This is a genomic window from Streptomyces sp. NPDC048392 (assembly GCF_043200575.1).
GTDB lineage: Bacteria > Actinomycetota > Actinomycetes > Streptomycetales > Streptomycetaceae > Streptomyces.
Map to the genome: position 1 here is coordinate 1 of NZ_JBICYB010000038.1, position 57,147 is coordinate 57,147.

Sequence of the window (57,147 nt, forward strand, 5' to 3'; positions counted from 1 at the left end):
GCGCGACGGCGCAGCTCAAGCGGATAACGGGAAGGTCGTGCCATGACTCGATCCTTTCATGAAATCGAGTCTCTACTGGAACCGGTGCGGTTCATTCTTCCCGCTCCGGATCTTGTTGTCCATCTTGTTCCTCGCTGGTGCCCCTTTTTCCGCGGCGGCCTTCTCCATCGCGTCCAGGGTCTCGGGCTCCACGATCATCCCAACGGCATCATGATGGGCCCGGGCCGTGGTCGAGTCCACGCTGACCAGCGACAAGTCCATCAGGCCCCGCTTCGCCGCCTCGGGGATCGCACCCTGGAACACCGCGGTGAACACCCCGGCGTCCCGCCACTGCCGAAACCGGCCGTACACGGTGGACCAATGCCCGAACCGCTCGGGCAACTCCCGCCACTTCGCCCCGTTCCTGAACCGCCACACGACGCCCTCGAAGTGCGCCCGTAGGTTCTCCGGGTACGGCCCGTACTCACCGACCGGCAAGAACGGAGAGATGAACTCCCACTCGGCGTACGAAAGTTGAGGTCGAGACACCCCACCGTTCTACCCCAAGGACCCCGACCCACCCGAGGCGAGACGAGGCCCACGAGATCACAACTCAACACAGGCCCTGGCAGGTAGGTGCTGGTGCTGCTGGCCAGCCCCGAGCGCATCCCCATCTTTGGCTAATTCCGGCAGTTCACCAGGTTCTGCCGTGGGAATAGCGTTAGAGCGCCCCTGCGGCGGGCCGCCGGAGTTCTCGATCACGCGGCACAGCCCAACAAGAGAGCACCGACCGACAAGGAGGATCACTATGTCGTGGGTGACCAGCAGCCTTCGGGCGCTCAGTGGTGAGATGCGTGCACGGTGGCACGGGTACTTCGTCGGATACGGGCAGCAGGACTGACGCTCGGCAGCCGGACCAGACACAGCCCTGACCGATAAGGAGGACAGCCGCGATGTCATGGATCATCAGGAGCCTTCGGGGACTCAGCGGTGAGGCGCGTGCACGGCGCCACGGGTACGGCGGCAGGTACGGGCACGACGCCTGACGACACTCTCCCGTAAAGGGATGGGACGAGAGGCCGGACCGCCGCGCGTCCCGTCCCTGTCAGATGGGCGGATGACCCTTGCTCCTGGACAGGAAGAGTCTGTGGCCGCAACTGCGGCGGTGGGAGAAGCAGGCCGCGGACCGCCACGGTCCGTTCAGGCTCCGCTTCGGCACCCTGTTCGTGGCCGATGCCGACGCGGCCCGGGACATTCTGGTCGACTCGGCCGGCAACTACCTGTCCCAGTCCGGGTTTCTTCGCCTGGGACCCGAATCCCTGCCTCGTAAGGTACGGAGTGAAGCCTCCCGCGAGCTGCTCAGGGTCCTGTCCCGGCACGATCTCACGTCGTCGTTCGACCTCGCCTCCGCCCTCGGTGAGGTGAGTGACGGCCGCGGCCGCCTGCGGCACCAGCGCTGGGGCGTCGAACTGGTGCGGCGGTACTTCGCCCCCGTCATCGCGCACCCGCGCCATACCGAAATCAACGCGCTCGTCGACGCCTACGTGACGTCGAGCGTCGTCGCCGACGACATCGTCGGCCATGTGCTGAGGCGCTCGCACCGTACGGTGCCTGCCCTCCGGGCCGGGCTCGCCGAACAGCTCGGCCGACTGCCAGCGCCCGAAAGCGACGCGCAGGACCTGGTCGACCTGGTGCTGGGCCTGCCCGGAGAGCTGTCCCCGGTCGATCGCGCGCAGTTGTTGCAACGCCTCGTCCTGTCCACGGTCGGCTTCACCGGCGTGACCCTCGAATGGGTAGTGATGCTCGGCATCAGGCATGGCTACGACGCCCCGGCGGTGTGCCAGGAGCAGGTCCATCGACTGGTCAAAGAGGCGTTGCGTCTCTACCCGACCGCCTGGCGCCTGATCAGAGTGGCCGCCGCCGACCACGACATAGCCGACTCACGGGTCCGCGAGGGCGAGCACGTCCTGATCGGCACGCACGCGATCCACCGGTCGGCGACCGTGTGGGACAGACCCCTGGACTTCCGCCCCTCACGCTGGCAGCAGCCGACCGACGACCAACGGCGCTCCTACCTCCCCTTCGGCAAAGGCGAGGGTATGTGCCCGGCGAACGGCTTCGCCGCCAAGGCCCTCGAACACCTCAGCCACCTCATCCTCCACGATTACCGGGGACACGTGCGGCTGCGTACCCGCAGGCCCCACGTCCGTACGCTCCTGGCCCCACCTACCGGCTGGACTCGCCTCACCCCCGCCCCGCCATCCGATCGCTGAACCGGCCCCTTCGGCCCGGGCTCGACGCAGAGGCGTGCCTGCGCCGAGAACGAGGCGTCGACGACGGAGGGTTCATGACCGCCCTGCACACGTCCAGGCGGGAGTGCACCGCACCGGGAAGGCGACGAAGACCTGTCCCGCCTACGAGCGCGTACTGTTCGGGCGCTCCCTTCCGTCCGCCCCGACTGCCGCTCGGCTGACTGAGCGGTCACCGCACCGCCACCCTGACAAGGACATCGGCATCTCCGGCCGCGAAGGGGCGGGCGGTGGCCAGGCCATGGCGCAGGATGCGCTGGTGACGAAGCACCTGTGACAAGCCGCGTGCCTCATCGGTGACAACCAGATTGCTTCGTCCAGCCCCATTCGCCACATCACCGGCTCCACCGGTGACAGCGGACGGAAGGCGGCCGTCTCGTTGGTCTTGGCCCCCACCTCCCGCTGGGCCAGGGTGACGGCGGGGGCATGGGTGACGGCGGACAGCAAGTGCCGGTGGCGCTGGGTTCGCCCGGCGGAGTAGCGGACAAGTTCTGCGACACGAGCAGATGCGGGTACGCCGGTATCCTCAGGCAGATCACGCATCGGTGAGAGGGGCGTGCCGACCGGGTGACGTACGAACGGTTCGCCGGGGAAGTCTGCCAACAGGGGCCGAACGACGGCTCATGGCACGAGGGGGAGGCACCCGCCTGATGAGCAGTACGCCTGCGCTCGAGCCGGGCGGGGCCGACCGCGCACCGCTGCCTCGCTCCACAGCGGAGTCTCCTGCACACCACTTGCAGACCCGTCAGGCGACCACTCCGCCCTTGCCGCCACCGGCGTACGCGCGCGATCTGCCGGGCTGGCAGCACATCGGTACCGCGCTGCGCCGGACCCCCGCCTCGGTGTGGAACGACAACGTGACCGACTTCGCCGCCGCCCTCACCTATTACGCGGTGCTCGCGCTCTTCCCGACGCTTCTTGTCACGGTCTCGCTGTTGGGAATCGTCGGCGCCTCGACCACCGACAACCTGATCAGCAACGTGATCGCTGTCGTGCCGGCCGAGTCCCGCCCCGTCATGCAGAGCACGTTGCGGGGCATGGCGGAGCAGCACTCGGCTGCGTGGACGCTGGCTGTCTTCGGCGTGATCGGCGCCCTGTGGTCCGCCTCCAGCTATCTGGGGGTCTTCCGACGGGCCCTGCACGTCATGCACGGCGTTGAGGACCTGCGCCCGGCGTGGAGGACAGCGCCACGGCTGGTAATGACTGCCCTGGTGCTGCTGATGCTGCTGGTTTCCAGTGCCCTGGTACTCATCCTGACCGGTGAAGCGGCCCACACCGCCGGTCGGCTCGTGGGCATGGGCGGCATGGCCGGTAGTGCCTGGAACGCTCTGAAATGGCCGCTCCTGTTGTGCCTGGTCGCGATCTTGGTGCTGGTGCTGTTCCGCTCGGGCCCGGCCGGGACACATGGGGTGCGGCAGAGGCTTGTGGGAGACGCTCTGGCCGTGGCCCTGTGGCTCGTCGCCTCCGCGAGCTTCGCCCTCTACGTCTCGCACGTCGGCACTTACAACCGGCTGTACGGGTCGCTCGCCGGGATCATCGTCTTCCTGGTGTGGCTGTGGCTGTCCAACCTGGCTCTCCTCACCGGCGCCCAGTTCAACGCCGAACTGGCCAAACTCCGCCGTCGGTGACCAACAGGGCATATCGCCCGCCGGGCCCGCGCGACGGGCCTCTCGCTGTAGGGCGTCCGAGGGCTGGCGGGCACTGCCGGCTCACTGGCACCAGCGACTTCAGAGTCGTCGTCGATCATCAGGACCCCACCATCCCGCAAGTCATCGGCCGAGCGCCAGTTGCTCGACGTCTAGGCTCCACCACCCTGGCTGGAAACGAGGCCGTTCGACGAACCCGGACTGCCGTACAGAGCCGAAAGACACCCGTCAGCTGGGGGAGTCCCCTGGGACCTCTCTGGGACTTCCGGCCCCATCAAGCGGCACGAACGTGAAATAGCCGAAAGGTCATTCGCACGGGTCAGCTACCGCCAACCGCTCATCGCGGCAGGTCACCGCACTCGCTGGTCTCTTCCGGGACATCTGACGCGACCGTGCCGTCGTCCCCTTCCCGGCCTGTCGGCACGCGGGCCCCTGACGGGGGCGCCGGCCCTTCGCCTGGCGCGGGCCCGCGCCAGGTCGTGGGATCCCGGCGTCGACGGTCGGGGGGCGACGACCGCGTCCGGAGCCGGGCCGTGGCCGCGGCCGTCCTGCCGAAGGCGGCGCCGCCCGGCTCCCGGGGGCCGCGTCGGCCGCCGACGTCCGTCTTCCCCAACGGACGGGCTTCGGTCACCATGGGCACATGGCGTATACGAGGGGAACCACTGAGGGCATGCGGTCGCAGCTCATCGACCTGACGGACGTGCCACTGGACGAACTGGGCCAGGTCGGCGGACTGTCCGACGCCCTGTCGGTGTTGCGAGGGCAGCTGGCCCACACCGGGGCGCCGCTGTGCGAGGGCAGCATGGCGGCGATGTGCGGCGGGACGACACGGAGGGGATGAGCGACTCTCTCCGTGACTGTTGACCCCTCCCGAGCGCTACCGCATCGATCCGCGCACGCTGACCGGGATCGCTCTCGGGGACGTGGACGAGGCCGACGTCGCCCTGCTCGGCTCGGCGCAGCGCAGTCGGCTGGTCCTCGCGCTCAAGGCGCTCCTCGAGCTCTCCGGGCACCCTGACGGGCGCTGGCCCCGGGGCGCGCCCCCGACGAGCGCGGCGTCGGCCTGGGCGCTGTTGAGCCACGTCCAGCGTTGCGCCCCGGACGAGGTGGAGGCCGTGCTCCACGATCCCGCGGTCGGCGCCTGCGCCTTCCAGCTCCTGCGGCAATGGGCGCACGACCTCGCGGGAGCCCACGACGACGCTCCGCCGTGGGCCGGGGCGTCCCTGCTGACCTCTCTCGCGGCGGCCGCCGCCGTACGCGCCGGGATGCGCTGCTCGCTGCGGCTGCCGGCCCGCGGCGGGCGGCTCTGGCTGCCCTCCCTCGGACTCACCGGAGTGGTCGCCCGCGGCGACTGGGCGCTGGTCGGGGTGGAGTCCGGCCCCAGCGGAACGGTCGTGTACGGCGACGGCGGATCGGTTCGCCTTCCGCCCGACCTGTCGGCCGCCGCCGAGGGCTGGTCCCCGCTGCCGGTGGTCGGGCTCAACTGGCCGGACGGGCGGCGTCGGGCCGTACTGGACCACCTGTCGCCCCACCGGGACTTCCGCGCGGTCCGCGGTCCGCTGGACCTCGGCCCGGCCGACATACAGGACTGGCGACAGGTGCTGCACGGCTCCTACGAGGTGCTGCGGCGCACCGACCCGGCCGCGTACCGGGCCGTGGCGGGGACGCTGCGCTCCGTCGTCCCGCTGGAGAGCGCCGGGGCGTTACGGGTCGTCAGCGCGTCCGTGCCCGACGCGTACGGCGCGATCACCCTGTCCTTCTCCACGGACGTGCCGTCCATGGCCGCGGCCCTGGTCCACGAGGCTCGGCATCAGCTCCTCACCGCCCTCGACGACCTGACCCCGCTTCTCGTCCCGGTACGGGAGGGCCCCGAGCCCGTCTACTTCGCGCCGTGGCGCACCGATCCGCGCCCGCTTCGCGGGCTGCTGTACGGCGCTCACGCCTTCGCCGGAATGGTGTCCTTCTGGCATCGCCTCAGGCCGTCGGAGGGGCAGCGGGCGGACTTCGAGTTCGCGTTCTGCCGGTGGCAGCTGCGCACGGCGCTCGCGGCCTTGCGCAAGGCCACCCACCTGACGGAGGCCGGGGGGCGCGTCGTCACCGCCCTGGCCGAGGCGGCCGCCGCGTGGTGGCCCGCGCCCGTGCCGGGCCCGCCCGCCCGGTTGGCGGAGCTGTGCTCCCGGGAGGCGCGGGCGTCGTGGCGGGCGACGAATCTGGCGGTGGACGCGTCAGCGCTCCAGGCGCTCGCCGCCCGCTGGGCGGAAGGCCGGCCGCCGTCCTCGACGCTGCCGGCAGCCCGCATGGCCACGCATCGGCCGGCCTCGGCGGGAGGCGGAGCCCTGGCCTGGCTGGCCCGGTTGCGGCTGTCCGACGCGGAGGCGTTCCGCCACGTCCGGGCCGGTCTGGGCTCGGGTGCCATCGACGCACTGGAGATGAACGGCGCGTGCGCCGCCGACGCCGCTCTGGTGGCCGGGAAGCACGAGGAGGCGCTGCGCGGCTATCGCGAGGCCCTGTCCGGCGCCCGCTCGGGCGTCCTGCCCGCCGCGCGCGCCTGTGTCGGTGTCGGCCTGGCACGGGGGTGCGAGGACTCGCCACTCGTGGAGCGCCCGGAAGTGGTCCTGGCGCTCCACGACGCGCTGGGACAGCGGGTGACCGAGCCTCCCGGGCCCGAAGAGCTGGCCGAGTGGCTCGCGTCCCGGGCGCCGGCCCCTCGGTCAGACGCCGAGTAGGTCGATGTCGCAGTTGGCCCGCTTGTGGTTCTCGGCGTCGGCGGTGGCCTGGTGGTCCGGACCGTGGACCTCGTGGAAGAGGACCACCGCCCGCTCGTACAGCTCCTGTGCCCGTGCGGACTCGCCCAGGCTCTGCAGGTCGTAGGAGAGGTTGAGCATCACGGCCAGCGTGGAGGGGTGGGCCTGCCCCCGGGACTGCCGGCTCAGGTCCAGGAGCTCCCTGTCCATGTCACTGGCCTCGGCGAACCGCCCGACCGCGTAGTGGTCGCTGGCCAGGTTGGTGCGGGCCAGGAGGCTGCGCGGGTGGTGGGGGCTGAGGACGCGGCTCAGGCCGTCCACCGCGGCGTGGTCCAGGTCGTGGGCCTCGTCGATCCGTCCGAGCAGCCGGAGGGTCACCGCGAGGTTGGTCGCCGTCGCGTAGGTGTGCGGGTGCACCTCGCCCAGCAGGTCCCGGCACCGGTCCCTCGTCGCCCGGCCGAGCTCCGCGGCCCGCTCCAGGTCACCGGTCTGCCGGAGGTCGGTCGCGTGGTTGAGCGCCGCACGTACCGTCTCCAGGGAACGCTCGCCCGCTTTCTCCCGGAGCACCTTCAGCGCGGCCGAGGACAGTTCCAGGGCGTCGTCGTGCCGGCCGAGCTTGCGCAGGGTCACGGAGAGCTCCCGGGTGGCCCGGATGGTCATGTCGTGCTCGGGGCCGAGCCGCTGGAGCGCCAGCGACCGCAGATCCGCCAGCATCTCCCGCGCCTCGTCGCCGCGGCCCAGTTCCTGGAGGTCCAGGGCCATCTGGTAGCGGCTGCTGAGGGTCGACATGTGGTCGTCGCCGAGCACCTCGACGCGCCGCCCGTAGGTTTCCTCGTCCAGGCGCAGCGCCTCGGCGAAGTCTCCCGCGAGGCGGAGGCTCACGGTGTAGTTGTGCGCCGCCTGCAGTGTGCCGGGGTCGTCGGGGCCGAACTCGAGGGCTGTCGTCTCGTACGCCCGCTGGTCCAGTTCCCGCGCCTGGTAGAAGTCGCCGTTGAGCCGGAGCAGGATCGCCAGCACGCTCAGCGCCCGCTGCGTGGTCTCGTTGCGCTCACCCAGCACCCGCCGGCAGCGCTCGACCAGTTCCTGCTGGAGGTCGTGCGCGTCGCTGTAGCGGTTCTGCCAGCGCAGCGCCAGGGCACGCACCTGGTCCACGGCGATGACGTGCTCGTGGTCGTCGCCCAGGGCGCGCCGCCACATGGCCGCGGCCTCGGCCGAGACCTCCAGGGCCTCCTCGTAGTCACTGCGTTCCAGCATGAACTGGGCCTCGTTCAGGATCAGCTGGCGGGCCCAGCCGTCCTCGCACTCGACCATCCGGGTCGCCCGCACGTGCGGCAGGAGGGCCGAGTACCGCTGCCAGGTCTCGGGCAGGCCCGGGTTCCTGGGGTCCGCGTTGGCAAGGATCTGGTGGGCGCAGTGGCGCATCTTGGCGCGTTCCTGCGGATTCATCTGCTCGATGAGGACGCGCTGCACGAGCCGGTGGACCTGGATGGTCGCATTGCGGTGGTCGATGCGCGCGAGCGCGTATCGACCGATCTCACGGACGGCCTGGGAGATCTTGATGGGGTCTTCGAGCGCCGCCCGCAGTTCTGCCGGTCCGTCGATTCCGCGTACCGCCTGGAAGAAACCGCGGGAGATGGGTTCCGGGGCGAAGAACGCGCAGATCTGCAAGAGCTGGAGTGCAGCCGGATGGTCCTCCCTCAGACGGTCCAGCGACACGTTCCAGGCGGCGGCGACCGGCAGGTCGTAGTCGGCCGGCGGAGTCAATTCCAGGAGTTGTGCGCACTTGGTCTCGAAGAGATCCAGGTACTGATTGGCCGGCATGCCCGTCTCCGCGAGCCACACCGCCGCCTGTTCGACGGCCAGGGGCAGGTCACCGAGGGCGTCGGCGAGCCTGTCGGCGGCCTCTTCGGGAATTTGCGGACTGCGTCGCTTGATCAGCGCGACGCTTTCCGTGCGAGTGAACACATCGACCTCTAGTGAGCTGGCCAGCGTGGACCATTGGGAGTTGCGGGAAGTTACCATCACGCGCCCCGGACCGTTATGAGGGAAGAATTGCCTGACCTCATGCGGGTTCTCCGCGTTGTCGAAGACCAGCAGCCAGTTCGAGTAGGGTTGGCCCACGCGAAGTGCCTCCAGGACCGCGGGTACGGCGCTTCGGTCGGCACCTGCCCGCAGGCCCATGTGTTCCCCGAGCTCGATGAGGGACTGCACGATCAGATTGGTCTGTTCGGCGGGAATCCACCAGATGAGTTCGTATTCCCTGCCGTACCGGTACACGTATTCGATCGCGATCTGGGATTTCCCGACGCCGCCCATGCCGTGCAGGGCCTCGGGCAGCACGGCGGTCGTCACGTCGTCGGCCATCCGCCGGCGCAACTTCTCGAGCAGCGCTTCCCGGCCCGTGAAGTTCCTGTTCCGCAGCGGCAGGCTCGCTCCGATGCGCCTGGGGTTCGGCACCGGGTGCTGCGCCGGCGTGGTCGCCGAGGCTGCGGGCTGCTCGACAGTGGACGACACGGCTCCTCCTGAGACTGCGGACGATGGCGACTCCTGGGGCGGGGTCACGGGTACGGGGCGCACAGGATGCGACTCAACCGTATCCGATTGATCACCCTGTGTCATATTGGCAGGTGGATCAGATGTTCGCTTCCGCCCGCGTTCCTCGTGCAGCAGAAGCTGTAGCCGATTGGCCCGCGCCTGATAGGGACCCGAGAGAGCGCACAGGGCGGTGCGCAGATGTCTGACGAAGGGCCGGGTGCGGTCGTCCAGCGGCGGGTCGGGTGCGTCCGCCTGCCAGGCGACCAGGGCTTCGCCGCCCACGACGGCCCGCGCCAGCCGGGGGCCCAGGTCGGCCGAGATCTGCCGCAGGACGCTCATCGTCTCGGGGCGGGTCCCCAGTCCGAGCAGTTCTTCCCTGATGCCGTCGGCGAAGTCGAACGACACGTGCTCGGCGTCCTCCACGTCGTCGTCCTGCCGGATCCGCCGCAGCAGGCCGAACATCATGATCTCGGCGAGGTTCCAGGTCGCCGCGGAGGGCGGCATCCGCTGCACCAGGCGCATGACGGGAAGGTTGAGCGGCGCGGCCGCCAGCCGGCGCGCCAGTGCGAAGGTGGTGGGCGACACCCGGGCCATGAAGCGCTGCACCGTCTCGCGGGGGCGCCCCGGGAGCGGCCCGGGGAGCCCCACGGGCTGGTCGGTCCGCAGCTCCAGGTCGCCGTCGGGCCCGGTCAGCAGCACGGCCATCTCGTGCCGGGCACCCCACGAGGCGACCAGTCGGGCCCAGCGGGCGAACGAACCCGGTGTGAGCTCGAGCAGCGGCACCGGCACCGGTTCGGCCGGGTACGGCGAGTGGGGGTCGCCCAGCGACTGCAGGGCCGGACTCAGCCGGCGGACGGTCGTCCTGCGGTTGGGCACCAGGCCCCCGGGGACCCGCAGTTCCGCCCGCACGGCCGTGGGCAGGGTGATCTCCCACGCCTCCTGCGGCATCAGACTCAGCACCGCGGTGGGGCCGGTCCGTGCGAGCGCGTGCACGTAAGCGGCCGCGTCGCCGTTGCGCCAGGAGTCGGAGTGGCCGTCCGTCACCACCAGGGCGATGCTGTCCGGCCCTTGGCCGCCGACGCCCTCCGTGATGCCCAGGGCGCGTATGCGGCTGCCGGCCGCGGTGATGTCCACCCTGGTCACCGTGATGAACCGGAAGGCGGTCACCTCCTCCATCACCCGGCGCAGCTGGCGTACGGACTCCTGCCACAGGGTCATGGAGGAGTGGTCGTCGACGATCAGGGCCAGTCTGATCCGGCGTTCCTCGGCGGGATGGCAGACGGGCAGCCACAGGCCCTCCGCGGCCGCCCGCTCCGCGGTGGCCTCCTCGTCCAGCGTCCAGTCCGAGGGTGACGGTCGGCGCAGCCTCAACGGGCGCAGGGAGCGCGCCAGTTCGCGGCTCGCGGGCAGTCCGCCGACGGCGCGCCGGCCGCCCTTCGCGGCTCCGTCGTCCTCCCCCGCCCTCCCCGGTCTCGACGGGAACGGGTGGGCGGTCCCGAGAGCGTCGGGGGCCGCCCGGCCCGGGGTGACGGCGTGGAGTGTCCCCCGCGCTGCGCGCAAAGTCGGCGGATGCCCGTTCGCCGCACCGGCCCGGGCCTCGTCCCGCGGAGCGCCGTGTTCCGGCGCCCCGGACGGCCGGGTGCCGGTCTCGTCCGGGGCCCTGGACGGCGCCGGAGAGTCCCCGTCCGGAGCCCGGGGCGACGCGGAAGAGCCCCCCTCCGGGGCCGGCGCGGGCGGCGCCCCCGGCTCCCGGCCGGAGTCCGGGCCGGCGGGGCCGCCCCCGGCATGCCCGTCGTCGGGGGCGGCCTCCTCGCCCGGCTCCCGGCGGGACCGGTCCGACGTCCGACCCGGCTGCCAGTCGCGGTAGGGATAGGGCACGGCCGCGTCCTGGTACGCCGCGAGGTACAGGGCGTCCAGCAACTCCTGTCGGGACGGCCGCGTCGACGGACCGTCGGCCGGCCGGGTCACCGGTGCCTCGCTCCGGCGCCGGGTCCGTTCAGCCGGTGCCACACCGATTCGCACCATTCCATCAGCGACCCGTCGTCGTCCTCCACACGGCCGGACGTCGCCAGGTAGAGGGAGTTCAGCAACTGGTCGATGGCGAGCCCGCCGCGTTCACGGCTCCGGTCGAGGAACCTGGCGACGAGGTCCCCGCCCCACTGGGCGACGTCCTCGTCACCGAGGTGCGCGACGAGCATGTCGGCGAGGTCGTGCTCGTCGGGCTCCGGCATGTCGAGCAGGAGGCAGCGGCGCAGGAACGCGGGCGGGAACTCCCGTTCGCTGTTCGACGTCATGATGACGACGGGGAAGGCACTGCACATGACCCGTCCGCCGGTGACGCGCGCCTCCGCACCGGGGTCGTCCGTCAGTACCGGGACCGTGGGCTCGCGGCGACTGGCCCGCAGGAGCTCCGGGATCGTGTAGGAGCCCTCCTCGAACACGCTGAGCAGGTCGTTGGCCAGGTCGAGATCGCTCTTGTCGATCTCGTCGATGAGCAGGACGCGTGGCTCGTGGTGCGGCAGGAGGGCGGTGCCCAGGGGGCCGAGCTGGATGTAGTCACCCACGCTCAGCGGGGCGGCCGGCCGCTCGGTCGCGTTCGCGGGGTCTCCCGCCGCGGCCGTGCGGGCCGCGGTGTCCTGCACCCTGCCGATCGCGTCGTACGTGTAGAGGCCGTTCTGCAGAGTGGTGCGGCTGGTGATGTGCCAGCGCAGTACGCGCCCGAGGCGCAACTCGCGGCTCACCCGGTAGGCGAGGCTGGACTTGCCCGTGCCCGGGCGTCCCGTGACGAGCAGTGGCCGACGCAGTACCAGTGCGGCGTTCACCATGTTCGCCTCGCGCCTGACGGCCTCGGAGGAGTCGTGGGCGCCGGGCCGGTGGATGCCGAGACGGCGTACGGTCTCGGTCTCGTCCTCGGGCGGTGGCGGCAGCGCCGGCCCGCCGTCGAAGGACCGCCAGGGCGGTGGCGGAGGCAGGAGGTCGCGCAGGGTGGTGTCCCGCAACGGCTCACCGGTGCCCCGGTATATCCACCAGCGGCGTCGCCGGGCGTCGTCGGGCGGGGGCACCGCCGCCCCCGTGTCGTCAGGACGAGTCACGAGCCCTCCTCCCCACCGGTGCCGGAATCCGCCGACGTGTCCGTGGACGCGGTCGGCACCCGGTTCGGGTCGTCCCAGAGCAGGGCGACATGGCGTCCGACCAACAGATCTCCTTCAGGATCGCGGTCGATCGAGGCGACACGCAACGCCTTGACGATGCCGGGGAGGCCACGGAGGTCGTGTCGGTCGAGAAGGGAGCGCAGCGCCGTGCGGAAGGCGGGGTCGCCGACGCCCCTGCGGTCCCAGAGAACGACCGGTACCCCGGCTCTGAGTGCCTCCACCAGTTCGTCCTCACCACGGTGCGCTCCGGCTTCGTCTCGTGCGCCGCCGGGTGGTTCGCTGAGCACCACGACCGCCGGCGAGGGCTCGGAGAGCAGGTGGGACCGGCCGTCCTCGGGGTACCAGTGGACGCGTCCGGCACGGCCCTCGGTGAAGGCGTCCCAGCGGCGCCCCCAACGGCCGTGCAGGTCGCGTCGGCTCAGCCTTTCCAGGCTTCGGATGACAACATGATGGTCCTCCCCCAGCACTCCGCCCACCCCTTGGAACGACGCCTTGCGCCATCGTTCCACATCGAGGCCCAACAGGCTTCTGGGCAACACGAATTCCAGCGCGAGTTCGGACCTCCGGTGGGCCACGTCGCTCTCCGTGTGACGGACCAGGGTGGCCACCTCGCTCTCCGCGGCGCGCAGGCTGATCCGGACGTCGTCGCCCTTGACCAGCGCGTCGGGGTGCACTCGGAGCCAGTGGCTGAGGAGGGCGTCGTGACCGGAGGCGGGATCGCGGTCGAGCAATCGACGCAGTCCGATGACGAGACAGTCGGACGGATCCCATGTGCCCGCGCCCTTCCGCTCGGCGGGCTGCCCCGCCAGTTGGGCGGCCGGACCGTCGGCCGGCTCTGCCGGCCGGTACGGGTCGTGCCGCTGGGCCCAGTCGATGACGTGCTGCTGCCGCTGCCCCTCCGCTCCCAGGGCGAGGAGCTGCTGCAGTACCTGGAAGCAGGGCAACTGCTCGCCGGGTCTGGCGTTGAGCGTCGCCGCGTGGACGAAGACGGTCCACGGCTCGGTGCAGTCGAAGGGCGCGACCATCCGTCCCAGACCGCTCAGGAAGGCGGCGTACCGGCGGTCGAGGCCCGGGATGCGGATGCCGTCCAGCAGTCCGAAGAGCTCGTCCCAGTCCTCGTCGGGGAGGAGTTCGACCTCCCAGGAGGCCGCGGTCACCTTGAGCCTGCGGATGGCGACCGACTCGCCCTCCCACGTCTCGAGGACCTCCACCAGCCGGGATATCCCGGCCGGCCGGGTCCGCAGGACCTCGATCATGCTGACGATCACCCCGCGCCTGGAGGTGCCGGCCGTGCTGTCGAGGGCCGTGTGCAGGTCGGGGCAGAGCCGGTGGACGAGTTGGCGCAGGGTCTCCGGATCCCGCAGGCACCGTACGTCCGCCACCGCGTCCACGAGATACCTCGGTACCGCCCGTTCGGCGACCGTCATGCACCGGCCTCCGCTCCGGGCTCCTCCGTGCGGCACATCCGGTCCAGCAGGTCCAGTGCCGCCGTCGCCGACTCGGCGTCGCCTCCGAGACCGCGCACCGCCGAGCGCAGTGCGGCGTGTCCGCCGCGGTGGTCGAGGCACGCCTGGATCACGGCCTGGAGCTGTTGGCGGGGCCAGGGATGGTCCCGGATGCTGCGCCGCAGCGGGGCGGGGAGCGCGTCACGCAGGGTGCGCCCCGAGTCGTAGCCGATCTGCGGCACGTCCAGGAGGGCGTCCACGAGCGCGTACTGCGCCTCGACGGTGGGTGGTGTGCGCGGCCGGGGCAGCGGCGGGCGGACGGCGGCCGAGAGCGCGGGCCACAGGCGTACGGCACTCTCGACCGGGAGCATCCAGGCGACCTTGGTGGCGCGCTCGGTGGCGGCCGCGGTCACGATGCCGATCACGCGGCCGGCGGGCCGGTCCCACACGGCGGCGCCACTGAAGCCGCGCTCCACCGGGGCGCCCGTGGTGCGCAGGCCGTCGAGCTGCACCCACTCCGGGCACGGGCCGCCGCCTCCGGTGACCCGGGCGGTGGCGATCAGCCCCGCGGGGGCGCCGCGCGGGTAGCCGACGACGGCCACGGCCCGGCCGTCCGGCTCACCGCACGGTGCCAACGGCAGTACACCGCAGCCGCGTCCGAGGCGGGGGTGCCCCGCGTCCAGGGCCAGGACGGCGAAGTCCGCACGGTCGGCCAGCGGCGTTCCGGGTGCGCAGGCACCCAGCGGGGGAGGCGGCGCCCAGGCGCCCGGAACCGGGTGGGCCGTCGCGGACCAGGCGCGTCCCGGCAGGTCGACGACGAGCGGGCCGCCGGTCGGACCGCCCATCGCGGCCGTGACGACGTGGGCACAGGTCAGCACATGGGGCGTGGGCCTGCCGGACACCGTGAGGGCCACCAGCACACCGGCCCCCCACACCGTGCCGTCCGTGGACAGCACCCGCACCTGACCTCTCTCCGGCCCCACGTCAATCGTCTCCCCCGAGCGCCGCGTTACGTGTTCGCCTTACCCGCTGTCAGTGTACGAGCGACAGCGCGTTCACAGGCCCGCTCGGCCCCCACCGACTTCGCGGGCGCGACCGTGCCTCGCGTGCGCGTGCGGGTGTCGCCACCGGGCTCGGGGGGAAAGGCGATCACCGGCTTGTCTTCCCGCTTTTCGTACAGCGATACTGTCGAGCCGATGTGAATTCTGGATTGGGTAAGTATCGCAGAAATCGTTCACTCGACTGCCGCGCATCCGACGGAGTAGGCAGACGTTACTTCGGATATGACCGAGGAAAACGGGGAATTGGCGGCGCTTGGCCCATACACCTACAGGCCCGGCAGAAATCACTGTCCGTCACCGAGCGACGGAACTCTGACCAGAGGCGGGCACCCCGTCCCTCTCCGGGTGACCGAGCCCGTTCTGCAACGGTTCCTGGACGTCATGACCGAGTTGGAGACCGGTCTCGCCGAGCGGTGGGGCCGCGCGCAGGGCTCCCCGACGCACACCCGGGCGGAGTGACCCCCGCGTCGTGCACGAAGACCACGCCTACCCCCACATGCCGTACGGCGAGGGCCTGTTCCGCCCCACGGGCGCCGGCCGGCACCGCGGGCCCGAGGAAGCCTTCCAGGAGACCCTGGTTCCGCCCGAGCCCGGCTGGGACCCCGCCGAGGAACTCGCGTTCCTCCTCCAGGACGCCATGGGGCAGCAGACCGGCGTCCCGCACGCGACGGACACCTCGGCGCTCGCACCCGCCCCGGGCACACCGCTGAGCAATCTGCGGGAGATCACGGCGGAACTGCCCCCGTTGAGGGAGTCCCCGACGAGTCATCGCAGGGTTCGCAGAGGGAGAAAGGTGAGCCGGCTGCGTGCGGCGAGCCTGTTCGTCGCCGCGCTCGCCGCGGTCATCGCGGCCTCCGTGAGCCTGTTCGGCGGCATGGTGGCCTACGAGCCGCTGCGTCTGGCCGCCATGACCCGTGCCCGCGGCAGCGTCGTGTCCTGGTGGCCGCTGCTGGTCTACGGGCCCTGGCTGGTGGCCTCCCTGGCGGTGCTGCGGGCCGCGCTGCACCAGCGGCGGGCGGTGCACTCCTGGGCCGTCGTGCTGCTGTTCTCGGCCATCGCGATGCTGCTGTGCATCGCCGAGGCGCCCAGAACACTCAGCGACGGGTCGGCGGCCGCCCTGCCCGGCCTCGCCTCGCTGGTCTGCTTCCAGCAGATCGTCCGCCAGATCACGCTCACCCGTCCGCCCCGTCGGGCGGTGCCGCGCCACCGGCAGGGCGCCGCGGTCGCGCCGGGTGACGAGCCGTCGGGCACGGCGGCCTCCGACCCGGTGTCCCTTCCGCGTCAACGGCGGAACGGCGCACGCTCGCCACGGCCCGGCGCGGGCCCCGGAAAACAGCCCTGACCCGGAGCGGAACCACTCGTTCGGAACGGCTCCCATTTCCTCCGGATTCGAATACACGTAAAGCGACGGAATGCGGAAGCCGTTGTGGCCGGGTGTGATGTTCTTGGCATAAGGCGGCGTGCATGGCCACCGTGTCACCCGGTGCCGGAAACCCTCCGGGACGGTCAGAGGCCGCTCAGCGTCACGTCCTGTCCCTGCCGGGCGTGGAAGCTGGGGAGCGGCAGACCGCTCGTGGTCCGCAGTTCCATCAGCGTGGCCTCGACGTGGGCCGCCCCGGGCTTCAGGGCGTCCGCGGAGGGCCTGCCGGTGTTGACCCAGCGGTGTTCGAGGCCGTCGCACACCGCGCGGGTGCCGCCGATGCCGTACCGGACGGACGGGTCGCTCTGGCTCACGGAGGAGCTGACGAAGACGGCGCCGGTGCCGGTGCCGGTGCCGGGGGTGCAGCGGTAGGTGCCGGAGAGTGTGACGGTGCCGTCGGCCGCGATGCGGCCGGTCGGGTCGACCGTCACCGACTCCGTGCCGATGCGGGCGTCGCCGGGCACGGCCGTGGCGGCGGGCGCGGCGAGCAGGAGCAGGGCGGCGCCGGCGGCCGTGGCGAGGGCGGCGGATCGTACGCTCATGAGGGGGCCTCCCGGTCGTTCGGAATGAGGGGTTCCACTGGTACCGGGCGGACGGGCCGACGGCAGTGACCGTCACCCCTTCGGTGGCGAGTCCGCGTCGGCCGTGGCGCCGGAAGTCGCGCCGGATCGCCGGGGCGGTGTGCGGGGGGCGCGGCCGGCCGCCGACGACCGCGGCCGGCACGGGCGCCCGGTGAGGGCGCCGATGCCGACGGGGAGGCGCCGCAGCGGCCAGGTCTGCGACGGCCTCGCGCCGCACGGCCGCCAAGGGGGCACCTCCCGCGCGAGCGAGGCCGGGCGCGGGGAGGGCGAGGCCGGCGAGGAGGACGACGACCGGTCCTTCGCCGCCGGTGTCCTCCTACTCGGTGGTCCACGCGCTCGGTTCGGTGTCCGGCGTGACGGCGCTCCGGGGCGGGCACACATGCGGAGGCAGTAGGCCGGAGGCGGCGGCTCGGAGGGAGCGGTGCCGTCTACGGCAGTACGGCGAAGCCGTCCAGTTCCACCAGCGCCCGCTCGTCCCACAGCCGTACGACCTCCACGACGGCCATCGCCGGGTAGTCGCGGCCGGCCAGCTCGCGCCAGGTGCGGCCGAGACCGGCGGCGTGGGCGCGGTAGGCGGCGACGTCCGTGGCGTAGACGGTGACGCGGGCGAGGTCGGCCGGGGTGCCGCCGGCGGCGCGCAGGGCGGTCAGGAGGTTGGTGAGAGCCTGCTCGAACTGGGCGGGGAGGGTGTCACCGGTGATCACGCCGTCGGTGTCGAGGGCCGTCTGGCCGGCCAGGAAGACGACGCGGGTGCCGGTGGCGACGACGGCGTGGGAGAAGCCGGTGGGCGGGGACAGTTCGGGCGGGTTGACCCGTTCGGCGGTCATGTTCCGGCCTCCTCGGTCCTCGCGTCCCGCGTCCGGTAAAGCTCCTTGGCGATGATGCCGCGCTGGACCTCGCTCGCGCCCTCGTAGACGCGGGGGGCGCGGACCTCGCGGTAGAGGTGTTCGAGGAGGTGGCCGCGGCGCAGGGCACGGGCACCGTGCAGCTGGACGGCGCGGTCGACGACGTACTGGGCGGTCTCGGTGGCGAGGAGTTTGGCCATCGCCGCGCGCATCGGGACGTCCGGCGCGCCCGCGTCGTACGCCGCCGCCGCCGCGTACACCGTCAGACGGGCCGCCTCCGTGCGCAGCGCCATCTCGGCGACCTGGTGGGAGACGGCCTGCAGGTCGCGCAGCTTGCCGCCGAAGGCGTCGCGGGCGGTGGTGTGCGCGAGGGTGGCGTCCACGGCGGCCTGCGCCATGCCGACGGCGAAGGCGCCGACGCTGGGACGGAACAGGTTGAGGGTGTCCATGGCCACCCGGAACCCGCGGTCGGGCGCGCCCAGCACGTCGTCCGCGGTCACGGGCACGGCGTCGAAGGCGAGGGCGCCGATGGGGTGCGGCGAGAGCATGTCGAGCGGGGCGCCGGTGAGGCCGGGGCGGTCGGCGGGCACGAGGAAGGCGGTCACGCCGCGGGCACCGGCACCGGGGGTGGTCCGCGCGAACACGGTGTAGAAGTCGGCCTCGGGGGCGTTGGAGATCCAGCACTTCTCCCCGGTCAGCCGCCAGCCGGAGGGTCCGTCGCGCTCGGCGGCCAGGCTGTCGGAAGCCGCACGCGCTGCGGGCGACGCCGTCGTGGCAGCCTCCGAGCCGGCCGCGGCGACGCCGCTCCGGGCGGCCGCGGACCCGCCCCGCGCCCCGGTGGAGGACGGGTCGCCCGGGGTGGACGGACTCGGTCCGGCACCGGACCGGGCGGCATCCCGCCTCCCGCCCGGCTCGACGGCCTCCCGCCCGGCGTCCCGCGCCCCGTCCCGTTCCGCCGTGGGACGCACCGCCCCGTCCCGTTCCCCCGTGGGACGCACCGCCGTGGGACGCACCGCCGTGGGACGCACCGCGGTGGGACTCGCCGCCGGGCCCGACGGGTCCGCCCCCGTAACGCGGGCCACGACGGGGCGCACGACGCCCGCCGCCGACCCCGGCTCCGGGTTCGGGGTCGAGGTCGGGTCCGCCCTGAGGGACAGAGCCGCAGCGTCCGATCCGGCGTCGGGCTCGCTGAGGGCGAAGGCGGCCACCGCGGCGCCGGCGCTCACGCGGGGGAGCCAGCGGGCGCGCTGGGAGTCGGTGCCGTGGGCGTGCACCGGGTGGGCGCCGAGGCCCTGGAGGGCGAGGGCGGTCTCGGCCTCCGTGCAGGCGTGGGCGAGGGACTCGCGCATCAGGCACAGGTCGAGGGCGCCCGAGGAGAACAGGCGGGACAGCAGGCCGAGCGTGCCGAGTTCGGCGACGAGGGCGCGGTTGACACGGCCCGGCTCGCCCTTCTCCGCGAGTGGGCGCAGCCGTTCGGCGGCGAGGGCGCGCAACTCCTCGCACCAGGTGACTTGTGCCGGTTCGAGCGAGAATGCGGTCATCGCCGGTCCCTTCCCCTGCTCCCCTGCCCGCCGGGCCCGCGCCCGAGGTTATCGTGCCCCGTTGACTGTCGTCACCGACACGATACGCTCCTTGCGCGAGCCCACCACGACAAAGGGGGCGAACCGCCATGGCCGATCCGCGCCGCGCGGAACCGCACCGCTCAGCCCACGTCGACACCTTCGCGCGCGAGCACCTGCCGCCCCCCGAACAGTGGCCGGAGCTCCTCTTCGACCTGCCTCAGCTGCGCTACCCGGAGCGGCTGAACTGCGCCGCCGAGCTGCTCACCGGCCCGCCCGGCGGCCACCCGGTCTTCCGTACCGGGTCCGGGGAGACCTGGACCTACGGCGACCTGCGGGCCCGTGTCGACCGGATCGCCCACCTGCTCACCGGGGACCTCGGTGTCGTCCCCGGGAACCGGGTGCTGCTGCGCGGCCCCACCACGCCCTGGCTGGCCGCCTGCTGGCTGGCGGTGCTGAAGGCGGGCGCGGTGGCGGTCACCGTGCTGGCCCAGCAGCGCCCGCACGAACTGCGCGCGATCTGCGAGATCGCCCGGGTGCGGCACGCGCTGTGCGACGTCCGGGCCGTCGACGACCTCGCCAAGGCCGAGATCGCCGGTCTGCGGATCACGACGTACGGCGGGGACGCGCCGGACGACCTGCAACGCCGTACGGCGTCCGGCGCGGTGCCCGACACGCCGTACCGGGCCGTCGACACCGCGGCCGACGACGTGGCGCTGATCGCGTTCACCTCCGGGACCACCGGGCGTCCCAAGGGCTGCATGCACTTCCACCGGGACGTACTGGCGATCGCCGACACCTTCTCGGCGCACGTGCTGAAGCCGCGCCCCGACGACCTCTTCGCGGGCAGTCCGCCGCTCGGCTTCACCTTCGGGCTCGGCGGTCTCGTGGTCTTCCCGATGCGGGCCGGGGCGAGCGCCCTGCTGCTTGGACAGGCGGGCCCCCGACAGCTGTTGCCGGCCGTCGCCGAGCACCGGGTGTCGGTGCTGTTCACCGCGCCGACGGCGTACCGGGCGATGCTCGACGAGCTGGACGCCCACGACGTGAGCAGCCTCAGGCGCTGTGTCTCCGCGGGCGAGAACCTGCCCGCGGCCACCTGGCGGGCCTGGCACGAACGCACCGGCCTGCGCATCATCAACGGCATCGGCGCCACCGAGCTGCTGCACATCTTCGTCTCCGCGGCGGACGACGGCATCAGGCCCGGCACGACCGGCGTGCCGGTGCCGGGGTGGCACGCGCGCGTGCAGGACGAGACCGGCACGCCGGTGCCCGACGGGGAGCCGGGGCTGCTGGCGGTGCGCGGGCCTGTGGGGTGCCGGTATCTCGCCGATCCGCGGCAGCGGGAGTACGTACGAGGCGGCTGGAACGTCACCGGGGACACCTACGTCCGCGAGCCCGACGGGTACTTCCGGTACGTGGCACGCGCCGACGACATGATCATCTCCGCCGGGTACAACATCGCCGGACCGGAGGTGGAGGACGCGCTCCTTCGGCATCCGGACGTCGTGGAGGCGGCGGTGGTGGGACGGCCCGACCCGCACCGGGGGCAGGTCGTGGTCGCCCACGCGGTGCTGAGGGAGGGGGCCGAGCGGGACGCCGACGCGCTGCGTGAGTTCCTGCGGTCGGAGCTGGTGCCGTACAAGTGCCCGCGTGAGATCGTCTTCCTGGACGCGCTGCCGCGCACGGCGACCGGCAAACTCCAGCGCTACCGCCTCCTGGACCAGCCCGGCCCCGGCCCCGGGGCGCGTCCGGATCCCCCGGGGCGTCCCGGCGTGACGCCGACGACATAAGATGATCAACGTGTCCGACCAGCACGCGCAGCACGCCCCGAGGTCCCTGATCGTCACGCTCTACGGCGCGTACGGCCGTTACGCGCCGGGCCCGGTGCCCGTCGCCGAGCTGATCCGGCTGCTGTCCGCGGTGGGAGTGGACGCGCCCTCCGTGCGCTCGTCGGTGTCCCGGCTGAAGCGGCGCGGGCTGCTGCTGCCCGCCCGTACGGCCGAGGGCGCGGCCGGATACGAACTCTCCGGCGAAGCCCGCCAGTTGCTGGACGACGGGGACCGGCGCATCTACGCCACGACTCCCTACGGCGACGAGGGCTGGGTACTCGCCGTCTTCTCCGTACCGGAGTCGGAGCGGCAGAAGCGGCACGTCCTGCGCTCCCGCCTGGCCGGGCTCGGCTTCGGCACCGCGGCCCCCGGCGTGTGGATCGCCCCCGCCCGCCTGTACGCGGAGACCCGGCACGCGCTGGGCCGCCTGGGCCTGGACTCCTACGTGGACTTCTTCCGCGGGGAGCACCTGGGATTCACGGCGACCGCCGAGGCGGCGGCGCGCTGGTGGGACCTGGCCGCGATCGCCGAGGAGCACGAGGCGTTCCTCGACCGCCACGCGCGCGTGCTGCACGACTGGGAAGGCCGGGCGGACACTCCGCCCGAGGAGGCCTATCGCGACTACCTGCTCGCGCTGGACTCCTGGCGCCACCTGCCCTACGCGGACCCCGGACTGCCCGCCCGGCTGCTGCCCGAGGGATGGCCCGGCACACGCTCGGCGGCCGTCTTCCGGGCCCTGCACGAGCGGCTGCGGGACGCGGGCGCGCAGTACGCGGCCATGGGAGCGACCCGGCCACCCGGGAAGTGAGCCAGTTCACACTTCGCCGGGATCAGGGAACCCTCAGCCTCCGCAGAGCCTCTTCTCAGGTTTCTCCCCTATCGTCCGGGCACATGAGTCTCGCGCGCCACTTGAACCGGGCCCTCACCGTCACCACCGGCCTCCAGGTGCGAAGAGCACCCGAGGCGGCGAAGGGGAGGAAGTCCGCTGCCGCGAACCCCGCGGCACGCCAGACGGCCCGGTACCGGTGTCCGTCGGCCGAGGAACTGCCGGTCGACCGGCTGCTGCGGCGGCCCGTCTTCATCATCTCGTCGATCCGGTCCGGCTCCACCCTGCTGCGCATGATGCTGGGCGCCCACCCGCGACTGCACGCCCCGCACGAACTGCACATCGGCCGGCTGGAGGTCACCTGCGCCAACTGGTTCTCCGAGCGCGCGATGGACGCCCTCGGTCTCCGGCGCGGCGACCTGGAGCACCTGCTGTGGGACCGGGTCCTGCACCGTGAACTCGTCAAGTCCGGCAAGGACTTCGTGGTCGAGAAGACACCGGCCAACGTGTACATGTACCAGCGCCTCAAGGACTGCTGGCCGGACGCGCGCTTCGTCTTCCTCCTGCGCCACCCCGAGTCGACCGCCCGCTCCTGGCACGAGACCGACCCGGTCAAGCGGCCCTACGACACGGCCGTCACGGATGTGCTGCGCTACCTGACGGCCGTCGAGGAGGCCCGCACGGCGGACGCCGACGGCTTCACCGTGCGCTACGAGGACATCACCGACGCCCCGGAGCGCGAGATGCGCCGGCTGTGCGCGTTCCTCGACGTCGACTACGCGCCTGCCATGCTGGACTACGGCAGGAAGAGCGGGCGCGAGCTGGTCAGGGGCCTGGGCGACTGGCGCGAGAACATCCGCACCGGCACCGTGCAGCCGGGGCGCGCGCTGCCCGGGGAGCACGAGATCCCCGAGCGGCTGCGCGCGATGTGCCGGGCCTGGGGCTACACGTCCTGACCGCGGCCGTGCAGGGTGAGTCTCGGCTTGGGGGCGTCGGTGCGTCCGGTGCGCGGTGGGCGGCTGCCCGCCCGGTACGGCGCCGGCCAGACGGCGCCCGGCCCTTCGTAGCCCTGCTCGGCGGCGGCGTGCAGCGTCCAGTGCGGGTCGTAGAGGTGGGGGCGGGCGAGGGCGCACAGGTCGGTGCGCCCGGCCAGGATCAGCGAGTTGACGTCGTCCCAGGACGAGATCGCGCCGACGGCGATCACCGGGACGCCGGCCTCGTGCCGGATGCGGTCGGCGTACGGCGTCTGGTACGACCGCCCGAACTCCGGCCGCTCACCGGCCACCACCTGGCCCGTCGACACGTCGATGGCGTCGGCGCCGTGCGCGGCGAAGGCCCGGGCGGTCTCCACCGCCTCCTCGGCACTCGTGCCGCCCTCGGCCCAGTCGGTGGCGGAGACGCGGACGGTCATGGGCCGCTCGCTCGGCCACACCTCGCGCACGGCGTCGAAGACCTCCAGGGGAAAGCGCAGCCGGTTCTCCGGTGAGCCGCCGTAGGCGTCGGTGCGGTGGTTGGTGAGCGGGGAGAGGAATCCGGAGAGCAGGTAGCCGTGGGCGCAGTGCAGTTCGAGCAGGTCGAACCCGGCCCGGGCGGCCCGCGCGGCGGCGGCCGTGAACTGCTCCCGTACGTCGGTCAGTTGTGCCCGGGACAGCTCGCGCGGGGTCTGGCCGCCGGGCCGGTAGGGCAGCGGGGAGGGCGCCACGAGGGGCCAGTTGCCGTCGGGCAGCGGTTCGTCCATGCCCTCCCACATCAGCCGGGTCGAGCCCTTGCGGCCGCTGTGGCCGAGCTGCACCCCGATCGCGGTGCCGGGCGCCCGGGCGTGCACGAAGTCCGTGATCCGCCGCCACGCCTCGCCCTGCCGGCCGGTGTAGAGGCCCGCGCAGCCGGGGGTGATGCGGCCCTCGGCGCTGACGCACACCATCTCGGTCATCACCAGTGCGGCACCGCCCAGGGCCCGGCCCCCCAGGTGGACCAGGTGGAAGTCGCCGGGGACGCCGTCGGTGGCCGAGTACATGTCCATCGGGGAGACCACGACGCGGTTGCGCAGGGTGAGTCCGCGCAGCCGGAACGGGGTGAACATCGGGGGTGTGCCGGGCGGGCAGCCGAACTCGCGCTCCACGGCGCCGGTGAAGTCGGCGTCGCGCAGCCGCAGGTTCTCGTGGGTGACCCGGCGGCTGCGGGTGAGCAGGTTGAAGGCGAACTGGCGCGGCGGCTGACCGAGGTACCGGTCCAGGTCCTCGAACCACTCCCGGCTGGCCTTGGCCGCCCGCTGCGTGGAGGCGACGACGGGGCGCCGCTCCTCCTCGTAGGCGCTCAGCGCCGCCCGGAGGGTGGGCTGCTCCTCCAGGCAGGCGGCGAGCGCGAGGGCGTCCTCCACGGCGAGTTTGGTGCCGGAGCCGATGGAGAAGTGGGCGGTGTGGGCGGCGTCGCCGAGCAGGACGACGTTGCCGTGCGACCAGCGTTCGTTGACGACCGTGCGGAAGGTGGTCCACGCCGACCTGTTCGACCTCAGCGGCCGCCCGCCGAGCGCGTCGGCGAAGATCTTGGCGCAGCGGGCGGTGGTTTCGGCCTCGTCCAGCTCGTCGAGGCCGGCCGCCCGCCAGACCTCCTCGCGCATCTCGACGATGACGGTCGACGCGTCCGGCGCGTACGGATAGCCGTGCAGCTGCATCACGCCGTACTCGGTCTCGGCGATCTCGAAGCGGAAGGCCTCGAAGGCGAAGTCGGCGGCGAGCCAGACGTAGCGGCAGCGGTGTCCGCTCAGGTGGGGCCGGAAGACGTCCCGGTAGGCCTCGCGGGTGGTGCTGTGCACACCGTCGGCGGCGACGACGAGGTCGTACGTCGTGGCGAGCCGGGCGGCGGGCGGCGCCTCGGTGCCGAAGCGCAGCTCCACGCCGAGTTCGCGGCAGCGGTCGTGCAGGATCCCCAGGAGGCGGCGGCGGCCGAGGGCGGCGAAGCGGTGTCCTCCGGAGGTCTGGCGGGTGCCCCGGTGGACGATGTCGATGTCGTCCCAGCGGACGAAGTGCGCCTTGAGGGCCTCGTGGACGGCGGGGTCGGCGTGTTCGATGCCGCCGAGGGTCTCGTCGGAGAGGACGACGCCGAAGCCGAAGGTGTCGTCGGGGGCGTTGCGTTCGAAGACGGTGACCTCGCGGTCGGGGGCGAGCCGTTTGAGGAGGGCCGCGGTGTAGAGGCCGCCGGGGCCTCCACCGATGACCGCCGCGTGCAGGGGGCGGCCGGTCGGCGCGGGCGGGTGCGGACGCGTCGCGGTCGCCCGCGCCCCGCCGCCGGGCCACTGATCGACACCGCGTGCCCCTGAGGGGGTCGCGCCCCCCTTGGACGAGAGCATCCCCTACCTCCCCTGCCACTTCGGGGGGCGCTTCTCCGTGAAGGCCGCGTGGAACTCGGCGTAGTCCTCGCCGTTCATCAGCAGGGCCTGGGTCGACGCGTCCAGTTCCACCGCCGCCGCCAGGGGCATGTCCAGTTCGGCGGTGAGAAGTGCCTTGGTCTGGGCGTGTGCGAGGGCCGGGCCGTCGGCGAGGCGGCGGGCCAGCCGGTGGGCGGCCTCGTCGGCGCCGCCCTCGTCGGTCAGCTCGCTGATCAGGCCGATCCGCTCGGCCTCGGGTGCCCGCACCGGATCGCCGAGCATCAGCAGCCGGGTGGCGTGTCCGAGGCCGACGACGCGGGGCAGCAGGTAGGCGGCGCCCATGTCGCCGCCGGAGAGGCCGACGCGGGTGAAGAGGAAGGCGAAGCGGGCGGACGGGTCGGCGACGCGGAAGTCGGCGGCCAGGGCGAGGACCGCACCCGCCCCGGCGGCGACCCCGTGCAGCGCGGCGATCACCGGGAACGGGCACTCCCGTACGGCCCGCACCACCTGGCCCGTCATCCGGTTGAAGTCCAGCAGCCGGGCGGTGTCCATGGACAGGGTCGCGCCGATGATCTCGTCCACGTCGCCGCCGGAGCAGAAGCCGCGCCCCTCGCCGGCCAGCACCAGCGCCCGTACGGCCCGCTCCCGGGACAGTTCGGCGAGCAGGTCGCGCAGGTCGGCGTAGGCCTCGAAGGTGAGCGCGTTGAGCTTGTCGGGGCGGGCGAGGGTGACGGTGGCGACGCCGTCGGTGACCTCGACACGCAGGTGCCGCCAGTCGGGGGTGGGGGCGGCGGAGCCGGTGAAAGGACTCATGACACCCGAAGTTATCACCCTTCTGTGACCGTCGTCACGAGTGCGCGATACGATCGGATGTCGAGGGCCGAAAGTCCCGGGCGACGCCCGTCGAACGGCTCTGCCGGGCGGCGCCGTACCCTTCATAGGGTGGAAGGCAGGACAGGACACCCTGCTCCACGGAACGGACCAGCCGTGCACGATCACATTCCCGCACCAGCCTCCTGGCGCATCGCGCTGCCGCACTCCGCCGCGGCCGTGCCGGTGGCCCGTGCCCTGGTGCGTACGGCCCTGGCCGAGCTGGAGCACACGGCCGACGGCGACACCGCGGAACTGCTCACCGCGGAACTGGTCGCCAACGCCGTGGAGCACACCTCCGGCGGGACGCCGATCGAGCTGGTGGTGGAGCTGATGCCGACCGGCTGCCGGGTCGAGGTCCACGACCCGGACCCGGACCCGCCCGCCGATCTGACCCGCCCGACTGCGGAGCCGCCCGACCTCTGGCGGGAGGACGGGCGCGGTCTGCTCCTGATCCGCGCCCTCAGCTCGTCCTGCGGTCACCGGCCCGCCGGGTCGGGCAAGGCGGTCTGGTTCAGGCTCTCCGCGGTACCCGCTCAGCGTCGCCCTCCGGCGTGAGGGCCGCCCCGGAGGGCTGGGCGAGGCGGGAGTGGCGCCGCCCGTAGGCCGCGTACACCAGCAGGCCCACCGCGAGGAACACCGCGAACTGGAGCCAGGTCGCCCCGCCCGTCTCGTACATCAGGTAGAGGCAGAAGCCGACCCCGAGCAGCGGCGTCACCGGGTAGAGCGGCACGCGGAAGGTGCGGGCGAGGCCGGGCTCGCGGCGGCGCAGGGTGATCACCGAGACGTTGACGGCGACCATGGTGGCGAGGGTGCCGATGGTGCACAGGTTGACCACCGCGTCGAGCGGGGCGAAGGCCGCCGGGAGGGCGAAGACCACCCCAACGATCAGCGTGCCGGCGACGGGGGTCGCGGTGCGCGGGGAGACCTTCTCGAAGACCCGGGGAATCAGGCCGTCGCGGGACATCGACATCAGGATGCGGGTCTGGCCGTACATCACGGCCAGCACCACCGAGGCGATGGCGACGACGGCGCCGAAGGCGACCACACCGCCGCCCATCGCGGAGCCGGTGACCTCGTCGACGACGTACGAGAGGGCGGCGGGCCGGTCCCCGACCGCGTCACCGCCGACGGCACCGGTCGCGGCGAGGGCGACCGCGCAGTAGAGCAGGGTGACCAGGCCGATGCAGACCAGGATCGCCACGGGGATGTCCCGGCGCGGGTTCTTCGCCTCCTCGCCGGCCGTGGTGACCGCGTCGAAGCCGATGTACGAGAAGAAGGCGGCGGTGGTGCCGGCGCCGATGCCGCCGAGACCGGCCGGCGAGAACGGGGTGAGGTTGCCGTCCTCGAAGGCGAAGAAGCCGATGGCGCAGAAGGCGAGGAGGACGGCCAGCTTGAGCACGGCCATCGCGGCCGTGGCCCGGGCGCTCTCCCGCACACCGCGCACCAGCAGAACGCAGGCCAGGCCGACGACGATCACCGCGGGCAGGTTGACCGCGCCGCCGTCGCCGGGGCCCGCGGAGAGCGCCTGCGGGAGCCGGAGGCCGAGGACGCTGTCGAGGAGTTCGTTGACGTACTGGCTCCAGCCGACCGCGACGGCGGAGACCGACACGCCGTACTCCAGGAGCAGGCACCAGCCGACGAGGAAGGCGGTCCGCTCGCCGAGCCCGGCGTAGGCGAAAGAGTACGAGGAACCGGAGACCGGGATCGCGCCGCCCAGCTCGGCGAAGGCGAACGCGGTGAGCACGCAGGTGATCGCGGCCAGCACGAAGGAGACGACGACGGCCGGACCGGCCTCGGCGACCGAGTCGGACAGGCCGACGAAGATGCCGGTGCCGACGATCGCGCCGACGCCGAAGCAGATGAGCTGGAACAGTCCCATCGTGCGCTTCAGGCCGTGGCCTTCGCGGTCGGCGCCGGACTCGGCGACCAGCAGGTGGGGGGACTTGACGCGGGAAGCGGGCATTGCGGGTGGTGCTCGTCTCTGGTGGTGCGGGGGCGCGACGGTGGTCGCGGCAGACGGCACCGGAATCGGTGGCTCCGGGGCCGCCGGACAGCATAGGGCCTGTTCGGGAAGGTCCGAACGAGGTTCAGGCGAGGGTGGCCACGAGTACGGCCTTGATGGTGTGCAGCCGGTTCTCCGCCTCGTCGAAGACGATCGAGTGCGCGGACTCGAAGACCTCGTCCGTGACCTCGAGGCAGTCCAGGCCGTGGCTCTCGAAGATCTCCTGGCCGACCTCGGTGCCCAGGTCGTGGAAGGCGGGCAGGCAGTGCAGGAACTTCACGTCCGGGTTCCCGGTGGCGCGCAGGACGTCCATGGTCACGGCGTACGGCGCGAGGGCCCTGATCCGCTCGTCCCAGACCTCCTTGGGCTCGCCCATGGAGACCCAGACGTCGGTGACGACGAAGTCGGAGCCGCGCACGCCCTCCTCCAGGCTCTCGGTGAGGGTGACGCGCGCCCCGCTGGACCCGGCCAGCGTCTTCGCCCGGTCGACGACCTCCTGGGCGGGCCAGTAGGACTTCGGGGCGACGATGCGCACGTCCATGCCGAGCAGGGCGCCGGTGACCAGATAGGAGTTGCCCATGTTGAAGCGGGCGTCGCCGAGGTAGGCGAAGGTGATCCCGCGCGGCGACCTGCCGCTGTGCTCGGTCATCGTGAGCACGTCGGCGAGCATCTGGGTGGGGTGCCAGTCGTCGGTCAGGCCGTTGTAGACGGGGACGCCCGCGAAGGCCGCCAGTTCCTCGACCTTGCGCTGGCTGTCGCCCCGGTACTGGATCGCGTCGTACATGCGGCCCAGCACCCGGGCGGTGTCCTTCACGGACTCCTTGTGGCCGATCTGCGACCCGGCGGGGTCGAGGTACGTCGTCGAGGCGCCCTGGTCGGCGGCGGCGACCTCGAACGCGCAGCGGGTCCGCGTCGAGGTCTTCTCGAAGATCAGGGCGACGTTCCGGCCGCGGAGGTACTGCGTTTCGGTCCCGGCCCGCTTGGCGGCCTTCAGCTCCGCGGCCAGCTCGACCAGGCCGCGGAACTCCTCCTCGGTGAGATCCAGCTCCTTGAGAAGGTGACGGCCGGCGAGGGCGGTCGGGACTGTCGCCATGAGGGCGCTCCAGAGGTACGGGACGGGAAGGGGGCTACTGGAACTATATACGATGCTCCGAATTTCTATACGGGGCGCCCGTGCGGCGGCACCGGCCGGCGGTCCCTACACGGCGGCGCGCTCGACCGGGCAGCTCATGCAACGCGGCCCGCCCCGGCCCCGGCCCAGCTCACTGCCCGGGATCTCGATCACCTCGATGCCCTGTTTGCGCAGGTGGGTGTTGGTGGTGGAGTTGCGTTCGTAGGCGACGACGACGCCAGGCTCGACGGCCAGCACGTTGCACCCGTCGTCCCACTGCTCGCGCTCGGCGGCGTGGACGTCCTGGGTCGCGGTGAGGACCCGGATCTCGCCGAGCCCGAGGGCGGCGGCCATCGCCCGGTGCATGTGCTCCGGCGGGTGGTCGGTGACCTTCAGGTCCTTCTCGCCGGCGCCCGGCTCGATGGTGTAGGAGCGGAGCATGCCGAGCCCGGCGTACTGGGTGAAGGTGTCGCCGTCGACCATGGTCATCACCGTGTCCAGGTGCATGAAGGCACGCCGCTTCGGCAGGTCGAGGGCCACGATGGTGCGGGCGGAGCCCGCGGCGAACAGCTTGTGGGCGAGCATCTCGACGGCCTGGGGCGTGGTGCGTTCGCTCATGCCGATGAGCACGGCTCCGTTGCCGATGACGAGGACGTCGCCGCCCTCGATGGTGGAGGGATAGTCGGCCTGGCCCTCGGACCAGAGGTGGAACGTCTCGCCACGGAACAGCGGATGATGCCGGTAGATCGCCTCGAAGTGGACCGTCTCGCGCTGCCGGGCGGGCCAGCGCATCGCGTTGATGGAGACACCGTCGTAGATCCAGGCCGAGGTGTCCCGGGTGAAGAGATGGTTGGGCAGCGGGCCGAGCAGGAAGTCGTCCAGCTCCATGGCGTGGAAGCGCACGGAGGCCGGTTCCGGGTGCGCGTCCAGGAACTCCCGTTTGGTCATTCCGCCGACCAGGGCCTCGGCGAGCTCGTGGGCGGGCAGGGTCTCGAACGCGGCCCGCAGGTGGTCCGTGGCCAGCACTCCGTACTCCTTCTCGTCGAAGACCCGGTCCAGGACCAGCCGCCGGGCGGCCGGGACGTCCAGGGTCTCGGTGAGCAGGTCGCCGAAGAGGTGCACCGCCACCCCGCGGTCGCGGAGCACGTCGGCGAACCCGTCGTGCTCGGCGCGCGCCCGGCGCACCCACAGCACGTCGTCGAAGAGAAGGGCGTCCTTGTTGCTGGGGGTGAGCCTTTTGAGCTCGAGATCCGGCCGGTGCAGGATGACGCGGGTGAGCCGCCCGGCTTCGGAGTCGACGTGGAATCCCATGTCTCCATCCTGACCACTCGGGCGCCCGTTCACCCCCTGCTTGCGCGTGCCCGTGAGCAAAGTGCGCCCCCCGCGCCCCGGTGCGACGCCGGGGTGCCTCGGCGGCACCGCGTAGACCCTGGCGAGGGCCGGAGCGCCCGGCCGCACGTCAGGGGGAGACCTGTTGAGTCCCGATTCGTTGATCACCCACGTCGTGGGTGCCTCGGCTCTGATCCTGGTGTCCGCCCACACCGGCGGCCGGCTCGCCCGGCGGCTGGGGCAGCCGTACATCGTGGGCCAGATGGCGACGGGCATCGCGCTCGGTCCCTCACTGCTGGGCAGCACGGCCCCGACGGTGTACGCGGCCCTGTTCCCGGCGGCGGTCTTGGGGGCGCTGACCGGTCTCGCGCAGTTCTCGCTGGTGGTGTTCCTGTTCGCGGTGGGCTACGAACTGGACCTGAAGGCGCTCGGCGGCCTGGCGCGCAGCTCGGTGACCGTGGCGCTGGCCTCGTTCGTGGTGCCGATGGCCGTGGGCAGCGGGTGCGCCCTGCTGTTCCGGGACACGTTGCACGACCTGGGCATGGACCGGGACCTCTCCCCCGCCGTGGTGGTCTTCGCGGGCGTCGCCCTGGCGACGACGGCGGTGCCGGTGCTGACGGCCATCGTGCGCGAGAACGGACTGTCCCGCACGGTGCCCGGGGTGGTGGCCGTCTCCGCCGCCGGGGTGCTGGACGCGGTCTGCTGGACGGTACTGGCGGGCGCGCTGCTGAACGCCGGCGGTGGCGGCGCCGGAGCGGGACTCGACTGGCCGTGGCGGCTGGCGCTCACGGCCGGCCACGTCACCCTGATGGCCTGTGCGGCGCGTCCGCTGCTGCGCCTGCTGCTGTGGCGGACGCGTCTGGAGACCTCGCTCCGGACGGCGCTGCTCATCGGCTTCGCGCTCGGCTCGGCGTGGGTCACGCACGCCCTGGGCCTGCATGTGATCCTCGGTGCGCTGCTCGCCGGTGTGGTCGTCCCCCGCGAGCCGGGCGGCACGCTCGACCCCGACCTGCTGCGGCCGCTGCTCTCCGTGGCCTCGCTGCTGCTGCCGTTCTTCTTCGTGCTCTCGGGCCAGTCCGTGGCGCTGAACAGCATGACCGGCACGGGGTGGGCCGCCCTGTCGGTGGTGACGCTGCTCGCGGTCGCTACGAAGACCGGCAGCGGGGCGGTCGCGGCCCGGCTGGGGGGACTGGACCGCCACGACGCGCGGACCGTCGGCATCCTGCTCAACACCCGGGGGCTGACCGAGCTGATCGTCCTCGACGCGGGTCTGGACGCGGGCCTGCTGAGCGGCCCGCTCCACACGGTCCTCGTCTTCATGGCACTCGCCACGACACTGCTCACCCAGCCGCTCCTGCAGCTGAACGCGCGGCTCGCCGCGCGTGAACGCCGGCCGGAGCCGGCCCCGGGCACGGCGGTGAAGCCGTACGCCGGGTGACACCGGCCGGCGCCCGCCTCACCGCCGTGGACCGGGCCACCGAATCACAACCGCGGGTCCACCGGCTCCAGCTCCAGCGCCAGCACCCCGAACACGGCCTCGTGGACGCGCCACAGCGGCTCGCCGTCCGCGAGGCGGTCCAGGGCCTCCAGGCCGAGGGCGTACTCGCGGAGCGCCAGGGACCGCTTGTGGTTGAGGAACCGGTGGCGCAGCCGGGCGAGGTCGTCGGGACGGGTGTACTCGGGACCGTAGACGATCCGCAGGTACTCGCGGCCGCGGCATTTGACGCCGGGCTGCACCAGGCGGCCCTCCCCGTCGCGTACCAGCGCGCCCACGGGCTTGACGACCATGCCCTCGCCGCGCGGCCGTGGGTGACCGGCGCCTTCGGTTGTTCGGTGATCGGTGTCGCGGCGTCAGGACAGCTGGGACTGGACCCCGGCGGAGATCAGCTCCAGGTGGTCCAGGTCGTCGAGGTCGAGGATCTGGAGGTAGATCCGCTGGGCACCGGCCTCGGCGTAGCGGCCGATCTTCTCGACGACCTCGGCCGGGGAGCCCGCCAGGCCGTTGGCCTTCAGCTCCTCGACGTCGCGGCCGATGACGGCGGCGCGACGGGCGACCTCGGCGTCGTCCTTGCCCACGCAGGCGACGAGCGCGTTGGAGTAGGTGAGGGCGTCCGCCCCGCGGCCGGCCGCCTCGGCCGCGGCCCGTACCCGGCCGAACTGGCGCTCGGTGTCCTCGATCGAGGCGAACGGCATGTTGAACTCGTCGGCGTACTGGCCGGCCAGCCGCGGCGTGCGGGTGGCGCCGTGTCCGCCGATGAGCACGGGCACCCTGGCCTGCGCGGGCTTGGGCAGCGCGGGCGAGTCGGTGAGGTCGTAGAACGTGCCGTGGTAGTCGAAGGTCTTGCCGGTCCCGGTGGCCCACAGACCGGTGACGATCGCCAGTTGCTCCTCCAGCCGGGCGAGCTTCTCCTTCGGGAAGGGGATGCCGTACGCCTTGTGCTCCTCTTCGAACCAGCCGGCGCCCAGGCCGAGTTCGACGCGGCCGCCGGACATCTGGTCGACCTGTGCGACCTGGATGGCGAGGACGCCGGGCAGCCGGAAGGTACCGGCGGTCATGAGGGTGCCCAGGCGGATGCGCTTCGTCTCCCGGGCGAGGCCGGCGAGGGTGATCCAGGCGTCGGTGGGGCCGGGGAGACCGTCCACGGAGCCCATGCGGAGGTAGTGGTCGCTGCGGAAGAAGGCGTCGAATCCGAGGTCCTCGGTGGCCTTGGCCACGGTGAGCAAGGTGTCGTAGGTGGCCCCCTGCTGGGGCTCGGTGAAGATACGGAGATCCATGTCCTCCATCCTGCCTGCTCGGCCCGGATGTACGGCACAGGCTCCGGCCGCGGCGCGCTGAGCGGTCGTGGTGTGCGTGGCACGGTCGTGGTGTGGGCGGCACGGTCATGGCGTGCGCGGCACAGTCATGGCGTGCGCGGCACAGTCATGGCGTGCGCGGCACGGGCGGCGGGCGGCGCCGCCCCGTCGCTGTCCTGCGGCACGACCCGCCGGACGGTCTAACCCGCCTCCCGCTGCGGTGACTCCGCCTCGCGGTCCGCCAGTTTGCGCAGCATCTCCAGGACGCGGTCCCGTGACTCGTCCGCCGCGTCGATGGCCTCCACGCACTGCCAGTACGTGGCCTCGTCGTCCGCGGCGCAGGCGACGCCCACGAGGGCGATGCCGGTCTCGCCGAGCAGGGTGCCCAGGCGCATCAGGGCCTGCCGGGCGTCGCCCAGTTCGGTGAGCTGGGCGGCGCGCAGCTCACCCGGGGCCAGCCGCGGGGTGTGCAGCACCCCGCAGCCGCGGCCCGCCAGCTCGGTCAGTCCGATGGCCTCGCCCCGCAGTTCGGGTGGGCCGTGGACGGCCAGCCGGTTGCCGATCGCCTGCGCGAGGGCCTGCACCTGCCACACCTCCGTCAGGACGTCCGGCACCTCGCCGCCGGCGGCCAGGGCACGCCCACTCGTCACGATGAGCCGCACAGCGTCCATGCGCTGCCCCCGTCTGTGTCCGACGCGCTCGTGACGCGTCCGCCCGAACTCCGTTGTTCACTACCCAGAGTGAAGGTGTGTGGGGCGAAAAGCCAGAGGTAGGCGGAAATCTTCGGACAACAAATTGATTTCCGACCGGATCTCGAATGCGGAGAGTGATAGCGGAGTCCTCGGCTCCTCAGCCGCGGCCTTCCGCTCCGGGCACGGGGAACCTGGACTCGTTCCGCTCGATCTTCGCCTCCAGGGCGGCCAGCGGGTCGACGCCGAGCACCTCGCAGAACTGGAGGAGATACGCCAGGACGTCGGCGACCTCGTCCCGGACCCGGTGGGCGGCGTCCGGGTCGGTCATGACGCGGGCCGACTGCTCGGGCGTCAGCCACTGGAAGATCTCGAGGAGTTCGGAGGCTTCCACACTGAGGGCGACGGCCAGGTTCTTGGGGGTGTGGTATGGCTGCCAGTCGCGTGCGGCGGCGAACTCGGCCAGCCTGCGCCGCAGGGCCACGAGGTCACGGAGATGATCGGTCACGGGTTCAGGTGTACCACCGTGACACCGTCCGCCCCTGCCGTCCACGACGCGTCGGCGACCGCTCCGACGAAGCGGATGTGCCCGCGGTCGCACATCCGCGCCGCCAGCCGCAGCAGTTCGGTGCGCTGCCGCACGTCCAGTCCCCGGTCGAAGCCGTCGGCGAGGACGGTCAGCGTCTGGAGCGCGGCGGGCACCTCGCCGACCGGGTCGACCTCCAGCACACCGGGGCCGGTGAAGAGCACCAGGGCGTGGGCGAGGTAGCGCAGCTCGCCGTAGCCCAGGCGGGCGAGGCCGGTGCGGATGCCGTCGCCCCGGTCCAGCACGGCGCGGACCACGCCGCCGGCGACCGGTTCGGCCAGGACGTCCTCGACGGGGCCCGTGCATCCGGCGCGCACCGCGGCGACCAACTGCGCGTGCCGCCGGCCGCACTCGGCGCGGGTGCGCCCCAGCACGTCGGCGAGGTTGTCGCAGCCGCCGAGCAGGCGTCCGGAGCCGGTCGGCACGGGCTCCCGCATCCGGCCGGGCCGCGGATCGCAGGCGAAGACGGAACGCAGCGCGACCACCATCTGCTCGGCCGCCGCCAGCACCCTGCGCTGCCCGTCCGTCTTGCCGGCCACCCGCAGCGGCAGCAGCGGGGTGCCGAGCCGGTCGTCCGGCAGCGGGGCGCGGGTCACGGGCGCCGACCCGGCCGTGTGCCAGGCCGCCTGCACGGTCCGGCGGCCGGGGTCGCGCAGGGCCGTCTCCAGCAGTACGACGCCGTCCGCCGTCAGCCGCTCCCCGACGATGCGCAGTTCGGGCTCCGCCTGCACGGCGACGTCGAGGCGCACCGGGCCCGCGGCTCCGTCGGCCGTGCAGCCGATGCGGAAGCCGCGGCGGTGCTGGGCGTCGGGCCGGGCCCGTTCGGGCACGCACGCGGCCGGGTCCGGGAAGACCGCGCCGAGTTCCGCGCCGCCGCCGAGCCGGGCCAGGGCGTCGTACGCCCTGAGCGCGGTGGTCTTGCCGCTGCCGCTGGGCCCGGCGAGCACGGTGAGCGGCCCGAACCGCAGCACGGCGCCGCGGTGCCCGGCGAAGGCGGACAGCCGCAGCTGGGTGACGCGGGGCCGGTCCGGGAGCGGCGCGACGGACGCCGGTGACGCAGGTGACACAGGTGACGCTGCCATGTGCGGACCGTAGGGCTCCGCGGGACGGCGAACCGTTTTGCCCGGACGGCTTTCCCACGATCGGGGGACCTGGCGGCCGGGGCCCGGAAAGGCCGTCACATGCCGGACACCCCCACCGCGCCCTCCATCAGCCCGTTCACCTCGGTGCCTGCCGGGGTCAGCAGGAAGACGTTGCGGTCCACCCGGTGCATCCCGCTGGCCAGGCCGAAGACGACGCCGGTGCTGAAGTCCAGGACCCGCTTGGCGACATCGCCCTCGGCGCTGGTCAGGTCCAGGAGCACCGGAATGCCCGCCATCAGGGTCTCGGCGACCTCGCGGGCGTCCGCGAACACATTGACCCGCAGGACGACGAAACGGCGGCGGCGCTCCGTCTCCGCCTCCGGTATCGCCCGGTGGCCGACCGCCGACGGCCAGGCGTCGCGCCCGCGCAACGGAACGACCTGGGCGAGCCCTTCCCACTGTTCATCGGTGACGTCGTGGCTGTTCACCGGCTCCCCCGATTTCACTCGCCTTCATTGCCTGCACCAGCCAATTCTTACGCCAAGTCACCCGTTCGGCCCAACAGCGACACGGTCGGCGACGCTCCGTGTCCGGTGATTGTCCCGGTGCCGGCCGGGGTACTCAGCGACGGCCGCCGCGCCCGCGCGGGCGCCGTCGTCGCGCGGACGGACGTGCGCCGACACACCGCCGACACAGGCCGACACACCGCCGACACACGAAGGAGTGCCCATGGGTGCGCTGGATCTGCCCGAGCCCGTCACGCGCGAAGGGGCGCCGCCGCCGGTCGACACCGCCTCACTCGAGGCCGCGCTGCGTGAGCGGGTCGACGGTGAGGTCCGGTTCGACGCCGGAAGCCGGGCCGCCTACTCCACGGACGCGTCGAACTTCCGGCAGACCCCCATCGGCGTGGTCGTGCCGCACACCCCGGAGGCCGGGGCGGAGGCGGTGGCCGTGGCAAGGGAGTTCGGCGCGCCCGTGCTGTCGCGGGGCGGCGGGACGAGCCTGGCCGGGCAGTGCACCAACGCCGGTGTGGTCATCGACTGGTCGAAGTACTGCGCCCGTGTGGAGTCGGTGGACGCGGACGCCCGGACGTGTGTCGTGCAGCCGGGGATCGTGCTCGACGACCTGAACCGGCAGCTCGCGCCGTACGGTCTGCGCTACGGGCCCGAGCCCGCCACCCACGCCAACTGCACCCTCGGCGGCATGATCGGCAACAACTCCTGCGGTGCCACGGCCCAGGCGCACGGCAAGGTGGTGGACAACATCGCCCGCCTGGAGGTTCTGCTCTACGACGGCACCCGCTTCTGGTGCGGCGAGACCAGTGACGAGGAGTACGCCGAGATCGAGCGGCAGGGCGATCTGCGGGCGACCGTCTACCGGCGGCTGCGCGCCCTGCGCGACACCTACGGGGACGAGGTCCGCCGCCGGTTCCCGGACATTCCGCGCCGGGTCTCCGGCTACAACCTGGACTCGCTGCTCCCGGAGTTGGGCTTCGACGTGGCCGGGCTGCTGGTGGGCAGCGAGTCGACGCTGGTCACCGTCCTGCGGGCGGAACTGGAACTGGTGCCGGTGGTGAAGGAACGGACCCTGGTGGTGCTGGGCTTCGACACCATCGACAAGGCCGCCGACGCGGTGCCCGACATCCTGCCGCACGAACCGATCGCGCTGGAGGGCGTCGACGCCCGGCTGGTCCGTGACGAGCGCATCAAGCATCTGAACGAGAAGGCGCTCGCCGAGATGCCCGAGGGCAACGCCTACCTGATGGTGCAGTTCGGCGGCGACACCGCCGAGGAGGCGGGCAGCCGGGCGCACCGGATGCTGGAGGCGGTGCGCCGCTCCGAGCACGACGCCGACTGCGCGTTGATGGACGACCCGTCGCGCGAACAGGACCTGTGGCAGGTCCGCGAGTCCGGACTCGGCGCCACCGCGCACCTCCCGGGCAGGCCCGACACCTTCGAGGGCTGGGAGGATTCGGCCGTCTCCCCCGAGAAGCTGGGCGACTACCTGCGCCGACTGCGCGCGCTGTTCGAGGAGTTCGGCTATCTCAGCGACACCGGGCCCAGCCTGTACGGCCATTTCGGGCAGGGCTGCGTGCACACCCGGATCCCGTTCGACCTGTACACCGCGGACGGGGTGGCGACGTACCGGAGGTTCATGGAGCGGGCGGCCGACCTGGTCGTCGAGTTCGGCGGTTCGCTGTCGGGTGAGCACGGGGACGGGCAGAGCCGGGGGGAGCTGCTGTCCCGGATGTTCGGGGACCGGCTCGTCGAGGCGTTCGGGCGGCTGAAGGCCGTCTTCGACCCGCTGGACCGGATGAACCCGGGGAAGGTCGTCGCGCCGTACGGGCTGGACGAGAACCTGCGCCTCGGCGGCGACTGGGCGCCGTTCGAACCCCGCGACCTGCGTTTCCGGTTTCCGCACGACGGGGGCTCGTTCTCCCAGGCGGCCAACCGCTGCGTGGGCGTCGGCAAGTGCCGGCAGCACACCAGCGACGGCACGGTGATGTGCCCGTCGTACCAGGTGACCCGCGAGGAGGAGCACTCCACGCGGGGCCGGGCCCGGCTGCTGTTCGAGATGCTCGACGGGCACGGGGACGGCGCGATCCGGGACGGCTGGCGCTCGGAGGCGGTCAAGGACGCCCTCGATCTGTGCCTGGCCTGCAAGGGGTGCAAGAAGGACTGCCCGGCGGACGTGGACATGGCCACGTACAAGGCGGAGTTCCTGTCCCACCACTACGAGGGACGGCCGTGGCGCCGGCCTCGTTCCGACTGGTCCATGGGCTGGCTGCCCGCGCTCGCGCGGGTCGTGGGCCGCGCCCGGCTCGGGCCGGTCGTCAACGCGCTCACCCACGCCCCGCTGCTGTCGAAGGCCGCGGTGCTGGTGGCGGGGGTGGCGGACCGGGAGGTGCCGCTGTTCGCGGAGCAGACCTTCGAGCGGTGGTTCGCGGACCATGAGCCGGAGGGCGACGGGCACCGGGGGTCCGTGCTGCTGTGGCCTGACACCTTCACCAACCACTTCCACCCGGACGTCGGTCGGGCGGCGGTACGGGTCCTCGAACACGCCGGCTGGCGGGTGGAGCTGCCGGACGAGCCGCTGTGCTGCGGGCTGACCTGGATCTCCACCGGGCAGCTCGGCACGGCGCAGAGGGTCCTCACCCGCACCGTGCGCGGCCTGGCCGGCCATGTGCGGGCGGGCGGCCTGGTCGTGGCGCTGGAGCCGAGCTGCACGGCCGTGTTCCGGTCCGACGCCGCGGAGCTGTTCCCCGGCGACCAGGACGTACGCCGGCTGGCCGAGCAGACGGTGACGCTGTCGGAGCTGCTCACCGAACACTCCCCCGGCTACGAACCGCCGCGGGTGCCCGACCGGTCCGCGCGGGCACTGGCCCAGGTGCACTGCCACCAGCACGCGGTGCTCGGCTGGGAGGCCGACCAGGAACTGCTGCGCCGGGCCGGTGTGGACGCGGAACGACTGGACTCCGGCTGCTGCGGACTGGCCGGCAACTTCGGCTTCGAGCGCGGTCATCTGGACGTCAGCGAGGCGTGCGCGGAGCGGGTGCTGCTGCCGCGGCTGCGGGAGGAGGACGAGGAGACCGTCGTCCTCGCCGACGGGTTCAGCTGCCGTACCCAGATCCACGAGTTCGACAGCGGCGGCCACGAGGGCGTGCACCTCGCGGAGCTGCTGGCCTCGGCGCTGCCCGGCCCCGGGGGCGGCACAGGAGCCCCGGGCAGCGCGTACGGCACCGCCCCGGGTGCCCGGCCGGCGGCTCCCGGACGCCGGGCACGGGCACTGGCCCTCGCGGGCACCGGGGCGGCCGCCGTGGGCGCGGGCGTGGCGGCGGCGGCACTGGCGCGGGGCCTGCGGCGCCGCTGAGGTACTGACGTGCTGACGTGCTGAGGTCAGTGGCGTACTGAGGTGCTGAGACAGTGGCGTACTGACGTACTGACCGGCACGGATACGGCGGCGGCGCGGGGCCACGCGGCCACGCGGGGAGCCCGCGCCGCCGCCGGGGACTCTCCGACCCTTCCCGTCGTCCGTCGTGGGGGCGAGCCGGGCGGGGAAGGACCCGACGAGCCGGGCGCCGCGTTCCTCAGGCCCGGGACGAGCTGTCCTGGCGGCTGGCGAGGGCCCAGATCACGAACACGTCGATCGCCATCATGATCACGGACCAGACGGGTGAGTACGGCAGGAACAGGAACTGCGCGATCAGACTCAGCGAGGCGAGGACGATGCCCGTCATGCGCGCCCAGGCCATGTCCCTGAGAAGGCCGTACCCGGTGACGAACACCAGGGCGCCGAGGACGACGTGGACGATCCCCCAGCCGGTGAGGCTCATCTCGTAGACGTAGGTGCCGATACGGGCGTAGACGTCGTCCTCGGCGATGGCCGCGATGCCCTGCAGGACGGCGAGGGCGCCGTTCAGCAGCAGCAGCACGCCCGCGAAGACGACACCGCCGGCCACCCAGCCGCTGCGGTCGCCCGAGCGCTGGGCCCAGGAGGCGTCGCCGCCGTGGGACGGCCGGCCGGGAGAGGGTTCGGCGTGCTGGCTCATGAGCGGAGTCCTTTCTGTGTCCCCCGTACGGGTCAGCTGCCCGCCGGCACCGACGGCACCGACAGGTCGTTCCGAGCCTGCGCGTGCCCTCGCTCCCCGGCCACACGGGTCCGCCGGACGGGTGAACCTCGCGCCGGGCGTGCGCATGCGGCCGCTCGCGCCCTCGCGTTAACTGAATCCGCCCCCACCGGCCGCCCCCACCGGCCGCGCGCGACGGCCCACGGGGCGGAAGAAGGAGGGCGTGTGACGAGTCGGCCGCTGCCCCGGCGGGGACCGCGCGGGCGGACTCCGTGACCGCGCCGGCGAACGCCGGCCCGGACCGTGCCGAGCAGTCCCTGCGGCAGACCCTGCTCAGCCCCGGCTACCGGCGGCTGCTCCTGCTGTGCGTGCTGCTGGGCGTGCCCATCGCGCTGGCCTGCTTCTTCTTCGTCGGCCTCCAGCACGCGTCGCAGCACTGGGTGTGGGTGTCGCTGCCCAAGGCGGCCGGTTACGACACCCCGCCCTGGTGGTGGCCGCTGCCCGCGCTGGTGCTCGCCGGGCTGATCCTGGCGCCGATCGTGACCCGGATGCCGGGCGGCGGCGGCCATCTGCCGGTGAACGGTCCGGGCGGCGCGCCCGTCGGACCCCGCGCCCTGCCCGGCGCGGTGCTCGCCGCGCTGGCCACACTGCCGCTCGGCGTGGTGCTGGGCCCCGAGGCCCCGCTCATGGCCGTCGGCAGCGGGCTCGCCCTGCTGGCGGTGCGGCGGGCGGGCGAGGGCGGGGACCAGCGGGCGAGCGCGATCCTCGCCACGGCCGGCTCCACCGCCGCGATCTCCACCATCCTCGGCGGTCCGGTGGCGGCGGCGGTGCTGCTCATCGAGGGGGCGGGGCTGGCCGGCACCCGGCTGGTCGCGCTGCTGCTGCCCTGTCTGCTGGCCAGCGCGACGGGCGCCCTGGTCTTCACCGGCTTCGGGCAGTGGACGGGCCTGGACATCGGCGCGCTGTCCCTGCCCGACCTGCCGCCGCAGACCGGTCCGGACGCGGGCGACTTCCTGTGGGGGCTTCCCACCGCGGCCCTGATCGCCGTACTGGTGACGCTGGGCCGCGAGCTGGGACAGCGCACCGTCGCCTGGACCCGGCGCCGCACGGCCCTGCGCACGGTCGCCTGCGCCACCGCGGTCGGCGTCTGTGCCGCCGCGTACGCGCTGATCACCGGCCGCTCCCCGGCCGAGGCGGCGCTGTCCGGCCAGGCCACCCTCGCCCAGCTCGCGGCCCATCCGCACGCCTGGTCCGTGGGGGCGCTTGTCGCGCTGGTCGCGTGCAAGGGGCTGGCCTGGGGCATCGCGCTGGGCAGCCTGCGCGGCGGCCCGATCTTTCCGGCGGTGCTGCTGGGTGCGGCGACGGCCCTGGCCTGCGCCGGGCTGCCAGGCTTCGGCGCGACCCCGGCCCTCGCCCTCGGCATCGCCGCCGCGGCGGCCGCGGTGACGGGGCTGCCGCTGGCCAGCGCCGTGCTGGCGGTGCTGCTGATCGGCCGGGACGCCCACGGCCAGACGCCGCTGATCGTCATGGCGTCGGTGGTCGCCTTCGTCGTCTCCCAGCTGGTGCGCGGACCGGAGCCGGCGGCGGGCCCGGCGGCGGCGACGGGAGGGGCACGGTGACGGACCGCCGGGCGGCCGGATCCCGCACCGTATGGCACGCCGCCCGGCCCTGGTGCGTGCGGGCGGTGATCGCGGGGGCCGTGATCGTCGCCTACTTCCTCCTCCCCCTCGACCGCCTGGGCCCGCAGCGTCCCCTGCTGAGCTGGCTGCTGTTCGCGCTGCTGCTCACGGTCGTGGCCGTGCTGCTGCTCCGGCAGATCCGGCACGTGCTCGTCAACCGGCAGGACCGCAGGCCCGGTGAGGTCATCTCCCTGCTGATCGTCCTGTCCGTGCACGTCTTCTCGGCGGCCTACTACGCCCTCGCCAAGCAGCCGGGCGAGTTCAGCGGCCTGCGCACCCGGGTCGACGCGCTGTACTTCACCGTGGTCACGCTCGCCACGGTCGGATACGGGGACATCACCCCGCGGGGCCAGGCCGCCCGGGTCGTGACCGTGCTGCAGATCACGTACAGCTTCGTCTTCCTCACGGCCGCCGCCACCGCGCTGACCACCCGGATGCGGGACATGGTGGTCCGGCGGACCGGACGGGGCCGGCCCCGCTGACGGCGATGAGGTCCGGGGCGGGGCCTTGAAGCCGCCGTCGCGTCACCTTCCAGCCTCGGTCGCACACTCGTGGAGGAGTCCCATGTCACACGCGACCGACGGCACCCGGCGCATCGGCGAACTCGCGCGGGAGACCGGGCTGAGCATCCGTGCCCTGCGCCATCACGGCCGCCTCGGGCCGCTCACGCCGTCCGTCCGCACGTCCGGCGGCCACCGCTGCTTCGGCGCCGCCGACGTCCGGCGGCTGCACCGCGTCCTGGCGCTGCGCGGCTTCGGGCCCCCCTCACGCAGATCCGCGCGGTGCCGGCCGCCGAACCGGACCACGACCCGGCGGAACTCATCCGGCGCCGGCTCGAAGTCGTCGAGGAGCGGCTGCGGCAGACCGCCGGGCCGCGGATCCGGCTGCTCGGTGTGCTGGGCGCGCCCGACGCCTCGGCCGACGGCTCGACCGAGGCCCGTCTGAACGTGATCGAGGAGCTGACCGCGATGGACCGCCCCCTGGCCCCGGAAGAGGTGGACCGCCTGAGCGAGGAGCGCCGCCGCTACGCCGAGTCCCTCGGCGAGGTGGGGCTCCGCGCCCTGCACCGCGGGCGCGCGGAGATCTTCGCCACGCTGAGCGAGGAGGACCGGCGGCGGATGACGGAACGGCGCCGCCGGACGTTTCCGCAGCCCTGAGGCCCGTACGACGGTCCGGCGGCCCGTCCGCGGGGCCTGAGGCCCGCTTGTGCCCACCCCCGTGGGAGCACTACTGTCGCCACGCCTTGGTGAACGGGAAATCCGGTGTGATGCCGGTGCGGCCCTCGCCACTGTGAATCGGGAAGTCCGGCTCCGGCCCTCACGGGCAGCCACTGGGTTCTTGCAACCCGGGAAGGCGGAGCACGGGCGGTGGTACCCGTAAGCCAGGAGACCGGCCAAGGCGCGTCGTCCATCCACGAGGTGCTGGAGAGGGTCTGCTGAGCCATGCACATAGCCGAGGGCTTTCTGCCACCGGCGCACGCGATCGCCTGGGGTGTCGCGTCCGCGCCGTTCGTCGTCCACGGAGTACGGTCACTCACCCGCGAGGTCAGGGAGCACCCGGAGAGCACGCTGCTCCTCGGCGCCTCCGGGGCCTTCACGTTCGTGCTGTCGGCCCTGAAACTGCCGTCCGTCACCGGAAGTTGCTCGCATCCGACCGGGACCGGTCTGGGCGCCATCCTGTTCCGGCCGCCGGTCATGGCGGTGCTGGGCACCATCACCCTGCTCTTCCAGGCGCTGCTGCTCGCCCACGGCGGGCTGACCACGCTCGGCGCCAACGTCTTCTCGATGGCGATCGTCGGCCCCTGGACCGGGTACGGCGTCTACAGACTGCTGCGCCGCTACGGCGTGCCGCTGATGGTCACCGTGTTCTTCGGGGCGTTCGTCGCCGACCTGTCCACCTACTGCGTCACCAGCGTGCAGCTGGCGCTGGCCTTCCCGGACCCGGGCAGCGGCTTCCCGGGCGCGCTGGGCAAGTTCGGTTCCATCTTCGCCGTCACGCAGATTCCGCTCGCGGTGAGCGAGGGCCTGCTCACGGTGGTCGTGATGCGGCTGCTGGTGCAGTCAAGCAAGGGTGAACTGACCCGGCTCGGCGTGCTGTTGACCCGGTCCGGCGAGGGCGCGTCCACGTCGGCGTCCGACGGGCAGGAGGCGGTGGCCCGGTGAAGCGCAGCACGAAGACCAACACCCTGCTGCTGCTCGCCGTGGCCGCGCTGGCGGTGCTGCCGCTGGTGCTGGGGCTCGGCGACCACAAGGAGGAGCCGTTCGCCGGCGCCGACGCCGAGGCGGAGACGGCGATCACCGAGATCGAGCCGGACTACGAACCGTGGTTCTCACCGCTGTACGAACCGCCCTCCGGGGAGATCGAGTCGGCGCTGTTCGCGCTGCAGGCCGCGCTCGGCGCGGGCGTGCTGGCGTACTACTTCGGCCTGCGCCGGGGCCGTCGGCAGGGCGAGGAGCGGGCGGTGGCGGCGACGCTGCGGGACGCCCCCGTCACCACGCCGCGGGACGACCCCGAAGGGGACTGAGTGCTGCCGATCGACGCGGCGGCGCACAGCAGTCGTTGGCGCCGCCGCCATCCCGTGGACAAGGCCGTGCTCGGTCTCGGCCTGACCGTGCTCGCGATCTCACTGCCGCCCTGGCCCGGCGCGGCGCTGGTGCTGGTGACGGCGCTTGTGGTGCTGCTGGGCCCGGCGGGTGTGCCCGGGCGGCGGCTGTGGCGGGCGTACCGGGTGCCGCTGGGCTTCTGCGTGACGGGCGCGCTGCCGCTGCTGGTGCGGGTCGGGGGCCCGGGCGGGTTTCTGGGGGCGGCGGAGGGCGGGCCGGTGCGCGCCGGTGAGCTGCTGCTGCGTACCTCGGCGGCCTCGCTGGGGGTGCTGCTGTTCGCGTTCACCACGCCGATGTCCGACCTGCTGCCGAGGCTGGTGCGGGCCGGGGTGCCCGCGCCGGTCGTGGACGTGGCGCTGGTGACGTACCGGATGAGTTTCCTGCTGCTGGACTCCGTGCGCCGGATCCGGGAGGCGCAGGCCGCGCGGCTCGGGCACACCACCCGGGCGGCCACCTGGCGTTCGCTCGGCGGTCTCGGCGCCACCGCGTTCGTGCGGGCCTTCGACCGGGCGGCACGGCTCCAGTCGGGGCTCGCCGGGCGCGGTTACGACGGCACCCTGCGGGTCCTGGTGCCGGGGGCCCGGATCTCGGTGCCCTTCACCGCGGCGAGCGTCGCGCTGCTGGCGGCGCTGGCCGCCCTCACCCTCGTACTGAAAGGACCGCTGTCGTGAGCGAGACGGTGGAGGAGGCCGACGGGAACGCCGCAGGGGCGGGCGGGGTGGTGCTGGTCGCCCTGCGGGACGCGTCCTTCGGGTACGAGGAGGGCCCGGACGTGCTGGTGGGGCTGGACTTCGCGGTGCGCGAGGGCCGCGCGCTGGCGCTGCTGGGCCGCAACGGCAGCGGCAAGACCACGCTGATGCGGCTGCTCAGCGGCGGACTCCGACCGCACGCGGGGACGCTGACGGTCGCCGGGGAGACTGTGACGTACGACCGCAAGGGGCTGACCCGGCTGCGGACCACGGTGCAGCTGGTGGTGCAGGCCCCGGACGACCAGCTCTTCGCGGCGTCGGTCGGCCAGGACGTGTCGTTCGGCCCGCTGAATCTGGGCCTGCCCGACGCTGAGGTCCGCTCCCGGGTCGAGGAGGCGCTCGCCGCGCTGGACATCGCGGCGCTGGCCGACCGGCCCACCCATCTGCTGTCGTACGGGCAGCGCAAGCGGACCGCGATCGCCGGGGCCGTCGCGATGCGGCCCCGGGTGCTGATCCTCGACGAGCCGACCGCCGGGCTGGACCCGGACGGACAGGAGCGGCTGCTCGCCACCCTGGACCGGCTCCGCGCCGCCGGTACCACCGTGGTGATGGCCACCCACGACGTCGACCTCGCCCTGCGCTGGTCGGACGACGCCGCCCTGCTCACCCCGGACGGTGTGCGCACCGGCCCGACGGCCGCGACGCTGGCCCGCACGGACCTGTTGCGGCAGGCGGGGCTGCGGCTGCCCTGGGGCGTCGCGGCGGCCGGACTGCTGCGGGCGCGGGGACTGCTGGCGGACTCGGCGACGGGCCCGCGCACGGCGGAGGAGCTGGCGGCGCTGGCCGACTGACGGCTGCCCGGCGGGGCTGCCGGGACTCAGCTCGCCGAGTCGCTGTACTCGGCGTCCCGGGCCTCCGCCCGGTTCTCCTCGGCCACCTGCCGGGCGCGGCGGCCGGGCAGGACGGCGAGGACGATCAGGGTGCCTGCGGCCATGATGATGCCGCCGACGAGGCTGGTCGTCGAGACGCCGTGGGCGAAGGCCCGGTTCACGGCGTCGGCGAGGGCCTGCGCCTGCTCGGGTCCCGCGGCGGGGTTGGTGGCGAGCCGCTCGGCGACGGCCAGTCCGCCGCCCACCGAGTCCTGGGCGGTGTCCAGCGCGGCGGCCGGGAGCCGGTCGCCCACCAGCCCGGCCAGTTCGTCGCGGTAGGCGGTGCCGAGGAGGGAGCCCAGGACGGCGATGCCCAGCGAGCCGCCGAGTTCCAGCGCGGTGTCGTTGGCGCCGCCGCCGACGCCGAGTTCGTTCTCCGGGAAGGAGCCCATGATGGTGTCGGTGGCCGGGGAGACGCTCAGCCCGATGGCGAGGCCGAGGAGCAGCATCGGGGCGAGGAAGTCGGCGTAGGTGGAGCCCTGGTCGATCAGGACCAGCAGGAAGACGCCGACGGTGCCGATCGCCATGCCGGACCCGACCATGGCCTTCACGCCCAGCTTCGGGGTCAGCCGTCCGGTCACCGCGGCGCCGACGAACACGGCGCCGGCCAGCGGCAGCAGCCGCACGCCGGTCTCCAGCGCGCCGTAGCCGAGCACGAACTGCAGGAACTGGGTGGCGTAGTAGATGGCGCCGTAGGTGCCGAAGAAGAAGAACAGCACCGCCAGCATCGAGCCGCTGAAGGGCCGCAGCAGGAACCTGCGCACGTCCAGCATGGGGTGCGGGTGGCGCAGCTCCCGGGCCACGAAGGCGACCAGACCGGCTCCGGCGACGACGGCCGCGCCGATCGGGCCCGCGCCCCAGCCGAAGTGCGGGCCCTCGATGGTCGCGTAGACCAGGCTGCCGACGGAGACGATGGAGAGCAGGCCGCCGACGTAGTCGACGCGGCCCATGCCGGCCGCTCTGGACGGCGGTACGAGGATCAGCGCGCCGAGGACGGCGACGACCGCGACGGGAACGTTGACCAGGAACGTCGAACCCCAGGCGTGGTCCTCCAGCAGCCAGCCGGCGACCAGGGGGCCCACCGCGATGGCGAGTCCGGAGGTCGCGGTCCAGGCCGTGATGGCGCGGGCCCGCTCGCCCTTCGGGAAGACCGCGACCAGCAGGGACAGCGTGGCCGGCATGACGACGGCGGCGCCGACGCCCATGATCGCCCGGGCGGCGATGACCGGTCCGGTCTCGTGCACCAGACTGCCCATCACCGAACCGCCCGCGAAGATCACCAGTCCGGTGACCAGGGCGCCGCGGCGGCTGTACTTGTCGCCGATCGCGCCGAGCACCAGCATCAGCGCGGCGTACGGGACGGTGTAGCCGTCGATGACCCACTGCAGGTCGCTGCTGCTCAGGCCCAGGTCGGCCGTCATGTCCGGGGCGGCCACGATCAGGGACGTGTTGGCCATGACGACGATCAGCAGGCTCAGGCAGAGCACGAGGAGAGCCCACCAGCGCCGGGCGTAGGGCCCGGACATCTTCTCGACGGGCGTGGTGGCCAGTAGGGGCATGGAGGCTCCCGGGGAAACGAGCGAGGGCAAGTTAATTGCCCACCAATGTGCAGACAAGCGTCAGAGTAGTTTGTTGCACAGCGGCGTGCAAATACGTGCCGGGGCGGGTTCCGGAGGAGAGGGGTGGCGGCGGATGACCAGTACCCGCGCCCGTTTCCTGCGCACGGCCGAACGTCTGCCGAGCCGCGATCCCGACAGCCTCACGGAGATCGCCGCGGCGGCCGAGAGCGCGCGCCGCGTCCTCTGCGGACACTTCGCCGGGCGGCACTAACTGGTCGAGGGTCGCGTCGCGGAGGCCGCACAAGCGGTACGGGACGCGCTCGGCGGGCCGCGCGCGCCGGCCGGGGACGACGGTCCCGCCCCCGCGGCGGCCCGCTTCGTCCACGCCCTGTGTCCGGTCGGCGACCGCTACGGCACGCTCATCGTCCTCGCCCGTATCCGGGGACTCGGCCCGGACACCGGGTGGGCGCGGTCCTCGCCCCGGCCCGCGGCACGCTGCTCGGGATCATCACCGCCGGCCGCCGAAAGGGCGTCTTCCCACCGGTGTTCCGGCACGCGTGTTCGCGACGGCGCTTGAGGCCCACCCTGCCGACGCTCCTGGGCTGCGCGCGCTCCCGCGCCCGGACCGACGACGGCACGGGCGCGGCGGCGGCCGCGCTGATCGTCGCGGGGGTGGAGAACAGGGCCGCGACCGGGCCGGTGCGCGGCGGCGGCCGGTGACTCAGTCGGCCGGAACGGCCTCCGCGGCCACCGCCGGACGCACGTCCTCGACCACCGTGCGGGCCCGCCGCTCCGGTACGCCGGCCGCGATGAGCGTGGCGACGGCGGCCCGGGTGCCGTCGTCCTCCAGAGCGCCGGTGTTGACCTGCTCCAGCAGCGCGACGATCATCGCCTCGAGTCCGGCGCTGAGTACGGCGGGCGGCAGATGCGCGGGGAAGGCCCCGTCCCGCCGGCCGCGTTCCAGGATGGCGGTGACCTCGGCGCGGGCCGGGGCCAGGATCTCGGCCACCCGCTCCACGCCCAGGTCGTGCCGGGCCAGCGCGAGGAGCATCCGGTAGCGGTCGCCCACGGGCCACATCAGGAGGGTGAAGCGCGCGAGCGCCCGGTCCGCCGGTTCGGGCGGCCCGGCGGATCCGGCGGGCTGTGTCGCGTCGGCCATCGCGCCGCGCAGCACCTCGGAAGCCTCCTCGGCGAGGGCCTCCAGCAGCGCCGCGCGTCCGGGGAAGTGCCCGAAGAGGGTACGCCGTACGACACCGGCGGCCCGGGCCAGTTCCTCCAGGGTGGTGTCCGGGTTACGGCCCAGCTCCCGGCGGGCCGTGGCCAGGATGCGCGCCCGGTTGGACCGCGCGTTGCGTCGCTGCGGCGCACGGGCGACGGGCTTGGTCACGGAAACCTCGGGGGCGGATCTCTGACTGCGGGACGGCATCCATTCTGGCACGGAGCCCCGGCCCGGCCCGACCGGCGACCGACGCGCGCGGCGCGGGAATCGGCCCCCACGGGACTACGGCACGGGAAGGCCCCGTGAAGGACTCGCCGTCGGCAGGCGTGGTGGGCGCCGCCGCCTTCCTGGGGCTCGGCATGGTGCCGGCGGTCTCCTTCCCGCAGGCACCGCTGGAGGTTCCACGCTCCTGGGGTGACGATGCCCGTCGGGCCCGGCATCGGCCTGCTGGTGATCGGCGCGCCGAAGCTCACGGGGACCACCCTCGCGGTCGTCGCGGTCGCGGGTCGTCGCCGTCGCGGCGGTCGCGGCGGTCGCGGCGGTCGCGGCGGTCGCGGCGGTCGCCACCGGCGGCCCCTCGGCAGCCGTCGTCACTCTCACCACGGTCGCCACGGTCGCCACGCTGACCACGCTCGCCACGCTCGCCACGGCCGTACCGGCCGCCCGGCTCGGTGTCGTCCGCTGCCGCCCGGCCCGGCGTTCCGACGCGGTGCTCGCGGGCGAGGCCCCCGCGGAACACCGGTCCCGCGCCCACTTTCGCCACGCCGCTCCGGAGGCCGCGGAGGTCCTCGCGCCGCCGGCGCTGGGCTGCGCCGCCCCGGCGGGGTGACGGCGCGGAACCCGTCGGGCCGCAGGCCCGCCAAGCGCGTCCGGTCAGGTCCGCGTCCTGGCCCGCCGTACGGCCGCGAGCGCGGCAAGCACCATGCCCACCGCCACGACCAGCAGTCCGCGCAGCCACACCTCGGCCTCGATCTGCGTGGCGAGCGCGACACAGGACACGGCGCCCAGTACGGGGAGCACGGTCGGGGCCCGGAAGTGGTCGGCTTCGCCCACGTCGCGGCGCAGCACGAGGACGGCCGTGTTGACCATGAGGAAGACCACGAGCAGCAGCAGGACCAGAGTGGACGCCAAGGTGGCGACACTGCCGGTGAGCGCGAGGAGCATCGCCAGCAGGGTCGTGACCGCGATCGCGGCCCACGGCGTCCGGCGGCCGGGCAGCACCCTGGTCAGCGCGGCGGGCAGCAGCCCGTCCCGGGCCATGCCGTAGGCCAGGCGGGAGGACATGATGCCGGTGAGCAGCGCCCCGTTCGCCACGGCGACCAGCGCGATGGCGCTGAACAGCCGGGGCGGGACGCCGCCGGCCGCCTCGACGACCTCCAGCAGCGGCCCGCTCGACCCGGCCAGCCGGGCCGTCGGTACCGCCACGGACGCGGCGAGGCCCACCAGCACGTACACGGCGCCGGCGGTGGCGAGGGCTCCGAAGAGGGCGCGCGGGTAGGAGCGCCGCGGGTCCCGGGTCTCCTCGGCGACGTTCACCGACGTCTCGAAGCCGACGAAGGAGTAGTACGCCAGTACCGAACCGCTCAGTACGGCTGCCGCGGCCCCCTTCTCCGGCGTGCCGAGCTGCCCGAGCCGCGCCACGTCGCCGTCGCCGCGCAGCAGCAGCCACCCGCCGAGGACGACGATGACAAGGAGGCCGCCGACCTCCACGACGGTGGCGACGACGTTGGCACGGGTCGACTCCTTGATGCCCCGCGCGTTGACCAGGGCGAGCAGGGCGAGGAACAGCACGGCCACGAGCCCGACCGGCAGTGTGACGAATTCGGACAGGTAGTCGCCCCCGAAGCCCCGGGCCAGTGCGGCCACGGAGACGATGCCGGCGGCGAGCATGCAGAAGCCGGCGACGAACCCGGCGAAGGGTCCGAAGGCACGGGTGGCGTAGTGGGAGGCACCGCCCGCCCGCGGATACTTCGTGGCCAGCTCGGCGTAGGAGGCGGCGGTCAGCAGCGCCAGCAGCAGCGCGACGAGCAGCGGCACCCACACCGCTCCCCCGGCGTCGGCGGCCACCTGGCCCACCAGGACGTAGACGCCCGCGCCGAGCACGTCGCCCAGGATGAAGAAGTACAGCAGCGGAGTGGTCAGGGCGCGCTTGAGCGCCGGGCCGCTGCCCTGCGTGTCCGCCGACGGTTGCGTTCCGAGTCTCGCCATGACGCCTCAGGTTTCCCGCGGGGCGGAAAACACGCCATGTCTTCGGCAACCGCGCCGTCGGAGCACCCGGAGCGGCTCCCCGGGGACGCCGGCCTCCCCCAGAAGGTGGGCCCCTCGCCCTACGGCGTCAAGACCTTCGTCTCTCCAGCAAGCACTCCTACGCCGACGTCTGATCCCGCGCACCCGCCCGAAACGGCGGCTGCCCGCAGAGGAACGGGCTTCAGGGAGCCGATGCGACACAGCGGCTGTCGGCCTGCGTCCAGACTGTTCGCGAGGCGCTCGGCCGGAGTCTGCCGGCCGAGCCTCCCATGTGGGCACACGCCGGTGCCTGCGGAGAGCGACACCCGTAGCCGCACGTTGTGCTGACGAAGCGTCAGCACCGCGGCGGTTGGTTCCTCACCGGCGCCACCGATACCGGCGGCGTTGCGCCGATGTCCATCACGTCCCTCGCCGTCGAGCCGTCGCGTCGGGTGCGTCGAGCCGGACTGGCACACCGTTTTTCGCACCCGCCTTGACGGTGGTAGCGCTGGCTCTACCACCGTCAGGGCAGCAGGTGGCATGGGAACGGGCGCTCTTCGTCAATAGCGTTCCGTATCACCGACGAGGACGCGAGGAGCACCCATCATGACCAGCCCTTACCCATCAGCCGTCCGGGTCAAGCACCTGACCCGGGTCTACGGCACCGATGAGCAGCCTGTCACCGCTCTGGCCGGCGTGGACGCAGGTTTCACCGGCGGCACTTTCACCGCCGTGATGGGTCCCTCCGGGTCCGGCAAGAGCACGCTCCTGCAGACCGCTGCCGGACTCGATCGCCCCAGCTCCGGTCAGGTCTGGATCGGTGACACCGAGCTCTCCCAGCTCTCGGAAACGGAGCTGACGAAACTGCGGCGTACCCGGATCGGCTTCGTTTTCCAGGCCTTCAACCTGATCGGGGCGCTGACGGTGGAGGAGAACATCCTGCTGCCGCTGCAGCTGGCCAAGGTCCGCGCCGACCGACAGTGGGTGGCCGAGGTCATCGGCCGGGTGGGGTTGGGCGACCGCCTGCGGCACCGGCCCTCCGCGTTGTCCGGTGGTCAGCAGCAGCGGGTCGCCATCGCCCGCGCACTGGCCACCCGGCCCGCGGTCATCTTCTGCGACGAGCCGACCGGCGCGCTGGACACCCAGACCGCCGCAGAGGTGCTCTCCCTGCTGCGGGCTGTGGTCGATGAGCACCAGCAGACCGTGGTGATGGTCACCCATGACCCGGTCGCCGCCTCCTATGCCGACCGGGTCATGGTTCTGGCCGACGGACGGGTGGTGCGGGACATGCCGCAGCCCGGCGCCGCCCGCATCGCCGAAGAACTGGCCTCGCTCGGCCGGACCCAGCAGAAGGCGGGCTGAGCCATGACCAAGCTCGCCGCCAAACTTCTGCGCCGTAGGGTCGGTAGCGCACTGGCCACTCTGACCGCCCTCGTGCTGGGCATCATGATTCTTTCCACCATGGGCGCGATGGTGGAGTCCGGACTGCGGTACGAACCGCCTCCCGGCGAGTACACCGGTGCCGACCTCGTCGTAGCCCGTAAATCACTGGATGTCGCGGTCGACGGGGAGCACACGGCCGTCGACCTGCCCGAGGGCGGGAGTGTGCCGGCTGCTCTGGCGGAGAAGATCCGCCAGGTTCCCGGCGTGACGGGCGTCGTCGCCGACACCCGGGTCGCGGTACTGGGGCGGGGCCCGGCCGTCGGACATGGATGGAGCAGCGCCCCCATCACCTCGGCCACCATCGTCGCAGGCGAACCCCCGGGCAGAGCGGACGAGGTGGTCCTGGACCAGCGCCTGGTGGGTGAGGCCGAGCCCGGCGAGCGCACACAACTGGTCGTTGGCGGGATGACGCGGAAATTTCGGGTCAGCGGCATCGCGGCCGCCACCACACACGCGGGAACGAGTGTCTTCTTCACCGATGAACGTGTGGCGGCCCTGGCCGCCAGGCCCGGCCGGGTGAACGCCATCGGTGTGATCACCGAGCCGAACGCGGACATCTCCGAGGTCACCGCGGCGATCGGCGCCCTCGTCAAGAGCTCCGGCGCCAAGGTGCACCCTGCGAGTGAACTGCGCGTCGACGTGGACGAGAACGACGCAGCCCAGAAGATGCTGGTCGCGCTGGGCACCTCGCTCGGCGGCTACGTGGCACTGCTGGTCATGTTCGTGGTCTCCGGCACGATCGGGCTCTCGGTCCGGCACCGTCGCCGCGACCTGGCCCTGCTGCGGGCGATCGGAGCCGCCCCGGGCCAGGTGCGCCGCATGCTGGTGATGGAGGCCGCTCTGATCGCTCTGGCGGGCGCGGCCATCGGTATACCCGCCGGCATCGCAGCGACCCGCTGGGTGCACGGTCAGTTCGTCGATCGCGGCTTCCTGCCGACCGGGTTCCCGATGGCCTCCGGTCTTCTCTCCTGCTTGGCCGCGGTACTCATCACTGTGCTGGTGGCGATGGTCTCCGCGTTGATCGCGGCCCGGCGCATCACCGGGATCCGCCCGAGTGAGGCTCTGGGGGAGGCGGCCGTCGAGCCTGCTCACAGCGGCCGGGTCCGCGCCCTGTCCGGTGTGCTGGCGCTGGCCGGTGCCGGTGCCGCCAGCGTGTTCGCCGCCGGCGGCAACTCCGAGGCGGCTTTGGGCAGCGCCATGGGCATGCTGTTCATGTTCATCTTCGCGGTCGCGCTGCTGGGCCCCTGGATCAATCGGGCCGGGGCCCGGCTGCTTTCCCCCGCGCTGCGCCGCGTCTGGGGTGACAGCGGGTACCTGGCCGGCAGGAATCTGACGGCGAACGCCCAGGGCATGACCACCGTGCTCACCGCTCTGGTGCTGTCGGTGGGGTTCGGCGGCTCGGTCTGGTTCCTGCAGGACAACCTGCAGCGGCAGACCATCAGCCAGACCCGCGAGGGCACCCTGGCCGACCACGCGTTGGCCTCACCGGTGGGTCTGCCGGCGAGCGCGGCGGCGCAGGCTCGCAGGTTGCCCGGCGTACAGGCGGTGACCGAGGTGCGGAACACCTCCGTCCTCATCAAGGGCTCCGGCGACGGGGAACCCGTTGCCGCTCGGGCCGTGGACCCCGCTCACGTGGCCGTCACCATCGACCCCGCAGTAACCTCCGGCAGCCTCGCCGATCTGGGCACCGACGGCGTCGCGGTCTCCGCCCTGCGGGCGGGAAGCTCCGGATGGTCGGTCGGCGACACCGCCGAAGTGTGGCTGGGCGACGGCGCACGGGTCGACCTGCGCGTGGCCGCCGTGTACGACCGTGCCCTCGGCTTCGGTGACATGATCCTTCCCCGGTCCGTAGTCGAGCAGCACACCGCCCGCGACCTCGACGATCAGCTGCTGATCCGTACCTCCCCCGGCAAGAACATCGACAAGGACCTGGCCGCACTGGCCGCCCGGTACCCGGGAAGCACCGTGACCGCGTCGGCCGACCTCAACCAGCAGTTGGAGGAGGACCTGGCGGTCAGCGCCTGGATGAACAAGCTGGTGATCGGTGTGATGGTCGGGTACGCCGCGCTGGCCGCCGCCAACACGATGGTGATGGCCGCCCTGGCCCGCCGCCGTGAGCTGGCTCTGCTCCGCCTGGTCGGAGTGACCAAGAGGCAGGTCAAGCACATGGTGCACGCCGAGCAGACCGTCCTGCTGGGGGTGGCGCTGCTGATCGGTGGAGTCATCGCGGCCACCACGCTGAGCGCCGTGGTCAACGCGCTGACCGGCGACCCGGTGCCCTACGTGCCGCCGCTGGGATGGGTGGCTGTCCTGGGCGGGACGGCACTGCTCGCGCTCACTACCACCGTGCTCCCCATCGGCCGACTGCTGCTGATCCCACCGGTGGAGAGCATCGGCATCAAGGAGTAGTTCCTCGCGATCACGACAGACCGCGACGACCCGTAGTCCCGCATGATCCCTGATGACACCGGGCGCACCTCGCACAAGCGCGAGGTGCGCCCCAGTCGTGCCGCCCAGGGACCTCGGTCAGGCGAATGCGACGACATGGTCCTTGGTCTTGATGGGGTGATGCCTCCAGTCGTGAAGTGGAACTGTCGAAAAACCACTTCACAGAACCGGAGGCACCGTGTCCTACGCTTCCGTCCCAACGCTCCCCTGACACCCGAAGAACCCCTGGGACTGACCCCTGGACGAATGCGGGCTGCAGCGCCCACACCGCACATCATCTGAACTCCATATGGTGCGCCGCCCCGGTTAGCAGGACCAAACAGACCGTCAGAGGCGCGAGGGAGAGGGCGAACCACGGGTCAGATCAGAAACGGACTCAACGCCCTCTAGTATCCCGCTCGCCGAACCCTTGACAGCACCATCGTGGCCCTGACTTCGCGGCATTGATCGATCCACGCGTGTTGCTGCTGTCGAAGCGGACCCGGAAATGCCAGCGGCGGAGACAGTGGCCTGAGGAGTCGCGGATGGAGTAGCAGTTGGCGTCGGCGAGGCCGGGTACGACGGTGAAGGTGGCGCTCTGCTTGACGGCAGCGCTGCTGGAGGTGCTCACCGGGTCGATGTAGCCGAGACTGTCGGAGCACACCACGGCGTACCGGTCGCGGTAGTTGACCGATCGCAGCGAGCTGCCGGCGTTGGCCGGAAGGGTGACACCGCCGGAGACTGCCTCCTTTCAGCAGGGTGGCGTGGCATATGAGGCCGGACAGTCCGGGCACGTTGTGCAGGAACTCCCAGTTCACCCAGTCGGCGCTCAGCAGCAGCGGGCCCAACAGGGCGAGCGGCTTTCTTACGGTTCTGTTCAACCCTTCCTCCGGGCTCGGCCAGTCCGCTGAGTCGATCGCCGTGGCGAGAGATCGATTGTTCGACCTGGCGAACGGCGTGCGGAACTTCGATCAGAAGATAGGCTCGGGCCGTGGTTCCGTCAACGTTTTTGACGAGTACCGTTCAATACTTTCGCCCCTGCCGGATAGCCGAAGAAGCCGCACTGTCACACACGTTGACTCCTCTACGGGAAATCCTTTACGTTCGGCGCCGACCCCGTCCGGCACTTCGCCCCATGTTCGGAATATCGGCCATTCGCGGTGCGGGAGGCGGTCCCGCCTCCGGAAGGAGCCCACCCCCCATGCCCCGAACCGAGCGCTTTCCGAGCGCGAGCCCTTCCCCAACCCCCACCTCCTGGACACCGGACTTCGATGCCCTCAAGATCCAGGCGGCGTTCCGCGTGGGAAAACCGCCCGTCCACGCAATGACCTCTGAAAAGAGACGGTTTCCAGACATCACTCCTGGGGCCACGGTGAGAGGGGAACGGCCGGCCGCGCGCGGACCACTGGTCGTTGACCGAATGCCCCGGCTAGCTGCACTTGAATGCGTTGACCCGCTGGTGGCCGACGACCTGACCGAGGCGGGGAACGCCCTCACCCAGCGAGTGCCGCGCACGGCGGACCGCGCGGCGGTGGTGCAGATGACCGCCGACGGCCGGACGAGCCGGCAGTGGCAGCTGCGCCCGCAGACCGGGGCGAGTTCGTCCTGGTCAACCGCAACAGCGGCACGGTGCTCGACGTCGAAGGAAGCAGTACGACCGACGGTGTCGCGCTGATCAGTACCGCGACGTCGGCAGTTCCAACCGGGGTGGACCTTCCATCGCGTCACCGGCCAGGGACTCCGAGGGATGGAGGCGGAGGTCTCGCCGGGCGTCCACGACCAAGCGATCGCTCTCGTCATCGAAAGGTGCATGATGTCTTCTTTCGTCAGCAGACGGCGCCTGCTGCAAGTAGCCGGGGCCACGGTCGCCGCATCTGCCACGGGTTCCTTCATGGGCGCATCCCCCGCGCAGGCGGCCGTTCCTCCCGCAAGGGCCGACACAGGGGTCCTGGGGGACCTGTCCCCGAGTGGTGGACACCTCTGAGCCCGGCCCCGGCAGGGGCCGGGTAGGAGGGATCTCTTATGGTGATGAAGGTCTACTCGCCC

General features: G+C 72.7%; 44 protein-coding genes, 4 pseudogenes and 1 riboswitch. Of the genes and pseudogenes, 23 read left to right on the top strand and 25 right to left on the bottom strand.

Features of this window, described 5'->3' with window-relative positions; translation table 11 throughout:
* Positions 1 to 144 precede the first annotated feature (144 nt).
* Positions 145 to 528, bottom strand: a pseudogene (locus ACGFYH_RS31825) (transposase); the annotation flags it as partial.
* Between the two features lie 575 nt (positions 529 to 1,103).
* On the opposite strand from ACGFYH_RS31825, the gene ACGFYH_RS31830 reads away from it, so the two are divergent.
* The 4 genes from ACGFYH_RS31830 to ACGFYH_RS31845 all read left to right on the top strand — a co-directional run bounded on the left by ACGFYH_RS31830 (position 1,104) and on the right by ACGFYH_RS31845 (position 6,660).
* Positions 1,104 to 2,252: a cytochrome P450 gene (locus ACGFYH_RS31830; RefSeq protein WP_393806638.1), complete on the top strand. Its 1,149-nt coding sequence runs from the start codon at positions 1,104 to 1,106 to the stop codon at positions 2,250 to 2,252.
* An 800-nt stretch (positions 2,253 to 3,052) separates the two neighbouring features.
* On the top strand, positions 3,053 to 3,916 hold the full coding sequence (locus ACGFYH_RS31835) for a YihY/virulence factor BrkB family protein (RefSeq protein WP_393806639.1): 864 nt from the start codon (positions 3,053 to 3,055) through the stop codon (positions 3,914 to 3,916).
* A gap of 658 nt (positions 3,917 to 4,574) precedes the next feature.
* Complete coding sequence (locus tag ACGFYH_RS31840; protein WP_393806640.1) at positions 4,575 to 4,775, top strand: hypothetical protein; 201 nt, start codon at positions 4,575 to 4,577, stop codon at positions 4,773 to 4,775.
* A 19-nt stretch (positions 4,776 to 4,794) separates the two neighbouring features.
* Positions 4,795 to 6,660: an aKG-HExxH-type peptide beta-hydroxylase gene (locus ACGFYH_RS31845; RefSeq protein ID WP_393806641.1), complete on the top strand. Its 1,866-nt coding sequence runs from the start codon at positions 4,795 to 4,797 to the stop codon at positions 6,658 to 6,660.
* Here ACGFYH_RS31845 and fxsT read toward each other — a convergent pair.
* From fxsT to ACGFYH_RS31865, 4 genes are read right to left on the bottom strand one after another with little or no spacing between them, the layout of a single operon-like run.
* Positions 6,646 to 11,181 (bottom strand): FxSxx-COOH system tetratricopeptide repeat protein, encoded by a 4,536-nt coding sequence (gene fxsT / locus ACGFYH_RS31850; protein ID WP_393806642.1) that lies wholly within the window; start codon positions 11,179 to 11,181, stop codon positions 6,646 to 6,648. The genes ACGFYH_RS31845 and fxsT overlap by 15 nt on opposite strands.
* Positions 11,178 to 12,305, bottom strand: coding sequence for an AAA family ATPase (locus ACGFYH_RS31855; protein WP_393806643.1), 1,128 nt, complete (start codon positions 12,303 to 12,305; stop codon positions 11,178 to 11,180). The genes fxsT and ACGFYH_RS31855 overlap by 4 nt, the downstream gene beginning before the upstream one ends.
* Positions 12,302 to 13,792, bottom strand: coding sequence for a hypothetical protein (locus ACGFYH_RS31860; protein ID WP_393806644.1), 1,491 nt, complete (start codon positions 13,790 to 13,792; stop codon positions 12,302 to 12,304). Before ACGFYH_RS31860 ends, ACGFYH_RS31855 begins: the two co-directional genes overlap by 4 nt.
* Positions 13,789 to 14,793, bottom strand: coding sequence for a trypsin-like peptidase domain-containing protein (locus tag ACGFYH_RS31865; RefSeq protein WP_393806645.1), 1,005 nt, complete (start codon positions 14,791 to 14,793; stop codon positions 13,789 to 13,791). Before ACGFYH_RS31865 ends, ACGFYH_RS31860 begins: the two co-directional genes overlap by 4 nt.
* Before the next feature lie 574 nt (positions 14,794 to 15,367).
* On the opposite strand from ACGFYH_RS31865, the gene ACGFYH_RS31870 reads away from it, so the two are divergent.
* Positions 15,368 to 16,213, top strand: coding sequence for a DUF2637 domain-containing protein (locus ACGFYH_RS31870; protein WP_393806678.1), 846 nt, complete (start codon positions 15,368 to 15,370; stop codon positions 16,211 to 16,213).
* 164 nt (positions 16,214 to 16,377) lie between these two features.
* On the opposite strand, the gene ACGFYH_RS31875 is transcribed toward ACGFYH_RS31870, so the two are convergent.
* The 4 genes and pseudogenes from ACGFYH_RS31875 to ACGFYH_RS31890 all read right to left on the bottom strand — a co-directional run.
* The gene (locus ACGFYH_RS31875; protein ID WP_393806646.1) at positions 16,378 to 16,833 is read right to left on the bottom strand and encodes a DUF6299 family protein; all 456 of its coding nucleotides are present in this window, start codon (positions 16,831 to 16,833) and stop codon (positions 16,378 to 16,380) included.
* A 467-nt stretch (positions 16,834 to 17,300) separates the two neighbouring features.
* A complete protein-coding gene (locus ACGFYH_RS31880) occupies positions 17,301 to 17,699 on the bottom strand; it encodes a RidA family protein (RefSeq protein ID WP_393806647.1) in 399 nt (132 codons plus the stop codon).
* Positions 17,696 to 18,925 carry an acyl-CoA dehydrogenase family protein gene (locus ACGFYH_RS31885; protein ID WP_393806679.1) on the bottom strand — a complete coding sequence of 410 codons (1,230 nt, stop codon included), beginning with the start codon at positions 18,923 to 18,925 and terminating at the stop codon, positions 17,696 to 17,698. The genes ACGFYH_RS31880 and ACGFYH_RS31885 overlap by 4 nt, the downstream gene beginning before the upstream one ends.
* A gap of 66 nt (positions 18,926 to 18,991) precedes the next feature.
* Positions 18,992 to 19,258, bottom strand: a pseudogene (locus ACGFYH_RS31890) (acyl-CoA dehydrogenase); the annotation flags it as partial.
* A 65-nt stretch (positions 19,259 to 19,323) separates the two neighbouring features.
* Between ACGFYH_RS31890 and ACGFYH_RS31895 the strand changes: the two are divergent.
* The 3 genes from ACGFYH_RS31895 (at position 19,324) to ACGFYH_RS31905 (ending at position 22,887) form a co-directional block, all read left to right on the top strand.
* On the top strand, positions 19,324 to 21,066 hold the full coding sequence (locus tag ACGFYH_RS31895) for an AMP-binding protein (RefSeq protein WP_393806680.1): 1,743 nt from the start codon (positions 19,324 to 19,326) through the stop codon (positions 21,064 to 21,066).
* A gap of 1 nt (position 21,067) precedes the next feature.
* Complete coding sequence (locus ACGFYH_RS31900; RefSeq protein ID WP_393806648.1) at positions 21,068 to 21,913, top strand: PaaX family transcriptional regulator C-terminal domain-containing protein; 846 nt, start codon at positions 21,068 to 21,070, stop codon at positions 21,911 to 21,913.
* Positions 21,914 to 21,996: 83 nt separating this feature from the next.
* Positions 21,997 to 22,887, top strand: coding sequence for a sulfotransferase family protein (locus ACGFYH_RS31905; protein ID WP_393806649.1), 891 nt, complete (start codon positions 21,997 to 21,999; stop codon positions 22,885 to 22,887).
* Here the strand turns inward: ACGFYH_RS31905 and ACGFYH_RS31910 are convergent.
* Both ACGFYH_RS31910 and ACGFYH_RS31915 read right to left on the bottom strand, forming a co-directional pair.
* Positions 22,875 to 25,277, bottom strand: a complete 2,403-nt coding sequence (locus ACGFYH_RS31910) for a bifunctional salicylyl-CoA 5-hydroxylase/oxidoreductase (RefSeq protein WP_393806650.1) — start codon at positions 25,275 to 25,277, stop codon at positions 22,875 to 22,877. The genes ACGFYH_RS31905 and ACGFYH_RS31910 overlap by 13 nt on opposite strands.
* A 3-nt stretch (positions 25,278 to 25,280) precedes the next feature.
* Positions 25,281 to 26,108, bottom strand: a complete 828-nt coding sequence (locus tag ACGFYH_RS31915; RefSeq protein ID WP_393806651.1) for an enoyl-CoA hydratase family protein — start codon at positions 26,106 to 26,108, stop codon at positions 25,281 to 25,283.
* 174 nt (positions 26,109 to 26,282) lie between these two features.
* On the opposite strand from ACGFYH_RS31915, the gene ACGFYH_RS31920 reads away from it, so the two are divergent.
* Positions 26,283 to 26,723, top strand: a complete 441-nt coding sequence (locus ACGFYH_RS31920; protein ID WP_393806652.1) for an ATP-binding protein — start codon at positions 26,283 to 26,285, stop codon at positions 26,721 to 26,723.
* Here ACGFYH_RS31920 and ACGFYH_RS31925 read toward each other — a convergent pair.
* The 3 genes from ACGFYH_RS31925 to ACGFYH_RS31935 form a co-directional block, all read right to left on the bottom strand.
* Positions 26,680 to 28,131, bottom strand: a complete 1,452-nt coding sequence (locus ACGFYH_RS31925) for an amino acid permease (RefSeq protein WP_393806653.1) — start codon at positions 28,129 to 28,131, stop codon at positions 26,680 to 26,682. The genes ACGFYH_RS31920 and ACGFYH_RS31925 overlap by 44 nt on opposite strands.
* Positions 28,132 to 28,255: 124 nt before the next feature.
* Complete coding sequence (argF, locus tag ACGFYH_RS31930; RefSeq protein ID WP_393806654.1) at positions 28,256 to 29,263, bottom strand: ornithine carbamoyltransferase; 1,008 nt, start codon at positions 29,261 to 29,263, stop codon at positions 28,256 to 28,258.
* Between the two features lie 105 nt (positions 29,264 to 29,368).
* On the bottom strand, positions 29,369 to 30,592 hold the full coding sequence (locus ACGFYH_RS31935; RefSeq protein WP_393806655.1) for an arginine deiminase: 1,224 nt from the start codon (positions 30,590 to 30,592) through the stop codon (positions 29,369 to 29,371).
* 163 nt (positions 30,593 to 30,755) lie between these two features.
* Between ACGFYH_RS31935 and ACGFYH_RS31940 the strand changes: the two genes are divergently transcribed.
* The gene (locus ACGFYH_RS31940; protein WP_393806656.1) at positions 30,756 to 32,048 is read left to right on the top strand and encodes a cation:proton antiporter; all 1,293 of its coding nucleotides are present in this window, start codon (positions 30,756 to 30,758) and stop codon (positions 32,046 to 32,048) included.
* Between the two features lie 44 nt (positions 32,049 to 32,092).
* Here the strand turns inward: ACGFYH_RS31940 and ACGFYH_RS31945 are convergent.
* The 6 genes and pseudogenes from ACGFYH_RS31945 to ACGFYH_RS31970 form a co-directional block, all read right to left on the bottom strand.
* Positions 32,093 to 32,407, bottom strand: a pseudogene (locus ACGFYH_RS31945) (polynucleotide kinase-phosphatase); the annotation flags it as partial.
* Positions 32,408 to 32,461: 54 nt separating this feature from the next.
* Entirely contained in the window at positions 32,462 to 33,385 is a 924-nt protein-coding gene (locus ACGFYH_RS31950) for an LLM class F420-dependent oxidoreductase (protein WP_393806657.1), read from the bottom strand.
* A gap of 218 nt (positions 33,386 to 33,603) precedes the next feature.
* Entirely contained in the window at positions 33,604 to 34,074 is a 471-nt protein-coding gene (locus ACGFYH_RS31955) for a DUF6099 family protein (RefSeq protein WP_393806658.1), read from the bottom strand.
* A 178-nt stretch (positions 34,075 to 34,252) separates the two neighbouring features.
* On the bottom strand, positions 34,253 to 34,600 hold the full coding sequence (locus ACGFYH_RS31960; protein ID WP_393806659.1) for a nucleotide pyrophosphohydrolase: 348 nt from the start codon (positions 34,598 to 34,600) through the stop codon (positions 34,253 to 34,255).
* On the bottom strand, positions 34,597 to 35,760 hold the full coding sequence (locus ACGFYH_RS31965) for an ATP-binding protein (RefSeq protein ID WP_393806660.1): 1,164 nt from the start codon (positions 35,758 to 35,760) through the stop codon (positions 34,597 to 34,599). The genes ACGFYH_RS31960 and ACGFYH_RS31965 overlap by 4 nt, the downstream gene beginning before the upstream one ends.
* Before the next feature lie 95 nt (positions 35,761 to 35,855).
* The gene (locus tag ACGFYH_RS31970; RefSeq protein WP_393806661.1) at positions 35,856 to 36,248 is read right to left on the bottom strand and encodes a cell division protein SepF; all 393 of its coding nucleotides are present in this window, start codon (positions 36,246 to 36,248) and stop codon (positions 35,856 to 35,858) included.
* A 241-nt stretch (positions 36,249 to 36,489) separates the two neighbouring features.
* Between ACGFYH_RS31970 and ACGFYH_RS31975 the strand changes: the two genes are divergently transcribed.
* Entirely contained in the window at positions 36,490 to 39,630 is a 3,141-nt protein-coding gene (locus ACGFYH_RS31975; RefSeq protein WP_393806662.1) for an FAD-binding and (Fe-S)-binding domain-containing protein, read from the top strand.
* A 217-nt stretch (positions 39,631 to 39,847) separates the two neighbouring features.
* Here ACGFYH_RS31975 and ACGFYH_RS31980 read toward each other — a convergent pair whose 3' ends face one another.
* Positions 39,848 to 40,309 (bottom strand): hypothetical protein, encoded by a 462-nt coding sequence (locus ACGFYH_RS31980; RefSeq protein ID WP_393806663.1) that lies wholly within the window; start codon positions 40,307 to 40,309, stop codon positions 39,848 to 39,850.
* Positions 40,310 to 40,599: 290 nt separating this feature from the next.
* On the opposite strand from ACGFYH_RS31980, the gene ACGFYH_RS31985 reads away from it, so the two are divergent.
* The 8 genes and pseudogenes from ACGFYH_RS31985 (at position 40,600) to ACGFYH_RS32020 (ending at position 46,149) form a co-directional block, all read left to right on the top strand.
* The gene (locus ACGFYH_RS31985) at positions 40,600 to 41,946 is read left to right on the top strand and encodes a chloride channel protein (protein ID WP_393806664.1); all 1,347 of its coding nucleotides are present in this window, start codon (positions 40,600 to 40,602) and stop codon (positions 41,944 to 41,946) included.
* A complete protein-coding gene (locus ACGFYH_RS31990; RefSeq protein WP_393806665.1) occupies positions 41,943 to 42,488 on the top strand; it encodes a potassium channel family protein in 546 nt (181 codons plus the stop codon). Before ACGFYH_RS31985 ends, ACGFYH_RS31990 begins: the two co-directional genes overlap by 4 nt.
* An 82-nt stretch (positions 42,489 to 42,570) precedes the next feature.
* Positions 42,571 to 42,705: pseudogene (locus ACGFYH_RS31995) on the top strand (MerR family DNA-binding transcriptional regulator); the annotation flags it as partial.
* Positions 42,706 to 42,788: 83 nt separating this feature from the next.
* Positions 42,789 to 43,163, top strand: a complete 375-nt coding sequence (locus ACGFYH_RS32000) for a hypothetical protein (RefSeq protein ID WP_393806681.1) — start codon at positions 42,789 to 42,791, stop codon at positions 43,161 to 43,163.
* A 70-nt stretch (positions 43,164 to 43,233) separates the two neighbouring features.
* Positions 43,234 to 43,419, top strand: a riboswitch (cobalamin riboswitch).
* 29 nt (positions 43,420 to 43,448) lie between these two features.
* Positions 43,449 to 44,168, top strand: coding sequence for an energy-coupling factor ABC transporter permease (locus ACGFYH_RS32005; protein WP_393806666.1), 720 nt, complete (start codon positions 43,449 to 43,451; stop codon positions 44,166 to 44,168).
* The gene (locus ACGFYH_RS32010; protein WP_393806667.1) at positions 44,165 to 44,530 is read left to right on the top strand and encodes an energy-coupling factor ABC transporter substrate-binding protein; all 366 of its coding nucleotides are present in this window, start codon (positions 44,165 to 44,167) and stop codon (positions 44,528 to 44,530) included. The genes ACGFYH_RS32005 and ACGFYH_RS32010 overlap by 4 nt, the downstream gene beginning before the upstream one ends.
* A complete protein-coding gene (gene cbiQ, locus ACGFYH_RS32015; RefSeq protein WP_393806668.1) occupies positions 44,531 to 45,280 on the top strand; it encodes a cobalt ECF transporter T component CbiQ in 750 nt (249 codons plus the stop codon).
* The gene (locus ACGFYH_RS32020) at positions 45,277 to 46,149 is read left to right on the top strand and encodes an ATP-binding cassette domain-containing protein (RefSeq protein ID WP_393806669.1); all 873 of its coding nucleotides are present in this window, start codon (positions 45,277 to 45,279) and stop codon (positions 46,147 to 46,149) included. The genes cbiQ and ACGFYH_RS32020 overlap by 4 nt, the downstream gene beginning before the upstream one ends.
* A gap of 26 nt (positions 46,150 to 46,175) precedes the next feature.
* On the opposite strand, the gene ACGFYH_RS32025 is transcribed toward ACGFYH_RS32020, so the two are convergent.
* On the bottom strand, positions 46,176 to 47,786 hold the full coding sequence (locus tag ACGFYH_RS32025; protein WP_393806670.1) for an MFS transporter: 1,611 nt from the start codon (positions 47,784 to 47,786) through the stop codon (positions 46,176 to 46,178).
* A 133-nt stretch (positions 47,787 to 47,919) separates the two neighbouring features.
* Here ACGFYH_RS32025 and ACGFYH_RS32030 point away from each other — a divergent pair, with 133 nt between their 5' ends.
* Both ACGFYH_RS32030 and ACGFYH_RS32035 read left to right on the top strand, forming a co-directional pair.
* Positions 47,920 to 48,057, top strand: a complete 138-nt coding sequence (locus ACGFYH_RS32030; protein ID WP_393806671.1) for a hypothetical protein — start codon at positions 47,920 to 47,922, stop codon at positions 48,055 to 48,057.
* A gap of 302 nt (positions 48,058 to 48,359) precedes the next feature.
* A complete protein-coding gene (locus tag ACGFYH_RS32035; RefSeq protein ID WP_393806672.1) occupies positions 48,360 to 48,506 on the top strand; it encodes a hypothetical protein in 147 nt (48 codons plus the stop codon).
* Position 48,507: 1 nt separating this feature from the next.
* Here ACGFYH_RS32035 and ACGFYH_RS32040 read toward each other — a convergent pair whose 3' ends face one another.
* Both ACGFYH_RS32040 and ACGFYH_RS32045 read right to left on the bottom strand, forming a co-directional pair.
* A complete protein-coding gene (locus ACGFYH_RS32040; RefSeq protein WP_393806673.1) occupies positions 48,508 to 49,173 on the bottom strand; it encodes a TetR/AcrR family transcriptional regulator in 666 nt (221 codons plus the stop codon).
* 705 nt (positions 49,174 to 49,878) lie between these two features.
* Positions 49,879 to 51,213: an APC family permease gene (locus tag ACGFYH_RS32045; RefSeq protein ID WP_393806674.1), complete on the bottom strand. Its 1,335-nt coding sequence runs from the start codon at positions 51,211 to 51,213 to the stop codon at positions 49,879 to 49,881.
* 624 nt (positions 51,214 to 51,837) lie between these two features.
* On the opposite strand from ACGFYH_RS32045, the gene ACGFYH_RS32050 reads away from it, so the two are divergent.
* Together ACGFYH_RS32050 and ACGFYH_RS32055 are read left to right on the top strand one after the other, a co-directional pair.
* Complete coding sequence (locus ACGFYH_RS32050) at positions 51,838 to 52,593, top strand: ABC transporter ATP-binding protein (protein ID WP_393806675.1); 756 nt, start codon at positions 51,838 to 51,840, stop codon at positions 52,591 to 52,593.
* Positions 52,594 to 52,596: 3 nt separating this feature from the next.
* Positions 52,597 to 55,083 (top strand): FtsX-like permease family protein, encoded by a 2,487-nt coding sequence (locus tag ACGFYH_RS32055; protein ID WP_393806676.1) that lies wholly within the window; start codon positions 52,597 to 52,599, stop codon positions 55,081 to 55,083.
* A 415-nt stretch (positions 55,084 to 55,498) separates the two neighbouring features.
* On the opposite strand, the gene ACGFYH_RS32060 is transcribed toward ACGFYH_RS32055, so the two are convergent.
* A complete protein-coding gene (locus ACGFYH_RS32060) occupies positions 55,499 to 55,768 on the bottom strand; it encodes an AbfB domain-containing protein (RefSeq protein ID WP_393806677.1) in 270 nt (89 codons plus the stop codon).
* Between the last annotated feature and the right edge of the window lie 1,379 nt (positions 55,769 to 57,147).

Excerpts from the sequence above, each read along its gene's own strand:
- ACGFYH_RS31925 (WP_393806653.1), bottom strand. The coding sequence starts at position 28,131 with ATGCCCGCTTCCCGCGTCAAGTCCCCCCACCTGCTGGTCGCCGAGTCC.
- ACGFYH_RS31880 (WP_393806647.1), bottom strand. The coding sequence starts at position 17,699 with ATGACCGCCGAACGGGTCAACCCGCCCGAACTGTCCCCGCCCACCGGC.
- ACGFYH_RS32055 (WP_393806676.1), top strand. The coding sequence starts at position 52,597 with ATGACCAAGCTCGCCGCCAAACTTCTGCGCCGTAGGGTCGGTAGCGCA.
- ACGFYH_RS31840 (WP_393806640.1), top strand. The coding sequence starts at position 4,575 with ATGGCGTATACGAGGGGAACCACTGAGGGCATGCGGTCGCAGCTCATC.
- ACGFYH_RS31875 (WP_393806646.1), bottom strand. The coding sequence starts at position 16,833 with ATGAGCGTACGATCCGCCGCCCTCGCCACGGCCGCCGGCGCCGCCCTG.
- ACGFYH_RS31900 (WP_393806648.1), top strand. The coding sequence starts at position 21,068 with ATGATCAACGTGTCCGACCAGCACGCGCAGCACGCCCCGAGGTCCCTG.
- ACGFYH_RS31915 (WP_393806651.1), bottom strand. The coding sequence starts at position 26,108 with ATGAGTCCTTTCACCGGCTCCGCCGCCCCCACCCCCGACTGGCGGCAC.
- ACGFYH_RS31905 (WP_393806649.1), top strand. The coding sequence starts at position 21,997 with ATGAGTCTCGCGCGCCACTTGAACCGGGCCCTCACCGTCACCACCGGC.
- ACGFYH_RS32005 (WP_393806666.1), top strand. The coding sequence starts at position 43,449 with ATGCACATAGCCGAGGGCTTTCTGCCACCGGCGCACGCGATCGCCTGG.
- ACGFYH_RS31965 (WP_393806660.1), bottom strand. The coding sequence starts at position 35,760 with ATGGCAGCGTCACCTGTGTCACCTGCGTCACCGGCGTCCGTCGCGCCG.
- ACGFYH_RS32045 (WP_393806674.1), bottom strand. The coding sequence starts at position 51,213 with ATGGCGAGACTCGGAACGCAACCGTCGGCGGACACGCAGGGCAGCGGC.
- ACGFYH_RS32030 (WP_393806671.1), top strand. The coding sequence starts at position 47,920 with ATGACCAGTACCCGCGCCCGTTTCCTGCGCACGGCCGAACGTCTGCCG.
- ACGFYH_RS31975 (WP_393806662.1), top strand. The coding sequence starts at position 36,490 with ATGGGTGCGCTGGATCTGCCCGAGCCCGTCACGCGCGAAGGGGCGCCG.
- ACGFYH_RS31950 (WP_393806657.1), bottom strand. The coding sequence starts at position 33,385 with ATGGATCTCCGTATCTTCACCGAGCCCCAGCAGGGGGCCACCTACGAC.
- ACGFYH_RS32025 (WP_393806670.1), bottom strand. The coding sequence starts at position 47,786 with ATGCCCCTACTGGCCACCACGCCCGTCGAGAAGATGTCCGGGCCCTAC.
- argF (WP_393806654.1), bottom strand. The coding sequence starts at position 29,263 with ATGGCGACAGTCCCGACCGCCCTCGCCGGCCGTCACCTTCTCAAGGAG.
- ACGFYH_RS31870 (WP_393806678.1), top strand. The coding sequence starts at position 15,368 with ATGCCGTACGGCGAGGGCCTGTTCCGCCCCACGGGCGCCGGCCGGCAC.
- ACGFYH_RS31910 (WP_393806650.1), bottom strand. The coding sequence starts at position 25,277 with ATGCTCTCGTCCAAGGGGGGCGCGACCCCCTCAGGGGCACGCGGTGTC.
- ACGFYH_RS31955 (WP_393806658.1), bottom strand. The coding sequence starts at position 34,074 with ATGGACGCTGTGCGGCTCATCGTGACGAGTGGGCGTGCCCTGGCCGCC.
- ACGFYH_RS32050 (WP_393806675.1), top strand. The coding sequence starts at position 51,838 with ATGACCAGCCCTTACCCATCAGCCGTCCGGGTCAAGCACCTGACCCGG.
- ACGFYH_RS31860 (WP_393806644.1), bottom strand. The coding sequence starts at position 13,792 with ATGACGGTCGCCGAACGGGCGGTACCGAGGTATCTCGTGGACGCGGTG.
- ACGFYH_RS31980 (WP_393806663.1), bottom strand. The coding sequence starts at position 40,309 with ATGAGCCAGCACGCCGAACCCTCTCCCGGCCGGCCGTCCCACGGCGGC.
- ACGFYH_RS31935 (WP_393806655.1), bottom strand. The coding sequence starts at position 30,592 with ATGGGATTCCACGTCGACTCCGAAGCCGGGCGGCTCACCCGCGTCATC.